At 66.6% G+C, this 57,671-nt stretch carries 49 protein-coding genes and 1 tRNA gene (1 of these 50 only partly in view); 34 read left to right on the forward strand and 16 right to left on the reverse strand.

The genetic code is table 11. From position 1 onward, the window contains the following. From B9C43_RS40360 to B9C43_RS40380, 6 genes are all read left to right on the forward strand, one after another. A protein-coding gene (locus B9C43_RS40360; protein ID WP_084432702.1) for a S9 family peptidase crosses the window boundary here: on the forward strand, positions 1-1,827 show its 3' portion. Its footprint begins 261 nt before the window's first position; the window shows 1,827 of its 2,088 coding nt (coding positions 262-2,088); its start codon lies off the left edge, out of view; its stop codon occupies positions 1,825-1,827. A 22-nt stretch (positions 1,828-1,849) separates the two neighbouring features. Then, positions 1,850-2,800 (forward strand): LLM class F420-dependent oxidoreductase, encoded by a 951-nt coding sequence (locus B9C43_RS40365; protein WP_084432704.1) that lies wholly within the window; start codon positions 1,850-1,852, stop codon positions 2,798-2,800. Further along, on the forward strand, positions 2,797-3,675 hold the full coding sequence (locus B9C43_RS40370; protein ID WP_084432706.1) for a pyridoxal-dependent decarboxylase: 879 nt from the start codon (positions 2,797-2,799) through the stop codon (positions 3,673-3,675). Before B9C43_RS40365 ends, B9C43_RS40370 begins: the two co-directional genes overlap by 4 nt. A gap of 80 nt (positions 3,676-3,755) precedes the next feature. After that, a complete protein-coding gene (locus B9C43_RS59730; protein WP_255356715.1) occupies positions 3,756-3,881 on the forward strand; it encodes a hypothetical protein in 126 nt (41 codons plus the stop codon). Continuing rightward, entirely contained in the window at positions 3,882-5,072 is a 1,191-nt protein-coding gene (locus tag B9C43_RS40375) for a cupin domain-containing protein (RefSeq protein WP_143446925.1), read from the forward strand. It abuts the gene before it with no gap. A 57-nt stretch (positions 5,073-5,129) separates the two neighbouring features. After that, complete coding sequence (locus tag B9C43_RS40380) at positions 5,130-6,101, forward strand: sucrase ferredoxin (RefSeq protein ID WP_051898212.1); 972 nt, start codon at positions 5,130-5,132, stop codon at positions 6,099-6,101. On the opposite strand, the gene B9C43_RS40385 is transcribed toward B9C43_RS40380, so the two are convergent. Beyond that, on the reverse strand, positions 6,076-10,272 hold the full coding sequence (locus tag B9C43_RS40385; protein WP_084432708.1) for a cation-translocating P-type ATPase: 4,197 nt from the start codon (positions 10,270-10,272) through the stop codon (positions 6,076-6,078). The genes B9C43_RS40380 and B9C43_RS40385 overlap by 26 nt on opposite strands. Positions 10,273-10,356: 84 nt before the next feature. Between B9C43_RS40385 and B9C43_RS40390 the strand changes: the two genes are divergently transcribed. From B9C43_RS40390 to B9C43_RS40405, 4 genes are read left to right on the forward strand one after another with little or no spacing between them, the layout of a single operon-like run. Beyond that, positions 10,357-11,508: an acyl-CoA dehydrogenase family protein gene (locus B9C43_RS40390; RefSeq protein WP_033393909.1), complete on the forward strand. Its 1,152-nt coding sequence runs from the start codon at positions 10,357-10,359 to the stop codon at positions 11,506-11,508. After that, positions 11,505-12,662: an acyl-CoA dehydrogenase family protein gene (locus B9C43_RS40395; protein WP_084432710.1), complete on the forward strand. Its 1,158-nt coding sequence runs from the start codon at positions 11,505-11,507 to the stop codon at positions 12,660-12,662. The genes B9C43_RS40390 and B9C43_RS40395 overlap by 4 nt, the downstream gene beginning before the upstream one ends. 9 nt (positions 12,663-12,671) lie before the next feature. Next, on the forward strand, positions 12,672-13,274 hold the full coding sequence (locus B9C43_RS40400) for a TetR/AcrR family transcriptional regulator (protein WP_084432712.1): 603 nt from the start codon (positions 12,672-12,674) through the stop codon (positions 13,272-13,274). Then, complete coding sequence (locus B9C43_RS40405; RefSeq protein WP_084432714.1) at positions 13,271-13,780, forward strand: GrpB family protein; 510 nt, start codon at positions 13,271-13,273, stop codon at positions 13,778-13,780. Before B9C43_RS40400 ends, B9C43_RS40405 begins: the two co-directional genes overlap by 4 nt. A gap of 33 nt (positions 13,781-13,813) precedes the next feature. On the opposite strand, the gene B9C43_RS40410 is transcribed toward B9C43_RS40405, so the two are convergent. The 3 genes from B9C43_RS40410 to B9C43_RS40420 all read right to left on the reverse strand — a co-directional run bounded on the left by B9C43_RS40410 (position 13,814) and on the right by B9C43_RS40420 (position 16,892). After that, on the reverse strand, positions 13,814-14,032 hold the full coding sequence (locus B9C43_RS40410) for a S1 RNA-binding domain-containing protein (protein ID WP_033393913.1): 219 nt from the start codon (positions 14,030-14,032) through the stop codon (positions 13,814-13,816). Between the two features lie 291 nt (positions 14,033-14,323). Next, complete coding sequence (locus tag B9C43_RS40415) at positions 14,324-15,709, reverse strand: cytochrome P450 (RefSeq protein ID WP_084432716.1); 1,386 nt, start codon at positions 15,707-15,709, stop codon at positions 14,324-14,326. Continuing rightward, a complete protein-coding gene (locus tag B9C43_RS40420) occupies positions 15,603-16,892 on the reverse strand; it encodes a TetR/AcrR family transcriptional regulator (RefSeq protein WP_235039124.1) in 1,290 nt (429 codons plus the stop codon). Before B9C43_RS40420 ends, B9C43_RS40415 begins: the two co-directional genes overlap by 107 nt. Before the next feature lie 131 nt (positions 16,893-17,023). Between B9C43_RS40420 and B9C43_RS40425 the strand changes: the two genes are divergently transcribed. The 4 genes from B9C43_RS40425 to B9C43_RS40440 all read left to right on the forward strand — a co-directional run bounded on the left by B9C43_RS40425 (position 17,024) and on the right by B9C43_RS40440 (position 21,608). Continuing rightward, positions 17,024-18,238, forward strand: a complete 1,215-nt coding sequence (locus B9C43_RS40425; RefSeq protein WP_033393916.1) for an acetyl-CoA C-acetyltransferase — start codon at positions 17,024-17,026, stop codon at positions 18,236-18,238. Positions 18,239-18,249: 11 nt separating this feature from the next. Next, positions 18,250-20,412 (forward strand): 3-hydroxyacyl-CoA dehydrogenase NAD-binding domain-containing protein, encoded by a 2,163-nt coding sequence (locus B9C43_RS40430; RefSeq protein WP_084432720.1) that lies wholly within the window; start codon positions 18,250-18,252, stop codon positions 20,410-20,412. A gap of 238 nt (positions 20,413-20,650) precedes the next feature. After that, the gene (locus tag B9C43_RS40435) at positions 20,651-20,953 is read left to right on the forward strand and encodes a WhiB family transcriptional regulator (RefSeq protein ID WP_037262332.1); all 303 of its coding nucleotides are present in this window, start codon (positions 20,651-20,653) and stop codon (positions 20,951-20,953) included. A gap of 49 nt (positions 20,954-21,002) precedes the next feature. Continuing rightward, the gene (locus B9C43_RS40440) at positions 21,003-21,608 is read left to right on the forward strand and encodes a 2'-5' RNA ligase family protein (RefSeq protein WP_143446926.1); all 606 of its coding nucleotides are present in this window, start codon (positions 21,003-21,005) and stop codon (positions 21,606-21,608) included. Here B9C43_RS40440 and B9C43_RS40445 read toward each other — a convergent pair. The 5 genes from B9C43_RS40445 to B9C43_RS40465 all read right to left on the reverse strand — a co-directional run bounded on the left by B9C43_RS40445 (position 21,568) and on the right by B9C43_RS40465 (position 25,737). After that, positions 21,568-22,770 carry an MAB_1171c family putative transporter gene (locus B9C43_RS40445; protein ID WP_143446927.1) on the reverse strand — a complete coding sequence of 401 codons (1,203 nt, stop codon included), beginning with the start codon at positions 22,768-22,770 and terminating at the stop codon, positions 21,568-21,570. The genes B9C43_RS40440 and B9C43_RS40445 overlap by 41 nt on opposite strands. Positions 22,771-22,780: 10 nt before the next feature. After that, on the reverse strand, positions 22,781-23,299 hold the full coding sequence (locus tag B9C43_RS40450) for an ImmA/IrrE family metallo-endopeptidase (RefSeq protein ID WP_235039125.1): 519 nt from the start codon (positions 23,297-23,299) through the stop codon (positions 22,781-22,783). A gap of 64 nt (positions 23,300-23,363) precedes the next feature. Continuing rightward, positions 23,364-23,795 (reverse strand): transcriptional regulator, encoded by a 432-nt coding sequence (locus B9C43_RS40455; RefSeq protein WP_084432805.1) that lies wholly within the window; start codon positions 23,793-23,795, stop codon positions 23,364-23,366. 740 nt (positions 23,796-24,535) lie between these two features. Next, entirely contained in the window at positions 24,536-25,315 is a 780-nt protein-coding gene (locus B9C43_RS40460; protein WP_033393923.1) for a SigB/SigF/SigG family RNA polymerase sigma factor, read from the reverse strand. Continuing rightward, positions 25,312-25,737: an ATP-binding protein gene (locus B9C43_RS40465; RefSeq protein WP_033393926.1), complete on the reverse strand. Its 426-nt coding sequence runs from the start codon at positions 25,735-25,737 to the stop codon at positions 25,312-25,314. The genes B9C43_RS40460 and B9C43_RS40465 overlap by 4 nt, the downstream gene beginning before the upstream one ends. Positions 25,738-25,925: 188 nt before the next feature. Here B9C43_RS40465 and B9C43_RS40470 point away from each other — a divergent pair, with 188 nt between their 5' ends. The 15 genes from B9C43_RS40470 (at position 25,926) to B9C43_RS40535 (ending at position 48,586) form a co-directional block, all read left to right on the forward strand. After that, on the forward strand, positions 25,926-26,426 hold the full coding sequence (locus B9C43_RS40470) for a hypothetical protein (protein WP_051898231.1): 501 nt from the start codon (positions 25,926-25,928) through the stop codon (positions 26,424-26,426). A gap of 16 nt (positions 26,427-26,442) precedes the next feature. After that, complete coding sequence (gene ligD, locus B9C43_RS40475; RefSeq protein ID WP_084432726.1) at positions 26,443-27,876, forward strand: non-homologous end-joining DNA ligase; 1,434 nt, start codon at positions 26,443-26,445, stop codon at positions 27,874-27,876. Further along, positions 27,869-28,732 carry a non-homologous end-joining DNA ligase gene (ligD, locus tag B9C43_RS40480; RefSeq protein WP_033393924.1) on the forward strand — a complete coding sequence of 288 codons (864 nt, stop codon included), beginning with the start codon at positions 27,869-27,871 and terminating at the stop codon, positions 28,730-28,732. The genes ligD (B9C43_RS40475) and ligD (B9C43_RS40480) overlap by 8 nt, the downstream gene beginning before the upstream one ends. A gap of 186 nt (positions 28,733-28,918) precedes the next feature. Next, positions 28,919-29,287: a hypothetical protein gene (locus B9C43_RS56050; RefSeq protein ID WP_143446928.1), complete on the forward strand. Its 369-nt coding sequence runs from the start codon at positions 28,919-28,921 to the stop codon at positions 29,285-29,287. 8 nt (positions 29,288-29,295) lie between these two features. Continuing rightward, complete coding sequence (malQ, locus tag B9C43_RS40485) at positions 29,296-31,194, forward strand: 4-alpha-glucanotransferase (RefSeq protein ID WP_084432806.1); 1,899 nt, start codon at positions 29,296-29,298, stop codon at positions 31,192-31,194. A 72-nt stretch (positions 31,195-31,266) separates the two neighbouring features. Beyond that, positions 31,267-33,384 carry a glycogen debranching protein GlgX gene (gene glgX, locus B9C43_RS40490; protein WP_084432728.1) on the forward strand — a complete coding sequence of 706 codons (2,118 nt, stop codon included), beginning with the start codon at positions 31,267-31,269 and terminating at the stop codon, positions 33,382-33,384. Next, positions 33,385-35,562, forward strand: coding sequence for an alpha-amylase family glycosyl hydrolase (locus B9C43_RS40495; RefSeq protein WP_084432730.1), 2,178 nt, complete (start codon positions 33,385-33,387; stop codon positions 35,560-35,562). Next, complete coding sequence (gene treZ / locus B9C43_RS40500; protein ID WP_084432732.1) at positions 35,559-37,244, forward strand: malto-oligosyltrehalose trehalohydrolase; 1,686 nt, start codon at positions 35,559-35,561, stop codon at positions 37,242-37,244. Before B9C43_RS40495 ends, treZ begins: the two co-directional genes overlap by 4 nt. Positions 37,245-37,337: 93 nt before the next feature. Beyond that, positions 37,338-38,240, forward strand: a complete 903-nt coding sequence (locus tag B9C43_RS40505) for an ABC transporter ATP-binding protein (RefSeq protein WP_380144028.1) — start codon at positions 37,338-37,340, stop codon at positions 38,238-38,240. Next, complete coding sequence (locus tag B9C43_RS40510; protein ID WP_084432734.1) at positions 38,237-39,088, forward strand: ABC transporter permease; 852 nt, start codon at positions 38,237-38,239, stop codon at positions 39,086-39,088. Before B9C43_RS40505 ends, B9C43_RS40510 begins: the two co-directional genes overlap by 4 nt. Next, entirely contained in the window at positions 39,088-39,327 is a 240-nt protein-coding gene (locus B9C43_RS40515; RefSeq protein WP_033391153.1) for a helix-turn-helix transcriptional regulator, read from the forward strand. Before B9C43_RS40510 ends, B9C43_RS40515 begins: the two co-directional genes overlap by 1 nt. Before the next feature lie 326 nt (positions 39,328-39,653). Beyond that, positions 39,654-45,785, forward strand: a complete 6,132-nt coding sequence (locus tag B9C43_RS40520) for a golvesin C-terminal-like domain-containing protein (RefSeq protein ID WP_143446929.1) — start codon at positions 39,654-39,656, stop codon at positions 45,783-45,785. A gap of 12 nt (positions 45,786-45,797) precedes the next feature. Then, a complete protein-coding gene (locus B9C43_RS40525) occupies positions 45,798-46,187 on the forward strand; it encodes an Imm1 family immunity protein (RefSeq protein WP_033391154.1) in 390 nt (129 codons plus the stop codon). A 20-nt stretch (positions 46,188-46,207) separates the two neighbouring features. Then, complete coding sequence (locus B9C43_RS40530) at positions 46,208-47,245, forward strand: YncE family protein (protein ID WP_084432738.1); 1,038 nt, start codon at positions 46,208-46,210, stop codon at positions 47,243-47,245. A gap of 387 nt (positions 47,246-47,632) precedes the next feature. Next, the gene (locus tag B9C43_RS40535; RefSeq protein WP_143446930.1) at positions 47,633-48,586 is read left to right on the forward strand and encodes a sigma-70 family RNA polymerase sigma factor; all 954 of its coding nucleotides are present in this window, start codon (positions 47,633-47,635) and stop codon (positions 48,584-48,586) included. Here B9C43_RS40535 and B9C43_RS40540 read toward each other — a convergent pair whose 3' ends face one another. Continuing rightward, positions 48,587-49,669 (reverse strand): J domain-containing protein, encoded by a 1,083-nt coding sequence (locus tag B9C43_RS40540; RefSeq protein ID WP_084432808.1) that lies wholly within the window; start codon positions 49,667-49,669, stop codon positions 48,587-48,589. It abuts the gene before it with no gap. Positions 49,670-49,732: 63 nt separating this feature from the next. Here B9C43_RS40540 and B9C43_RS57850 point away from each other — a divergent pair, with 63 nt between their 5' ends. Together B9C43_RS57850 and B9C43_RS40550 are read left to right on the forward strand one after the other, a co-directional pair. Continuing rightward, complete coding sequence (locus B9C43_RS57850) at positions 49,733-49,966, forward strand: hypothetical protein (protein ID WP_200825912.1); 234 nt, start codon at positions 49,733-49,735, stop codon at positions 49,964-49,966. Between the two features lie 16 nt (positions 49,967-49,982). Beyond that, positions 49,983-50,342, forward strand: coding sequence for a hypothetical protein (locus B9C43_RS40550; RefSeq protein ID WP_084432741.1), 360 nt, complete (start codon positions 49,983-49,985; stop codon positions 50,340-50,342). On the opposite strand, the gene B9C43_RS40555 is transcribed toward B9C43_RS40550, so the two are convergent. Continuing rightward, on the reverse strand, positions 50,299-50,952 hold the full coding sequence (locus tag B9C43_RS40555) for an HSP18 transcriptional regulator (protein WP_143446931.1): 654 nt from the start codon (positions 50,950-50,952) through the stop codon (positions 50,299-50,301). The genes B9C43_RS40550 and B9C43_RS40555 overlap by 44 nt on opposite strands. Positions 50,953-51,061: 109 nt before the next feature. On the opposite strand from B9C43_RS40555, the gene B9C43_RS40560 reads away from it, so the two are divergent. Then, positions 51,062-51,496 (forward strand): Hsp20/alpha crystallin family protein, encoded by a 435-nt coding sequence (locus B9C43_RS40560; RefSeq protein ID WP_033391160.1) that lies wholly within the window; start codon positions 51,062-51,064, stop codon positions 51,494-51,496. Positions 51,497-51,552: 56 nt separating this feature from the next. Here the strand turns inward: B9C43_RS40560 and B9C43_RS57050 are convergent. Further along, a tRNA-OTHER gene (locus tag B9C43_RS57050) sits at positions 51,553-51,638 on the reverse strand. Between the two features lie 57 nt (positions 51,639-51,695). After that, complete coding sequence (locus B9C43_RS40565) at positions 51,696-52,784, reverse strand: MBL fold metallo-hydrolase (protein ID WP_235039134.1); 1,089 nt, start codon at positions 52,782-52,784, stop codon at positions 51,696-51,698. A gap of 57 nt (positions 52,785-52,841) precedes the next feature. On the opposite strand from B9C43_RS40565, the gene B9C43_RS40570 reads away from it, so the two are divergent. Then, positions 52,842-54,272: an amidohydrolase gene (locus B9C43_RS40570; protein ID WP_084432743.1), complete on the forward strand. Its 1,431-nt coding sequence runs from the start codon at positions 52,842-52,844 to the stop codon at positions 54,270-54,272. 17 nt (positions 54,273-54,289) lie between these two features. On the opposite strand, the gene B9C43_RS40575 is transcribed toward B9C43_RS40570, so the two are convergent. Together B9C43_RS40575 and B9C43_RS40580 are read right to left on the reverse strand one after the other, a co-directional pair. After that, positions 54,290-55,369: a serine hydrolase domain-containing protein gene (locus B9C43_RS40575; protein ID WP_084432744.1), complete on the reverse strand. Its 1,080-nt coding sequence runs from the start codon at positions 55,367-55,369 to the stop codon at positions 54,290-54,292. 103 nt (positions 55,370-55,472) lie between these two features. Beyond that, positions 55,473-56,303, reverse strand: coding sequence for a LysR family transcriptional regulator (locus B9C43_RS40580; protein WP_084432745.1), 831 nt, complete (start codon positions 56,301-56,303; stop codon positions 55,473-55,475). A gap of 64 nt (positions 56,304-56,367) precedes the next feature. Here B9C43_RS40580 and B9C43_RS40585 point away from each other — a divergent pair, with 64 nt between their 5' ends. Then, entirely contained in the window at positions 56,368-57,054 is a 687-nt protein-coding gene (locus B9C43_RS40585; RefSeq protein WP_143446932.1) for an SDR family oxidoreductase, read from the forward strand. A gap of 1 nt (position 57,055) precedes the next feature. On the opposite strand, the gene B9C43_RS40590 is transcribed toward B9C43_RS40585, so the two are convergent. Further along, positions 57,056-57,562: a TIGR03086 family metal-binding protein gene (locus tag B9C43_RS40590; protein WP_084432747.1), complete on the reverse strand. Its 507-nt coding sequence runs from the start codon at positions 57,560-57,562 to the stop codon at positions 57,056-57,058. Positions 57,563-57,671: the final 109 nt, after the last annotated feature.

Raw genomic sequence — 57,671 nt, forward strand, 5'->3', positions numbered from 1 at the left:
CGGATGCAGGCCAGCGGGATCGTCGGCAACGCGACCGACGCGCAGGCACGGATTGTCGCTTTCGCCTTGTCTGGCCGTCTCTATGTCACCGACGCCCTGACCGGGGAGACAAAGCTGCTGGACACGGCCACCCCGGTGGTCGACCCGCGGCCGGACCCGACCGGGACCCACATCGCGTATGTCTCGGACAACGCGCTGCGTGTGGTGAATGTGGACGGTACGGGCGACCGGGCGCTGGCCGAGCCGGAAGGCGATGACCGGGCGTACGGTCTCGCGGAGTTCATCGCGGCCGAGGAGATGAGCCGGTCACGCGGTTACTGGTGGTCGCCTGACGGGCAGCGCCTGTGTGTGACACACACCGATCGTTCGGCCGTGCATTTGTGGCATATCTCGGATCCGGCGAACCCGGCCGCGCGGCCGCACACCGTGCACTACCCGGCCGCGGGTACGCCCAACGTCAAGGTCCAGCTGCTGGTGCTCGGGCTGGACGGCTCGCGGGTCGAGGTCGACTGGACCGGCGCCGAGTACCTGACGACCGTGCACTGGTCGGCCGGTGGCCCGCCGCTGATCGCCGTGCAGACCCGTGACCAGCGGACCATGCAGATCCGGACGGTCGACCCGGACACCGGCGAAACCGAGTTGCTGCACGAAGAGACCGACCCGCACTGGGTGGACATCGTGACTGGTGTCCCGGCGTGGACGTCCGACGGCAGGCTGGTCCGGGTCGTGGCCGGTGAGCACGCCTACCGGCTTGTCATCGACGGCAAGGAGGTCACGGACGTACCGTTGCAGGTGCGTTCGGTGCTCGACGCGGCCGATGACGTGCTGTTCACCGCGTCCGCTGAGGATGCCGCGCGGGTGCACGTGTACCGGGCGGGCCCGGACGGCGTCACGCAAGTGTCCTCTGTAGACGGAGTGTCCTCGGCCGCGCGGGGTGGCGACGTCACCGTGCTGACGACGTGGCGAATGGACGTGGCCGGTCCGGATGTGACTGTGCTGCGCGAGGACGAGGCGGTCGGGAAGATCGACTCGCTGGCGGTCGTGCCGTCACTGGAACCGAAGGTCATCGAGTTGACGCTCGGCGAGCGAAAACTCCGTGGTGCCTTGATGTTCCCCACCGGGCACGAGCCTGGCAGCGGCAAACTGCCCGTGCTGCTCGACCCGTACGGCGGCCCGCACGCGCAACGGGTGCTGGCCTCCCGCAACGCCTATCTGACCTCACAATGGCTGGCGGATCAGGGTTTCGCGGTCCTGGTGGTCGACGGTCGCGGCACGCCGGGCCGTGGTCCGGTATGGGAACGGGCGATCGCCTTCGACTTCGCCGACGTCACGCTGATCGACCAGGTCGACGGCTTGCACGCGGCCGCCGAGCAGTACCCGGACCTCGACCTTTCCCGCGTGGGCATTCGAGGATGGTCGTACGGCGGGTATCTGGCGGCGCTCGCCGTATTGCGCAGACCTGATGTGTTCCACGCGGCGATCGCGGGTGCACCCGTGACCGACTGGCGGCTGTACGACACCCACTACACCGAGCGTTACCTCGGGCACCCCGACACTCACCCACAGGTGTACGAACGGAACTCGCTGCCGCCCGACGCGCCGAACCTGGAGCGCCCGCTTATGATCATCCACGGGCTGGCGGATGACAACGTCGTCGTAGCCCACTCCCTGCGGCTCTCCTCCGCGCTCGTGGCCGCCGGACGGCCGCACACACTGTTGCCGTTGCCGAACGTGACGCACATGACGCCACAGGACGAGTCGACTGCGGAGAATTTCCTGCTGTTGCAGACGACCTGGCTGCATGAAGCACTGGGTAAGGTCCGGTAAGGCGAAAGAAGGGAATATGTGAATGGGCCGCTGGGGCATCACGCTGCCGTTGACCGCAGTTCCGCTCGCCGAGCACCGTGACCTGGTCAGAGAGCTGCCAGACCTGGGTTATACCGACGCTTGGACCGCCGAGACGGCAGGCACGGACGCGTTCACCCCGCTCGCGCTTGTCTCGCAGTGGGCTGGAGAACTGCGGCTGGGCACGGCGATCGCCCCGGTCTACACGCGCGGCCCAGGGCTGCTCGCGATGACCGCGGCCACGATCGCCGAACTCGCGCCGGAGAAGTTCGTGCTGGGCATCGGCACTTCGTCGCCGGTGATCGTGCAGGGCTGGAACGCCCAGCAGTTCACCGAACCGTACGCGCGTACTCGAGACACGTTGCGGTTCCTGCGTTCCGCGTTCGCCGGCGAGAAAGTGACACACAAGTACCCGACCTTCGAGATCTCGAAGTTCAAGCTGGAACGCCCGCCGCAACCACCGCCAAGGATCATGCTGGCCGCGCTGCGGCCCGGCATGCTCAAGCTCGCGCGCACCGAGGCCGACGGCGCGATCACCAACTGGCTGGCGCCGTCCGACGTCCCCAAGATCCGCGCGGAAGTGGGCGAGGGCTTCGAACTCGTCGCGCGGGTGTTCGTCTGCCCGACCGAGGACGTCAACGCGGCCCGTGGCCTCGGCAGGCTGCTGATCAGCAGCTACCTGACAGTGCCGGTGTACGCGGCCTTCCACGACTGGCTCGGCAGGCAAGAGCTGCTCAAGCCGATGCACGAGGCGTGGGCCGCGGGCGATCGGCAGCGTGCCAACGAGGTGATCCCGGACGAGGTGGTCGACGACCTCATCGTGCACGGCAGTCCGCAGCGGTGCCGTGAGATCGTCAGCCAGTACGTCGAGTCCGGACTGGACACTCCGGTGATCAGTGTGCTGCCGACCGGCGAGGATCCACGCAAGGTGGTCAGGGCGCTGGCACCGGAATGATCGAGCCGTCCATCCAGACTGGCGTCGCGCGGCTGTGCTTCCCGCGAGGCGCACCCGGCGCGGTGATCACCAACGGCGGCGCGGAATCCACGCTTCTGGGAATGTTGCTGGCGAAGAAGGACGTGGCCGGAGCGCCCGTGCAGGTCGTCTGTGCGCGCAGCGCCCGGCCGGGTGTGTCCCAGGCGGCCGAACAGCTGGAGTTGCCGCCGCCAGTGGTGCTCGACTCGATCGCGCAGCTCGCGGACGCGTTGGCCGAGATCAGGACCGCGACAGTGGTCGTCGCGTCGGCGGGAACGGCCGACACCGGTTCGATAGACCCGTTGCGGGACATCGGTCGCCTGTGCCGCAGGCGGGGCAGCTGGTTACATGTGGACGCCGCGGGCGGGGGAGCGGCGCTGTTCAGCGATCGCTTGCGGCCGTTGCTCGACGGGCTCGACCTCGCCGACTCGGTCACGGTCGAATTGCCCGAACTGGGTGCTTCGACGGGTTTGCTGGCCGTGCGCGACGTGGGGTCGTTGACCGGTGTGCGAATGATGGGCCATCCAGAGATTGCCGCGGTGTTCCGCGCGTGCCGTTCGGACATCGGGCCTGCCGCGGAACGGCGGTGTGACATGGCATCCGCGGTCGCCGACGCCGTTCAGGCCAGGTCCTCACTGCGGCTGTGGGATCGTCCGACATTGGCGACGGTCGTCTTCCGCCCGGTCGGCGCGACTGACGAAATGGTCGCCGACCTGGCTGGCAACGGTCGCGAAGTGACCACTGTGGACGGTGAGCGGTGGTTGCGGATCACCGTCACCGACCGGCCGCTTCGGGACTACCTGGCGTTGCTTGAGGTAGACCACGTCCGGCTGATGGGAACCACCCCGAATGACTGATGAAACAACGGGGTTGATCACGTAATCTGGCTGTTGTTTCACGCAGTGTCCGGTCCGATCTAACTCTCTGTGAGGTACGGATGGCTCAGGAACAGGCGAACACACCCCCGGCAAGCGGCCTGCTGATCGGCGTCGAGCCGCTCACCACCGCCGTGGACCGGGGCAAGGCCAACGGTGCCGTGACCGACAACGACGGCAACGACTGAGTGGCCGCATCGCTCACCCTGGCTGACCTCGTGGCACCGCTCGAGGTCAGCCAGTTCCTCGGTTCGGTGCAGGGCAAGACCCACCGCCGGTTCCAGGGAACGGCGGGCCGGTTCGCCTCCTTGATGCCGTGGTCCACGTTGAACGACGGGCTGCGCCACCACCGCCTCGACTTCCCACGGCTGCGGCTCGCCCAAGACGGCGACGTCGTCCCCGCTCACACGTACACCGAGATGGTGACGCCCAAGCGTGGCCCGCAGATCCCGAAGCTGCTGTCCGCGCCCTTCACCGAGCATTTGCGCAACGGCGCCACCTTGGTGCTCGACGCCGTGCAGGAGCTTGTCGACCCGGTCGCCGATCTCGCCGCGCGGCTCGAACACGACCTGCGGGAACGCGTGCAGGTGAACCTGTACGCGGGCTGGGGCAAGACGCATGGCTTCGACGTGCACTGGGACGACCACGACGCCTTCATCCTGCAGATCTCCGGCCGCAAACGCTGGCGCGTGCACGGCCCGACGCGACCCGCGCCGCTGCACCGTGACGTCGAACCGCCCGCGCAGCCGCCGGCCGAGCCCCTCGAGGATTTCATTCTCGAGGACGGTGACGCCTTGTACGTGCCCCGAGGCCATTGGCACGACGTGTCAGCCATCGGCGAGGAGTCGCTGCACCTGACGATCGGGTTCAACCCGGCCACCGGTGTCGACCTGGTCAACTGGCTGGCCGACCAACTGCGGACCGAAGAACTGTTCCGCGGTGACCTGCCCCGATTCGGCACGGAAGCGGAACGGCACGACCATGCCACCCGGATCAAGGCCGGCATCGAAGCGCTGCTGGACCAGCACGTGATCGACCGTTTCCTGACCGACCGGGACGCGCACGGACCGGCTCTGACCAGGATCGGCCTGCCCTGGGCGGCCACTTCGGACCTGCTGCCGGCCAACGACACGGCGACTGTTCGACTGCTCACGCCTCGTGCGGTGCTGCAGCACCAGGACTCGACAGTGACGCTGCTCGCATCCGGCAGCCGCTTCACCTTCGGCGCCGCGGCAGGGCCTGTGCTGTCTGCCCTGCTCAGCGGGACGCCGGTGACCGTCGAGACGCTCGTGGAGATGGCCGAGCCAACGCTGGACCGGGCAACTGTCCGCGCGTTACTAGGTGAATTGATCACCCAAGGGCTGCTCGCCGTGTCCTAGGCATGTAAGATTAGGTATGCCTAAGGTAAGTCGCCGCGTCAGGGGGTACTCGGTCATATGACCGCGCAACTCTCTGGCGCCGCAGCTCCCTCCGGGAAGCTGCCGGGCTGCGCTGTGGTGGCGCGGATGCTCGGCGGCTCACCTGCGGGAACTGCCGCGCACATGCGGGCCTGGCTGCTGATCGAGTTCCCCGGCCCCTGGCCGTCGGACGCCCTCGAGCAGGCCCTTGACGAGGCGTTTCCCGCCGCGCAGCGGGAACGGCTCGACCAGTTGCGCGGCCAAGGCCTGCGCCCCTTGCTGATCCGCCAGCCCGGCAGGCACACCCGCGAACCGCATCTGGCGGGCAGGCGTGTCTTCGTCGGCGGGACCTCCGGCCCGAACGGGCACTGGATGGAGTCGTTTCGCATCAACGACCTGCACGACCTCGCGGAGCTGGATCTCGACGCGATCCTCGACGGCCGCGGCGGGATCGGAAAGCCGTACCAGGGCCCGATGTTCCTCGTCTGCACGCACGGTACGAAGGACATGTGCTGTGCGCTGCTCGGCAGGCCGCTCGCCAGCTCGCTCGGCTCGACGTACCCGGGGCGTGCCTGGGAAGTCAGCCATGTCGGCGGTGACCGGTGGGCCGGAAACCTCCTGGTCGTCCCGGATGGGTTCCTGCACGGCCAGCTCGACCCGGACGAGGCCAAGGTCGTGGTGAAGGCCGCGCTGGCCGGTGAGGTCGACCCCGAACACCTGCGTGGCCGGACCGCCGCGCACACCCAGTGGGCGCAGTACGCCGAGATCGCCGTCCGCAGGCACACCGGACTTCGCGGAATCGACGACGTGGTCACGCTTTCCGAGCGTGAAGTCGAAACCGACCTGGAGAACGAGGCCCGCGCGGTGACCGTCCGCGCGGCCCACGAGACCTACGAGGTCACCATCTCCCGTCGCGCCGTAATCGGCCGCGGACCCAGCCGCTGCAACGCGTTGGTCGCGCCCGGCGGCTACATCACCGAGAAAATCACTCTGACGGCAACAACTTACTGACAATCGGGCTAGCCAGGTTCGCCGCGGCCGCGCTGGACAGCGCGATGCCCCAGCCGATCGGGCCCAACGGAGTGCAGCCGAAGAACTGGCTGACGCCCGGAGTCTGGATCACGCCACCGAGGATCGCGGCAGAACCCAAGCCAGCAGTCAGAACTGTGCGGTCAGTGCCGCCGGTGACCATGGTCTGCCCGAGTTGTGTGGCGACAAGCGCTGCCAACGCGACTGTGCTCGCTCGACGAGCACGGCCGGTGAACCGTGCGGCCGTCCATGCCGCCGAGGCGCCGAGTGTCGTGGTGACTGCGCGTGCGGTGATGTCCCGGCCGAGTGCCGCGCCGAGCGAGGCGCTTGGCCCTTCCCGCAACAGATCCGGCACCGCTTCACTGTCCGGACGGGACAGTGCGATGGCGAGTGCGGGCGCGAGGTCCGTCAACAGGTTCACCAGCAGAAGTTGCCGGGCGCCCAGTGGGGATCGCCCGGTGAGCACCGAACCGAGCACGCTGAACGCGATCTCACCGGCGTTGCCGCCCAACAGGATGCCGAGGGCCTCGCGGACGGACGCCCACATCGCGCGGCCTTCGATCAACGCGGCGATGATCGTTTCCAGCCGGTCGTCGGTGACCACCAGGTCCGCTGCGGCCCTGGCCGCCGGAGTTCCCCGTTGCCCCAACGCGATTCCCACATCCGCGAGCCTGATCGCCGGGGCGTCGTTGGCGCCGTCACCCGTCATGGCGACCACGCGGCCCATTCTGCGGTACGCCTCGATGATCCGGACCTTCTGCGCTGGGCTGCACCGGGCGATGACGTCCACATCGGGCAGCAGCTCGGCCAGTTCGTCCTCGCCGAGTTCGTCGATGTCGGCCCCGGTGACCACAGTGGACTCGCTGGATCCGTTGACCCGGCTGGCAATGGCCTCGCCGGTCGCCGGGTGGTCGCCAGTGATCATCACGATCTGCACACCCGCTTCACGCAACGCGGCCGCGGCAGGCGGTGCGCTGTCACGGACTGGATCGCTCAACGCCACAAAGCCAAGGAGCTTCAGATCGCGCACGTTCTCGTCGGTCACGTCTGTCTCGTCGACAGTGCGCTCGGCGACGGCGAGGACGCGATGCCCTGCGGCAGCGAGCTTTTCCGCCCGCTTGAGCATGCCCCGCCGGTTGCGGCAGCGCGGCAGGATGATCTCCGGCGCGCCCTTGACGCTCAGCACCAGCTTCTGCCCGGACTTGCCCACAGCGGCGTGATAGCCGCGGGAAGGCTCGAAGGGCAGCGCGGACACCTTCTTCCAGCCGTTGATCTCCACCTGGGCCTTGCGCGCTCCTTCCAGCACCGCGCGGTCGGTCTGGTGGGCCAGATCCTTCGGGTTGTCGGCGTGCGGCGTGGCTCGCAACGCGGCCGTCAGTACGTCGTCCGGTGAGTTGCCAAGCGAATCGACCCGGCTGACGCTCAGCTTGCCTTCGGTGAGCGTGCCGGTCTTGTCGAAGCACAGCACATCCACCCGGCCGAGCGCTTCGATCGTGCGTGGGTTGCGCACCAGCGCGCCCTTGTCGGCCAGTCGCCGAGCGGCTGCCAGCTGAGCCGCGTTCACGAGGAACGGAAGTCCTTCCGGGACGGACGCGACGGCCAAGTTCACCGCTGCGCCAAGGCTTTCCCGCATCGGAACACCGTGCAGCAAGCCCGCTCCGGACACCGCGGCCGCGGACCCGATCGCCACGGGCAAGGCATGCCGCGTCAGTTCGGCCAGCCGCGCCTCGACACCGGTGACGGGCGTGTTCTTGTGCGCGGCCGCCATACTGCGGCCGACTTCAGTGGCGTCGCCCACCGCCACGACAACGGCTTTCGCGCGACCGGCCGCGATCGTGGTTCCCTCGTAAAGCATCGAGGTGCGCTCGGCCAGTTCGGCGACCACAGGCGCCGGTTCTTTGGTCACCGGCAAGGATTCCCCGGTCAGCGAGGACTCGTCGACCTCAAGGCCGGGGCCTTCCAGCAACCGGCAGTCCGCGGGCACGACGTCTCCGGCCTTCAACGTGACAACGTCACCAGGGACCAGCTCATCGGCGTTGATCCGCGTGCTCTTGCCGTCACGCAAGGCAGTGGTGCGCACAGCGGAACGGGAAAGCAGCTCGGCCAAGGACCGTTCGGTCCGAACCTGTTGCACTGCACCGATCAACGCCGAAACACTGGTGATCCCGGCGACCAAAGCCGCGTCGGCGGGCGACCCGACGGCGGCCGACAATGCGGCGCCACCGGCGAGTACCGGTGTCAGGGGATTGGCCAGCTCGGACAGAAAGGCGCTGCCCAGAGAGGTCTCCGGGACGCCGTCCCGGATAGATGTGCCGCGGCGCCTGCGCTTGACCTCGTCCGATTTCAGTCCGTCCATATCGGACCGGACCATTTTCACCACCATGTCCGCGGGCATGAGGTGCCATGGTTGCGCGGAATCCGGTGTCTCGCTCTTGCCGCGCAGCTGCCGTGCCCGCCATACGCCGTCGGCGAACGCCAACGCGGCGCCGCCGTTCACCGCGCGCAGGCTGCTTTCCGCAGGACTCGCGCGGCGGGAGTTCAGCGCGCCGACAGCGCCGATCCCGCTCGCCGCCTGCGCGAACCGGATGCCGTCCCGGTTCACCAGACGTGCCGCCTGGATCGCCTCGATCAGCAGGACGATGGCGTCCGAGTCGCTGCCCACCAGCACGTGCGCACCCCACGGCGGAGCCGTGCCGTCATCGTGCACGCCGACGCCGAAGTCCGCTGTGCCAAGGGCTTTCCGATCGGCGGAGACCACCATCACGACATGGTCCTCGCCCTGAAGCTGACGGATCGTGCCGACGAGGTTCTCCCTGGCTGTCACCAAGCGCAGCCCGGTCTCGTTGGCGGCCGAGGTGATCGCGTGCACGGCAGGCGAAGGTTCCTTGTCCACGGCCAGAACCGCTTCGAGGTGATCGCCATGCGTCAGGCCGAGTACCAGCTCGCGGTCTTCGAGCTTCTTGAGCTGCCGGGTTCCCTTGCGCCCTTCGATCTCCAGCTCGTCGATCGGGCCGAGCGACCAGTCGTCGTTGTGCCGCGCGGTCTGCGGCTCGGTGGGGTCGAACAGCTCGAAGGCCCGCTCGACCAGATCGGAGGGTTCGTTGCCAGGCAACGGAACCAGATCGCTCAGCAGCCAACGACCGGAGCTCAGTGAGGTCGCATCGAGCACAAGAACATCGACGCTGTCCAAGAGACGCAACGCGGACCGGTCCATCACGAGCGCACCCCGCCTCGCCAGCACGCGCCCGAGTTGCGCGGCGAACGAGGCTCGCCCGACTCCGACCGCCTTGGGCAATGAGGCCAACGCCAGCCCGGCGGCCCGCCTCGGCCCGGCGAAAGGCAACGCGACAGCGCCCGCCGCTGCGCCCGTGACCAGCGCGCGGTGGGCGTAGCGCTCGGCTGGGCCGTCGGGCAGCGGCCGTGGCCGCTCGGTGACCACCGGGTCGGCGCCCGCGTCTTCCGGGCCCTTGATCAGCTCGGCTTCGACCTCGCACCACGCGTCCTTGTGCGCTTTGGCTTCGCGCCATTGCTGCACCCGCTGGGCCGCGTCGAGCATTGTGCTTTCGCTGCGCGCGGCCAGTCCGTGGGCCACGGCCATCATCATGGAGGTCGCTGAGTCGGCGCGCTCGTGGCCGTGCAGGTACTGGCCGAGCCGGGCCTTCAGCTTCGGGTGCATGTCGATGGCCGACAGCAGGCCGGCCACCTCGGCGGGCAGCGGCGCCCACGGCGAGATCTTGTTGATCGCGGACAGGACCAGGCCGAACGCGTCCACCGCGAGCGTCGGCAGCAGCCGTGTGCCGGTGGCGCCGTCCGCGGGGTGGTGCAGTTCGTCCTCGGCGATCCGTTCTTCCTCGGTGTCCGGCTCGGCTTCCGCCTTCTCGACGACCTTGATCAGCTGGGACTGGCGGGCGTGGTCGTCGACGGCCACGATCACGCGTGACGAGGGGGCGTTGACCTTGGCCCAGAGCACTCCAGGCTGCTCGGCCAGCCGTTTTTCCACGCGCTGGGCCACCCGTGCGCCACGCGGCCCGTGCACGCCGTGGACTTCGATGTGCAGGCGTCCAGGGCACGACCAGACGTTGCGCCTGTCTCGGTCGAGCAACGCCTCGACGATGCTGAACGGCGTCGGAACGGGAATACCCAGCAGCTTCACCCACTGGGTTTTCCCAGTTGGTCAACGCCATGAAACAAGCACGCGTGCTTGATTTTGGATCCGGGTCGTGCCACGGTGTGAGGTGTGAGCGCCGATGTATTGGGCACGCCTGAGCGTGACGCGCTGAGGCAGACTGTGCGGCGGTTCATGGCGGCTGAAGTCCTGCCTCATCAGGATGAGTGGGAACGAGCCGGTGAGCTTCCCCGCGAGCTGCACCGCAAGGCGGGCGACCTCGGCCTGCTGGGCGTCGCGTTCCCCGAGGAAGTGGGCGGAGGCGGCGGTGACTACCTCGACGGGCTGACCGTGGCCGAGGAGATGCTGTACGCGGGCGCGGCCGGTGGCCTGATCGCGTCCCTGCTGACCTGCGGGATCGCCGTTCCGCACATCGTGTCGGCCGGTGACGGCGAGCAGATCGCCCGGTGGGTCCGGCCGACCCTGGCCGGGGACATGATCGGCTCGCTCGCGGTGACCGAGCCGGACGGCGGATCGGATGTCGCCAACATCCGGACCGTCGCGAAACGGGACGGCGACGACTACATCGTCAACGGCGCCAAGACCTTCATCACCTCAGGCTGCCGCGCGGACTTCGTGACCACGGTCGTCCGGACCGGTGAAGCGGGCGCGCACGGTATCTCGTTGCTGGTGATCGAGCGTGGCACGCCCGGGTTCACGGTGTCCCGCAAGCTGGACAAGATGGGCTGGCTCTGCTCGGACACCGCCGAATTGTCCTTTGTGGATTGCCGGGTGCCCGCGAAGAACCTCGTCGGCGCGGAGAACTCGGGGTTCATCCAGGTCGCGCAGCACTTCGTGACCGAGCGCCTGTCGCTGGCGGTCCAGGCGTACGCGGCCGCCCAGCGCGCGTTGGACCTCACGCTGGAGTGGGCACGGATGCGCCAGACCTTCGGGCGCCCGCTGATCTCCCGTCAGCTCGTCCAGCACACCTTGACCGACATGGCCCGCAAGATAGACGTGGCCCGCACGTACACCCGCAGTGTCGCGATCAAGTACCTGGCAGGCGAAGACGTCATTGCCGAGGCGTGTTTCGCCAAGAACACTGCTGTCGAAGCGGGCGAGTGGGTGGTGGACAAGGCCGTGCAGCTGCACGGCGGCCTCGGCTACATGCGTGAGGCGGAAGTCGAACGGCAGTACAGGGATATGCGGATCCTCGGGATCGGCGGCGGTACCTCGGAGATCCTCACCGGCTTGGCCGCGAAACGATTGGGATACACACAATGAGTTTTGTCGAGTCCGATGAGCGGCTCGCGCTGCGCAAGGCGGTTTCCGACCTGGGCAAGCGGTACGGCCATGACTACTACGTCCGCAAGGCCCGCGAGGGCGGGCACACCACCGAGCTGTGGCAGGAAGCCGGGAAGCTCGGTTACCTCGGCGTCAACGTGCCGGAGGAGTACGGCGGCGGTGGCGGTGGCATCGGCGACCTCGCGGCCGTGTGCGAGGAGCTCGCCACAGCCGGGTGCCCACTGCTGATGATGGTCGTGTCCCCGGCGATCTGCGCGACGATCATCGCCCGGTTCGGCACCGACGCGCAGAAGCAGGAGTGGCTGCCGCGCTTCGCCGACGGCTCGGTCGTGATGGCGTTCGGGATCACCGAGCCGGACGCCGGCTCGAACTCGCACAAGATCGTCACGACTGGCCGGCGGGACGGCGGCGACTGGGTCCTCAGCGGCCAGAAGGTGTTCATCTCCGGCGTGGACGGCGCCGACGCGGTGCTGATCGTCGGCCGGACCGAGGACGCGAAGACCGGCAAGCTCAAGCCCGCGCTGTACATCGTGCCGACCGACGCGAAGGGCTTCACGTACCAGAAGATCGACATGGAGATGGTCTCGCCGGACCGCCAGTTCACGTTGTTCCTCGATGACGTGCGACTGCCCGCCGAGGCGCTGATCGGATCCGAGGACGCCGCGCTGGCCCAGCTGTTCGCCGGACTCAACCCCGAGCGGATCATGGCCGCCTCGTTCTCCACAGGGCTCGGGCGGCTCGCGCTGAACAAGGCGACCGAGTACGCCAAGACCCGCAACGTCTGGGGCACTCCAATTGGTGCGCACCAGGGCCTCGCGCACCCGCTGGCGGACGTGCACATCAACATCGAACTCGCCCGTTTGATGACCCAGAAAGCCGCTTCCCTCTACGACGAGGGCAACGACATGGCCGCAGGTGAGGCCGCCAACATGGCCAAGTACGCGGCGGCTGAGGCCGCGGCGAAGGCAGCCGACCAGGCACTGCACACCCACGGCGGCAACGGTATGGCGAGCGAGTTCGGCCTCGGCGGGCTGGTGCTGGCGACGCGAGTCGGCCGGATCGCCCCGGTGAGTCGTGAGATGATCCTGAACTTCGTGGCCCAGCACTCGCTGGGGCTGCCGAAGTCCTATTAGGAGTCCAAGGTGCGCCAGCCGCAACAGGACCGCAGCCGCGCCACCCGGCAGCGGCTGCTGGAGTCCGCGATCGAGGCCCTCGCCGAACTGGGCTGGCAGGGCAGCACGGTGGCGGTGGTCGCGGAACGGGCCGGGGTGTCCAGAGGTGCGGCGCAGCACCACTTTCCCACCCGCGAGGACCTGTTCGCGGCGGCCGTGGAATACGTCGGCGAGGCCAGGCGGACCTGGACCCGCGAGCACAGCGCGGACCTGCCGACCGGCCCGGAGCGCACCCGCGCGGTGGTCGACATGATCGTCCGGATCTACACCGGCCCGCTTTTCCGTGCGGCACTGCACTTGTGGGTGGCCGCGACCTCGGACGAGCAGCTGCGCACGTCGATCGTGGAGCTGGAAGCACGAATTGGGCGCGAGCAGCACAAACTCGCACTCGAACTGCTCGGCGTGGACGAAAGCACGCCGGGCGTAAGGGAAACCGTGCAGGCGACGCTGGACATGGCCCGTGGTCTCGGCCTGGCGAACTTGCTGACTGACGACAGCAAGAGGCGCGCGGGAATCATCGACCGCTGGGCGGAGGTCCTGGACGCGACGCTGAACGCCGGCGCCCGCACATGATCGAGGTCGTCGACTACGACCCCGCGTGGCCACAGCTGGCCGCGGCGGCGATAGCAGACCTTGAAGGCATGTTCGTCGAGATCGAGCACATCGGCTCGACCTCGGTGCCGGGCCTGGCGGCAAAACCGGTGATCGACTTGATGGCAGCGGTTGAGGACCTTGCCGACGTGCCGACGGATTCCCTTGCGGCCGTGGGCTTTCATCAGCATGACAACGGCATGACGGACCGACTCCTGTTCATCCGCACGCGTGACGGCGTGCTCACGCACAACCTGCACGTCGTGACACTGGCCAGCTGGCCCACGCGCAACCAACGCATTCTGCGCGACTACCTTCGCGAGCATCCTTCGGACGCGGCGCGTTATGCCGCCCTGAAAAGGAAACTGGTCGCGTCCGGCATCCACCCCGGCGACTACGCCGCCGCGAAGACCGAGCTGATCCAGGAGCTGACCGACAAGGCCCGAACCCTGCTGGGACTGCCCCTTGTGGACGTCTGGGAGAAGTGATCGAGGCAAGGCGCCTTGCCTCGAGCTGCCGCGTCAGACCTGAGCGAGGCTCATTCGCTGCTTCTCCGCGTCCACATCGAGGACCTTGACCCGGACCTCGGTGCCCTCAGCCAGCTTGGCGCCGACCAGAAGACCGTGGATGTCCGGTGCCATCTCGACGAAAACGCCGAACGGCATCTCACTGACGACACGTCCAGTCAGGACAGTGCCGTCCCGCTGTGCCGCGATGAACGGTGCAAAGGGTTCTGTCATGCTCTCACCTCCTCTCCCAACACCAGTTCTGCCGACTGGGCGGGGGAGGGCGGGCCGCGGGCCCGCGGGGTGGTCACGACAAGGCCGGGGATCCCGTCTGTGCTTGGCGCAAGGCCGACCCGGTAGTCACGCCGGAGAGATTAGCACGAGAAAGTGATGCCCTGTAAAGCGTTGCCTGGCACACAATCAGGCAACCGAACCCGTTGACGCCCGTTTGCCATCGTGCAAGCCGGACGGCAGGGAGGGTGGCCTGCCTGCCGCTTCAGCTTGTCGTTGTTCAGGCCCTGCTCGCTACAGTGGCTGGAGGCTGACCGGCAGGCCGTCGGAAGGTGCCGGAAGTGCCGTCGAGTCCCAGCGCACCTTGTAGTCCTGCGGCACCGACCACTTGTACCTGGTGAGCATCTCGTGCAGCAACGTCTTCACTTCAAGCATCCCGAAGTGCATGCCGATGCACTTGTGCGCCCCGCCGCCGAACGGCATCCACGCGTACCGATGCGCCTTGTCCTCGCGGCGTTCCTCGCTGAACCGCTCGGGATCGAAGTGCGCGGGATTCGACCAGTACTCCGGAAGCATCTGGTTCACCCACGGCCCCAACGCGATCATCGTGTTCGCTGGCACGTAATGCCCGAGAATCTCCGTCTCCCGCACGGTCTTGCGCGCCAGCGAAGGCACCGGAGCCACCAGTCGCAGCGACTCCTTGATGACCAGCTCGAGATCGCGCAACCCTTCCAGCGCATCGATATCCAGCGGTCCCGGTCCCGCCGCGGCACACTCCGCGCGGACGCGGTCCTGCCATTCCGGGTGCTTGCCGAGGTAGTAAGCCGCGGCGGTCGTCGTGATGGTGGACGTGTCGTGTGCCGCCATCATCAGGAAGATCATGTGGTTGACGACATCGTCATCGCTGAACGCTTCGCCGTCCTCGGCTTGGGCGTGGCACAGGCCGGAGAACAGGTCGTTCGAATCGCTCGCTCGTTTCGCGGGGACGTTGCGGCGGAAGAAGTCCTCAAGCAGTTTCCGCCCTTGCAGGCCCGCGTTCCACCGCCCGCCCGGCACCGCGAAACGGATCATCGATGTGCCCGCGCGAACCGTGGCCACGAAGGCCTTGTTCAGCGCGTCCTTCTCATTGCCCAACGCCGAAGCCATGAACACCGCGCCCGCGATGTCCAAAGTCAGTTGTTTCATCCGCGGGTAGACGTGGAATGTCCCGGTCTCCCATGCCTTTACACCCTCGGCCGCCACCGATGCCACGTGCTCGAGGTATCCGGTGATCCGTGGCCGGGTGAAGGCTTGCTGCATCAGCCTGCGGTGGAACATGTGTTCTTCGAAGTCCAGCAGCATCAGGCCGCGCCGGAAGAACGGGCCGATGAAGTACGTCCATCCTTGCTGCGAGAACGTCTTGTCCTTGTTCGTCAGCACGACCTGTGTCGCGTCGCCGCCCGCCGCCGCGACGATGTTCACGCCGAAGGCCTTCATCCAGGAGACCGGGCCGTAGGTCTCGTAGCGCTTCAACCCGAAGTCCAGGCCCAGCCGCAGCGCTTCCAGCGAGTGCCCGATCAGCGGCAGGCCGCTGTCACCCGGAACCGGCTTGAGGTCCGACCCGGCCGGGACCGCGCCGAAGTCCTTTCTGCGCCACGTGTTCTCCAGCAGCCATTCGTCGAATTTCGTCGCGCCGGCCATGTGCGTCGTTGCCACTGCCTGCCTCCGCTGCTGTGTCCAGTACGGCTACTGCGAGTCCGGTCAGCTCGACCACCAGCCCAGGTCTGGTGGTCACCCGAGGTGTCCGGGTGAGGTCGTTGACGATGGTCAATGCCGCGTGCACGGCAATCCGAGCTTCCGGTTCCGGCAGGTCAGGCGCAACGGTTCGGAGCAACGTCACCCATTCGGCGACGTACGCGCGTTGCACTTTGACCAGTTCTTTCCGGTCCCGGTCGGGCACGTTGCCCAGTTCGCTCGCGAACACCGACAACAGGTCGTCCGATCGCCACACGATGTCCACATAGGACGCGACCAGGCCGGTCAATGCCTCGCGTGGCGATGGTGCGTTCTCGATTACCCGGCGGGCGTCCATCTGCAGGCGGTCGGCCATCCGGTAGCCCGCCGCCATCAGCAGTTCCGCCTTGCCGTCGAAGTGCCGGTAGACGCTCGGCCCGGCGATTCCGGCCGCGGCGCCGATGTCCTCCATGCTCACGTCCCGGTAGCCGCGTTCGCGGAACAGGCGTGTCGCCACGGTCAGCAGCTCCTCGCGGCGTGACAGCTGCACGGGCGGGCGCTGCCACTCGTGCCTGGTGCTGACCGGCGATTCGGGCAGCGAGCTGCGGAAAACCGCGCAGGCCATCCTGCCGAGCAGCTGCTCGAACCGGCGCTTCGGCAGTGACACGTGGTGGTCGGCGACACTGCCGAACACGCTCAACGCCGCCCAGCTCAGCAGCTCAGCCTCGGGTAAGGCCAGGTCAGGCCGGGCGTCGCGGAGTGCCGACACCCAGTCGCCCATCAGTTCGGCGCCGCGCTTGACGATCTTGATCTGGTCGGCTTTGTCCAGGTGACGGCCCTGCCAGCGCCACAGGGCGGTGATCTCACGGCGCTCGACCGCCAACGCCGACACCGACGAGACCAGGGCGGGCAGTGGCTCGGGCTGGGCCAGTGCCTGGTCGGTGACCAGGCCGAACTTGTCCAGGCCGGTGAGCAGGACGTGTGCCAGTACGTCCTGTTTGCCGCGGAAATGGCGGTACACGGCGGGGCCGGTGACACCCGCCGCCGCGGCGATGTCGTTGACGCTCACGCCGTGGTAGCCATGCCTGCGGAACAGCTCGGCAGCAGCGTCTGTCAGCTGCTCCTTGCGGTTGCGCGGTCGGCTGTTCACGGCGGGAGTGACCTCCGTCTCGTAATCGGTCCATAGCAAAGCTAGATCAGCCAGTTCTGCTTGACAAGCAGCGGATTCGTTCCATGATGTGAATGAGCATTAGCACCAGCGCGGGTGAGAGGAACTTCGGCGTGAGCACAGAAGCGTTCATCTACGAGGCGATCCGAACGCCTCGCGGCCGGGGAAAGAAGACCGGCTCGCTGCACGGCGTCAAGCCGATCTCGCTGGTGACCGGGCTCATCGACGAGATGCGCACCCGTCACCCCAACCTGGACACCGACCGGGTCAGCGACCTGATCCTCGGTGTCGTCTCGCCCGTCGGCGACCAGGGCTCGGTGATCTCCCGGTCCGCCGCGATCGCGGCCGGGCTGCCCGACACGGTGGCCGGTGTGCAGGTCAACCGGTTCTGCGCGTCCGGCCTTGAGGCCGTCAACCAGGCCGCGCAGAAGGTCCGCGCCGGCTGGGACGAGCTGGTCATCGCCGGCGGTGTCGAATCGATGTCCCGTGTGCCGATGGGTTCCGACGGTGGCGCGTGGGCGATGGACCCGGAGACCAACTACGAGACCTACTTCGTGCCGCAGGGCATCGGCGCGGACCTGATCGCCACGATCGAGGGTTTCTCACGTGACGACGTCGACGCGTACGCCCTGCGCTCGCAGGAACGTGCCGCCAAGGCATGGGCGGGCGGTTACTTCGCCAAGTCCGTTGTCCCGGTCAAGGACCGCAACGGCGTCGTGATCCTGGACCACGACGAGCACATGCGCCCGGACACCACGCTGGAGGGCCTGGCCAAGCTCAGCCCGTCCTTCGCGGGCATCGGCGAGATGGGTGGCTTCGACGCGGTGGCGCTGCAGAAGTACCACTGGGTCGAGAAGATCAACCACGTGCACCACGCGGGCAACTCGTCGGGCATCGTGGACGGCGCCGCGCTGCTGCTGGTCGGCAACGAGCAGGTCGGCAAGGACCTCGGGCTGACCCCGCGGGCGCGGATCGTGGCCACCGCGGTCACCGGATCCGACCCGACGATCATGCTGACCGGCCCGACGCCCGCGACCCAGAAGCTGCTCAAGACCGCGGGCCTCGGCGTCGAGGACATCGACCTGTTCGAGCTGAACGAGGCCTTCGCCTCGGTCGTGTTGAAGTACCAGAAGGACCTTGGCATCCCGGACGAGAAGCTGAACGTCAACGGGGGCGCCATCGCGATGGGGCACCCGCTCGGCGCGACCGGCGCGATGATCACCGGGACCATGGTCGACGAGCTGGAACGCCGCGAAGCCCGCCGGGCCGTGGTCACTCTCTGCATCGGTGGCGGCATGGGCCTGGCCACCCTGATCGAGCGCGTCTGAGGACACCTGACATGACTGAGAACATGATTCGTTGGGAGCAGGACGCGGACGGCATCGTCACGCTGACGATGGACGACCCGGACCAGTCGGCCAACACGATGAACGAGACGTACGCGCGCTCCATGCACGATACGATCGAGCGCCTGTACGCCGAGCAGGACAACATCACCGGTGTCGTGCTGACCTCGGCCAAGAAGACGTTCTTCGCCGGTGGCGACCTGAAGATCATGAGCAGGACCGGCAGGGCCGACGCCGCGGCCATCACCGACCACGCCAACAGCATGAAGGCCGACCTGCGCAAGCTCGAACTGCTGCCCAAGCCGGTCGTGGCCGCGATCAACGGCGCCGCGCTCGGCGGTGGCCTGGAGATCGCGCTGGCGTGCAAGTACCGGATCGCGTTGGACGCCAAGGGAAGCCAGATCGGCCTGCCCGAGGTCACGCTGGGCCTGCTGCCCGGCGGCGGCGGTGTCGTGCGAACCGTTCGCCTGCTTGGCATTCAGAACGCGCTGCTGAACGTTCTGCTGCAGGGGCAACGGCACAAGCCGGCCAAGGCCAAGGAAATCGGCCTGGTGCACGAGGTTGTCGCCACGCCGGAGGAGATGATCGCGAACGCCAAGGCGTGGATCAAGGCCAACCCCGAGGCCGTGCAGCCGTGGGAGGTCAAGGGCTACAAGATTCCCGGTGGTACGCCTGCGAACCCATCCTTCGCGGCGAACCTGCCCGCGTTCCCGGCGAACCTGCGCAAGCAGCTCAAGGGCGCCAACATGCCCGCGCCGCGCAACATCATGGCGGCCGCGGTCGAGGGTTCCCAGGTGGACTTCGACACCGCGTCGCTGATCGAGACGCGGTACTTTGTGGACTTGCTGACCAGCCAGGTCGCCAAGAACATGATCAAGGCGTTCTTCTTCGACCTGCAGCACATCAACTCCGGCGGCTCCCGCCCGGACGGCTACGAGCGCTACACCGCCCGCAAGGCTTTGGTGCTCGGCGCGGGCATGATGGGCGCCGGTATCGCGTACTCCTGTGCCAGGGCGGGGATCGACGTCGTGCTCAAGGACGTTTCCCTTGAGGCAGCGGAAAAAGGCAAGGGTTACTCGGTCAAGCTGCTGGAGAAGGCCGTCTCCCGCGGCAAGATCACGCAGGACAAGGCCGACGAGGTGCTGGCCAGGATCCACCCGACCGAGAAGGCCGAGGACGCGGCGGGCTGTGACCTGGTGATCGAGGCGGTCTTCGAGGACCCGTCCTTGAAGCACAAGGTGTTCCAGGAGATCGAAGGCTTCGTCACACCGGACGCGCTGCTCGGCTCGAACACCTCGACGCTGCCGATCACCGGCCTCGCCGAAGGCGTGCAGCGCCAGGAGGACTTCATCGGCCTGCACTTCTTCTCGCCAGTGGACAAGATGCCGCTGCTTGAGATCATCCGGGGCGCGCGGACCAGCGACGCGACGCTGGCCAAGGCGATCGACGTGGCACAGCAGATCAAGAAGACCCCGATCGTGGTCAACGACAGCCGTGGCTTCTTCACCAGCCGCGTGATCGGCACGTTCCTGAACGAAGCGGTGGCCATGGTCGGCGAGGGCATCGCCGTCCCGTCGATCGAGCAGGCAGGAAGCCAAGCCGGTTACCCGGCCCCGCCGTTGCAGCTGATGGACGAGCTGACGCTGACCCTGCCCCGCAAGATCCGCGAGGAGACCAAGGCGGGTATCGAGGCAGCGGGCGGTACGTGGACTCCGCACGCGTCCGAGGGCGTCATCGACAAGATGGTCCTGGAGTACGACCGCAAGGGCCGCTCGACCGGCGCGGGCTTCTACTCCTATGTCGACGGCAAGCGCACGGGCCTGTGGGACGGGCTGGCCGAGGCGTTCGGCTCCGGCTCGAAGGAAATCCCCTTCGAGGACATGAAGGAGCGGATGCTCTTCGCCGAGGCGCTGGAAACCGTGAAGTGCTTCGACGAAGGCGTGCTGACCTCGATCCCGGACGCCAACATCGGCTCCATCATGGGCATCGGCTTCCCGCCGTGGACCGGTGGCGTCATCCAGTACATCAACGGCTACCCCGGTGGCCTGGCCGGGTTCGTCGCCAGGGCCCGTGAGCTGGCCGAGCGCTACGGCTCCCACTTCGAGCCGCCTGCCTCACTGGTGGCCAAGGCCGAGAAGGGCGAAATCTTCGAGTAAGTCCTGGTTGTCACCGGCCGCCCCGGGTGCCACGCACTGTGGCCCCGGGGCGGCCGCGCGCTTCCCTGCTCTGAGCGGCATAAGTGCTGGTCACGAGGCGATCGGCGATCAACCACCAGGCGGGCTACCGTGGGAGTCATCTCACCTGCCGGTTGATTTTTTCGGTGGTTAGTCCGCGCATGCCCTTGGGTACCCGGGCCTCACGACGGAAATGACCGGGGTGGGGAGAGAACACACCATGACGTACACGAAGCGACTGCCCAAGCCAGTGGTCGAGCAGTGGGACTGGCAGCTGCAGGGCAACTGCCGTGGTCAGGAGTCTGCGGTCTTCTTTCATCCTGACAACGAGCGTGGGCCGGCCCGTCGCACCCGTCAGGCCAAGGCCAAGCAGGTCTGCCAGACCTGCCCGGTGATCGTTCAATGCCGCCAGCACGCGTTGCGCACGCGTGAACCGTTCGGTGTCTGGGGTGGACTGGACGAGGACGAACGCCGCGCCATTTTCTCCAAGCGCACCCGCCAACAGCACCAACCCGCTGCCTGAGAAGTCGGATCCCCCTCCTCCGCTACGTTGTGTCAGTGTGGACACGTTCATGGTTGAGCAGCTGAAGCTGCGCTGGCCTGCGGACTGGACGAAGCTGCACGTGTATTTCGTGCCCGATCCCGCCGAGATCAAACCGATCGCCGATGCCTACCGGGGTGTCCTGGACAGCTTGGATTGTGTGGCGCGGCAACCGGAAGAGTGGCTGCACGCGACGATGATGGTTCTCGACGGCGTGCCCGCCAGGGACGTGCCCGCCGAGCAGCGCGCGGAGCTGATCGACCGGCTGGGTAAGGCCGTTGCCGAAGTGCCCTCGTTCACCGTGACGTGCGGCCCTGCCGTGGCGGGACGCAGCACGGTGACGCTGGACATGGTGCCGGACAAGGACTTCGTCGCGTTGGCCGAGCTGGTGAAGGCCGCCGCGGGCGAGGTGTTCGGCCCGGAAGCGGTGAAATACACCAACAATCGGCCGCACATCACGCTCGCGTACGCGACCGGGGACGGCGACTCCGGAATCATCCAGGACAAGCTGCGGTACGCCACCGACCTGCGTGTCCCGCTGACGGTCGATGCCGTGCGGCTGGTGGATGTCCTTGTGGACGCGGAGCTTTTCCAGTTCAGGTGGGAGGAACTGGCCGCACTGCCGCTGAGGAGCTGACTTCGTCACGCACGCGGCTGCGGATTTCCTGGACAGTGGCGTCGTTGGCGAAGGCATGGGAGACACGGATCAGCCAGTCACGTTCGGCGTTGATGTCTCCCGTGCCTGCGTTCGGAGTCTCGGCGGTGCGTGGGTCTGGGTGGTAGCGCACGCCCGCCGCGTGCGCTTCGAGCGCGCTCGCGGTCACAGCGGCCTCCACCAGGACTTCCACTTGGTCACCTGTGATGCCGCGCTTCTCTGCCCCTTCGGTCGCCCACGCACGCACCTCAGGATGGCTGTACGCGCGCAGCGCCAGGTTCGCGTCGCGGATCTCTATCACCCTGCGGTAGACACTGAAGTCGTCATCATCGACCGCCAGCTTGATCTCGGGCAGCACATCGTGCACCTGGCTCCACAACGGTTCAAGCGCACGGAGATGACGGGCCGTGCGGGCGCGACGCAGCGGATCCCGGACATAGCGGACAACCAGCGGCACCACACCACCGATGGCGATCAGCGCCGCGGCCGTCGACGACAACAGCGCGGTCACCTCAGCCTCAGCCGCCACCGGCGACGAGCTCAACCGGTTGATGACGAGGACAACGGTCTTCCATGCCGCCCACAGCAATCCCGCGAACGCGCCCAGCATCATGATGTTCAGGCCGACGCGCAGCGCACGTTCCGGCGCCGCGGCCGAGTAACGGCGAATGAGTGCCACGAACGCGCCCAGACCCGCAGCGCAGTAAGCGCTGAACAACGTGAGGTACGCGGTGATCGGCGGACGGTTGCCGTACACGGTGACGAACTCGATCTCGAACTGCGTGTCACCAGCGAACAGCAGGACACCCAAGGCGAGCACGACGAAACCGGCGATCACACCGTGCAGCACGACCAGGCGACGGGCCCGCTCCCCGTCCCGCACGGTGTACGCCAGGATCGCGATCACGCACCACCCGGCCGCGATCACCAGGCTGTTGCCCACCCAGCGGCCGAAGTTCGGCAGCGGCTCGAAGGTGTGGATGAACCGCAACGCGCTGGGGGCGATCGCGAAGGCGGCGAGACCGAGTAACGCGAAGCACGCGATGGCGAAGCGCGCCGCGTTGTTCGCGGCCCCTTGCTTGGCCTTGAACACGGCGATGGTCAGGCAGAGCACGCCGACGACGAGCTTCACGTAATCGACCAAGAGAAGCCACCTATCCGAAGATCGAGCCCAGCCGGTCGATGCCACCGGCGAGTTCGGGGTTGACCGGGTGCGCGGGGCGGGCGCGACCACCGCGGATGAGAATGACAGACGCGAGCATCTCCGCCTCGGCCTCCTCCGCTTCGGAGTACACCGTGCGCCCGAGCACCCGGCTGATCAGTTTGGCCGAGAGGTTCTTCATCAGCAGCGCGGCGACCGACTCGTGCAACGCGCTCGTTCCCTTGTGGCCGCACAAAAGATGCCCGATCTCGTGGGCGATGATGTGTTCCTGGTGCAGCCGCGTGGTGTTGGACGCGTAGAAGACGTAGTCGGCGTCCGGCGTTTCGACGAACATGCCGCACGGCGTGTCCCTTTTGGCCGCCATCCCGACCAGTTCGATCCGCCTGCCCCTGTGCTCGACGAGCGCTGTGACGAACGCCTCGGCGCTGAACGGTTGGGGGATGGGCAGTGTCTTGGCGAGCTGTTCACAGCGTTGACGCAGGCGTGATGGATCCTCAAGTGACACGCTCACCCCCGTGATCGACCACCAGCCGACGGCGAGCCGGCGGCACATGGACCAGCCTAGCGGGGGCTGATCATGCATCCGTGGGGCCGGTCCGCCGTTCGGCCTCGCGCCTGGCGATCACGTCGATCATGTCGTTGATCGTCCCGAGTCCGTCCTCGGACAGGTTCACCGCGCGCAGTGCGACGTTGCGGACCTCGGCATTGCGCAGCGCGCCGAGCAGCTCAAGCTCGGCGTGGATCTGTTTGCCCTGGTCGTCGTCGAAGAAGTACGCGACGGGCACGTCGAAGAACTCGGCGAGCGCCTCCAGGTGCCGCTTGGTCGGGTTGTCCCGCCGGCCGGTACGCAACTGCCAGAGGTACGTGGCGGAAAAGCTCTCCCCGGTCGCCTCCCGGCACGCGGTGGCGACCTCCTCATTGGTGTACTGCTCGCCGTCGGGCCTGCGGACGATCTGGAACAACCTGTCGATCTTGGCAGCAAGCGTCGGCGCGGTGCCCTCACTCATCTCGAACCTCACCCACAGCTCATGTAAATCCCAGTCCCCAGGGATTCATCCTAGTTGACAGAGCGGCCGTTGCCACTAGACTCGCCCATGAGCTGAGATGAATTAGGGGGGAAACCGATTCACCGCAGCTGGTCGTGGCGGTGTTCCGGGAGGTGGGGGTCTCCCGGAGCACTGTTGCAGATCGACGGCTTTGGGTCTGCGGCGCTCATGGGTTGGTTTCGGCGCTTTGTGATTGGTTTTGGCGTGCTTGTGGCTTGCTGCGGCGCGCTCTGTGGTTGCTTTCGGCGCGCCCCTGTGAGAGGTCGGCGCGATTTGGTGTGGAGCCTCTGCGCCGCAAAGCAGGACCAACACCGCGGGCAGGACCTGCGGCCCTGCCCGCCGACAAGCTTATTTGCGGCGCCACTCCACACAAAATCGCGCCGACTACCACTTTTGGCGCGCCTTTCTGTGCTCGGGGCGCGCCTTCGCTGTGACTTGGGGCGCGCCTCCACTTGGGCCGGGGCGCGCCTTTTTCTTGGGGCGCCTTCACTGTGGTTGGGGAGCGGCCATGGACTCATTGGTATGGCAGGGAGTTAGCCTTTTCCGAGCTGTGGAGCGCCCATGTCTTCGCTTCGGCCTGCACTCCAGAATCGCGTGTCCACCTTTGCAGCACACCGTGTCCGCCTTTGCGGCACCGCGAAATTCCCCTTGCCCCAGCCCCTTACCCCACCCACATCCCAGCCGCTTGTCCTATGAGGACATCACTCTTCTTCGAGCATGCCCTCGCGCAGCTTCTGCAGCGTTCGTGCCAGCAGGCGGGACACGTGCATCTGGGATATGCCGATCTTCTCCGCGATCTGGGTTTGGGTGAGGTTTCCGAAGAACCGCAACAACAGGATGGTTCGTTCTCGCTCCGGCAGGTCGCGCACCAGCGGCAGCAGTGACTCGTGGTTCTCCACGCCTTCCAGCGCCGAGTCGGGCTCGCCGAGCATCTCGCCGAGTGACGTGTTCTCCGAGTCCTGCGTCAGCATGTCGTCCAGTGACACCGAGTGGTACGCGTTGCCTGCCTCGAGGCCTTCGTAGATCTCGTCTTTGCTTAGGCCGAGGCGGGTGGCGATTTCGCTCGGTGTTGGGGCGCGGCCGAGTTGCTGCGACAGCTCGTTCCCCGCCGCGGTGATCGAGAGGTGCAGTTCTTTCAGCCTTCGTGGCACTCGGACGGACCAGCTGGAGTCTCGAAAGTATCGGCGGATCTCGCCCATCACGGTCGGCACGGCGAACGACAGGAAATCCGTTCCCCGTGTCGGATCGAAGCGGTCCACCGCGTTGATCAGGCCGACCGTCGCGACTTGGACGAGGTCCTCGCTCGATTCACCGCGGTGGGCGAACCGCCTGGCGATGTGCTCGGCTACCGGCAGGTGCCCGGTCACCAGTTCGTCACGCAGCTCGATGCGGCGCGGGTCGTCCTCTGCCAAGGCCGCGAGCTCGTGGAACAGGGGCGTCAGGTGCTCGTAGCCGTTCTTGGTCCTCGCTCGTGTCGTCACGCCCCACCTCTGCCACGCTTGGCCAGCTCGATCAGCACTCGGTACCCACCGGGAACCTGCTCGACCCGTGTGCTGGCGGTGTCGGCGAGCGTCGTCAACACCCGCCAACCGAACGATGCCGTGTCCAGCAATGCGTCTACTGTGGACAACGCGGAGGCCTGCATGCCGATCGTGTCGTCGCTCACGCGGAACCGGCACCGCAACTCCGTTCCCGGCCACGCGGCGCCCGCCAGCATCGAGCACGCCTCGTCGACCGCCAGCTTCAGGTCGGCGACGAAGTCGAGATCGAAGTCCTCGCGCATCGCGATGGTGGCCGCGAGCGACCTGATGATCGGCAGGTACCTCGCCTCCGCGGGAACTCTCAGCTCGATGTCACCCATGTCAACCGAACTGTCCACGGTGGACTTGTTGGCCGCGGTCATGATCACCGCCCCTCTAATCGTATGACGACTGCATGCCTGGTTAACCCGCGGCCGGGGGAGTCAAACGCATGTGACGGTGGGTAGCGGCCGTGAAGTCGAATGGTTGAAATGCCGTTGACCTGGGTAACTACCCGGGGCCCTGCGCCGATCATCAGGGTGAACCGCACGCCTGGGGAGGTGGACGAGAGATGAGCGACGAGTGTCCGCTTGTGCAGATCCGGGCTCGCGCCAGGGCACTGGTCGCGATGGCCCGCGACGGCGACACGGCCGGCCTGGTGGACGCCCTCGACCGGCTGCTGGCCGAACAGGCCGAGGGCGGGCCGGGCCCGCACCAGATCGTCGGCGAGCTCATCTGCGCGGCAGTCCAGATGGTCACGCTCCGGGCGGGTGAGGTGCCCGCGCACACGCTCTTCGCCGTGGACATCCGGGACGACACCGACCAGGCAGTCGCGATCGACCACCTCGAACCGCCACTGCGTGCGACCATCCGGGCATTGCTCGCCGAACTCAACGGCCATCCGGATGACGCCCGGTTCCAGCTCGAGCTCGCGTTGCGTGACATAGATCTTGAGTCGACCCTCGAGGTGGTCGTGCACGCTCTACTGTGGACGATAGGAATGTTGGAGTGGTGCGAGGAACAGGGCGTGGACGCCCCGGATTGGCTCAGGGGAGCGGGTTTGGCGGCTTAACCGATACGGTATAGCCGTGCCGGGTGACCTGAGTGAGTATCGCCGTAAACGTGATGCCGCACGCACTCCTGAGCCCGTTCCCAACGAGGCGGTCCTTCCCCACGGGGATGATGACACCTTTGTCATCCAGGAACACCACGCCCGTCAGTTGCACTGGGACGTCCGATTGGAGCGCGGCGGCGTGCTCGTGTCATGGGCCGTGCCGAAGGGGCTTCCGACCGATCCGAAGACGGTCCGGCTGGCGGTGCACACCGAAGACCATCCGATGGAATACGCCACCTTCGAAGGCGTGATCCCGAAGGGTGAGTACGGCGCCGGGAAGATGACCATCTGGGACCGTGGCACGTACGAAACGCTCAAATGGGAGGACTACGAAGTCGACGTCGTCCTGCACGGCCAACGGGTCGACGGTCACTTCACGTTCCTGAAGCGCAGCGAGGGCTGGATCGTGCGCAGGCGCGGCGCCGCGCAGGACCCGAACTGGCAGCCGCTGCCCGATGAGATGACGCCGATGCTGGCCACGGTCGGCTCGATGCCGCCCGCCAGCCAGAACGACAAGTGGGCGTACGAGTTCAAGTGGGACGGCGTGCGGGCACTGATCCGTGTCGAAGGCGGCAGGCTGCAGATCTTCAGCCGGGCGGGCAACGAGGTCACGGCCAGCTACCCGGAACTCGCTGAGCTGGGCAAGGAACTGGGCAGCGCGCAGGCCTGGTTGGACGGTGAGATCGTCGCGTTCGCGGGCGGCAAACCGAGCTTCGCCGAGCTGCAGAAGCGGATGCACGTCGCCAACGCCGCGCAGGCGCGCAGGCTCGCCGGTCAGGTCCCGGTCAGCCTGCTGCTGTTCGACCTGCTGCACTTCGAAGGCCGGTCGCTGCTGAAGTTGCCGTTCGCCGATCGCCGCGCACTGTTGGAGAAACTCGGTCTGCGTGGCAGTCATTGGTACACCGCGCCGTCGTATCCCGGCGCCGGTGACGCGGTGATCGCGGCCAGCCGCGAACAAGGCCTCGAAGGCGTGATCGCCAAACGGCTGGACTCGCGCTACACCCCCGGCCGGTCCCCGGCGTGGATCAAGATCACCGATGTCCGGCCGCAGGAGGTCGTGATCGGTGGCTGGCGGCCCGGCGAAGGACGCCGCGAAGGTGTGCTTGGCGCGTTGCTGCTCGGGATACCCGAAGAGGGCGGTTTGCGGTTCGTCGGTTCGGTCGGCACGGGGTTCTCCGACACCGATCTCGAGTCGCTGACCGAGCAGTTGCGTCCGTTGGCTCGCAAGACGTCACCGTTCAACGGCAAGTTGCCGCCGGAACGGGCGAGGGGAGCGAAGTGGGTCGAACCCGAGCTGGTCGGGGAAGTGGTGTTCCGGATCTGGACGCCCGACGGCCGGATGCGCGCGCCGGTCTGGCGCGGCCTGCGCCCGGACAAGTCGGTGGGCGAGGTGGAACTCAATGGGTGATCAGCTGGTCAAGGTCGACGACCGCACGCTGAAGCTGACCAACATGGAGAAGGTGCTCTACCCGGAGGCGGGGTTCACCAAGGGCCAGGTGATCGACTACTACGCCCGGATCGCGCCGGTTCTGCTGCCGCACCTCGCCGACCGGCCGGTGACCTTGCGCCGGTATCCCAACGGCGTCGACGGCCAGTCGTTCTTCGAGAAGAACGTGGCACGGCACGCGCCGGAGTGGGTCCGCACCGAGCGGCTGCCGACGCCGGGCAGCAGCAAGGGCAACGAGTTCCTGGACTTCGTGGTGATCGAGGACCTGGCCACGCTGGCGTGGGTGGCCAACCTGGCCGCGCTGGAGCTGCACATTCCACAGTGGAAGATCGGAAACGATCCAGACCTGCTCGTGTTCGACCTGGATCCCGGTCCGCCCGCGACCGTCGTCGAGTGCTGCCAGGTCGCGCTGTGGCTGCGCGAGGAGCTGGCCGAGGGCGGCTACGAGGCATGGGCCAAGACCAGTGGCTCCAAAGGAATGCAGCTGTATGTGCCGGTCGAGCCCGGCGAGATCGACACTTGGTCGTATTCCCGCAAGCTCGCCGAGCGGCTGGCCCGCGAGTATCCCCGGCAAGTTGTCGCCACGATGGCCAAGGCGCAGCGCGGCGGCAAGGTTTTCATCGACTGGAGCCAGAACCGCCCGGCCAAGACCACGATCGCGCCGTACTCACTGCGCGCCCGGCCGCAGCCGACCGTGTCGACCCCCGTGACCTGGCAAGAAGTCGAGCAGTGCGATCACGTCGAGGATCTGACCTTCACCGCGGACGAGGTGCGCGCCCGCGTCGACGAACTCGGCGATCTGCTCGATTACATCTAGATGGTCGGACGTTTGCGCCGATACGCGAAGGAAACGGACTGTTAACCCTCGCCCACTCGTTCAAGCGAACGACTCAGTTGGTGGCTACCACTCTATGAAAACAGGGGTAATCTGCCCACGGGGTCGGTTGGAAGGGAGTGGTTCACGGTGTCACGTCAGCGCTCTTCTGTCGTACCAGTCGGTACGGTGAAGCCGAGAACCTCGCCGGAGCATCGGCGGTTACGCGCCGACTTGCCCCGGCCAACCCTGGCGCTGACGCCCGGTCTGCAATTGCGACGTGCTGTCGACATTGCACTCCACGATCTGCAAAAGGTGTCGCAGGCGGAACGGTCCGAAATGCTCGGCGCGATGCGCCGGGTCAACGACAACCTGCACGGCGCGCTCGCGCACACCGCCGCCATCGGTGAGACGTGCATGGTCGCGTCCGCCGTCCAAGCCGTGCACGCTGCCGAAGAACACCTCGAAGCCTCCGAACTGAGCCAGGCCCGCGTCGCGCTGACCACAGCCCGCGAACGGCTCACTCCGCCGACGGCCAAGCCGAGGGATCTGTCCTGAGCGAACCCATCGACGAAGATCTGGCGGCGCTGGCGCGCGCCCATGGCGTGGCCACCTGGTACGAGGACGCGGACCAGCGCCGGGTCGAAGTGGACCGTGCGGTCGTACTGGAAGTCCTCGAACAGCTCGAAGTGGACCCTGCCGCGCCCGCTGCCGCCACCGGCTTGCCGGACACGATCGTTGTCCGGCAAGGAACTCGGTACGAAACCGGTTCCGGACTGCTGCGCACCGAGGACGGCGCCCGGATCGGCATCACCGACCGGCTGCCCGCCGACCTTCCGTTGGGCTGGCACGTGTTGGAGGCCGAGGGCCGGGAAATCCCGCTCGCGGTGACGCCCGCACGGATGCCGGACGTGCCGCGTGCGTGGGGCTGGATGCTCCAGCTCTACGCCGTGCACTCGCGCGAATCGTGGGGCATGGGTGATTACGGCGACCTGGCGTCGTTTGCTCGTCAAGCCCAGGGACAGGGCGCGGGCGTGCTGCTGGTCAACCCGGTTCAGGCGATCGTGCCGACGTTGCCGGTCAACCGGTCGCCGTACTCGCCGTCCAGCCGCAGGTTCGCGAATCCCTTGTATATCAAGGTGACCGACACCGCGGAGTTCCATCGGGCGGACCCGTCGGTGCGTGCCCAAGTGCTTGCTTTGGCGCCGGGGCCACTCGGAGACCTGATCGACTACGATGTGGTCTGGGCGGCCAAGCTCGCCGCGCTGGAACTCCTGTGGCCCGGCGAGATTCGCGATCTGGAACCCGGCCTGCGCGACTACGCGACCTTCTGCGCGTTGGCTGAGCGGCACGGCGGCGACTGGCGTGAGTGGCCCTCCTCGCTGCGGCACCCGGACAGTCCCGGCGTTGCAGCCGCCCGCCGCGAACTCGCGCCGCGGGTGGCATTCCACGCGTGGCTTCAGGAAGTCTGCGAGGCACAGCTGGGCACGGCTCGTGCGGCCGCCAGTGACATGGCGGTCGGCATCATGCACGACTTGCCCGTCGGCGTGGATCCCGGCGGCGCGGACGCGTGGGCGCTGCAAGACGTCCTCGCGCCACGCGTCACCGTCGGCGCGCCGCCGGACGCGTTCAGCCAACAAGGCCAGGACTGGCGGCTGCCGCCGTGGCGTCCGGACAAGCTCGCCGCGGCGGGATACCAACCTTTCATCGAAGTTTTACGCAGTGTGCTCAAGCACGGCGACGGCATCCGAGTCGATCACGTCGCCGGACTGTGGCGGCTGTGGTGGATCCCGCCGGGCGAACCGCCGAGCCGTGGCACATACGTGCACTACGACTCCGAGGCGATGCTGGGCATCCTGGCGCTTGAGGCGCACCGTCACTCCGCCGTGGTGGTCGGTGAGGACCTCGGCACGGTCCAGCCGCACGTCACGCGGACGCTGCACGAGCGAGGGATGCTGTCCTCGGCCGTGCTGTACTTCCAGCGTGACTATGAAGCCCCTGGTCACCCGTTTGTGCCTATCCGTTCGTGGGAACCCGCTTCCATGGCGAGCATTTCCACCCATGACCTGCCGACCGCCGCCGGATTCCTCGAGGCCGAGAACGTCCGGGTGCGCGCCAGGCTCGGACTGGTCGACGACGCGGAGAAGGAGTACGACCGGGTGGCTGCGGAACGGCGTGACTTGATCGACTTCTTGGTGAAAGAAGGCGTACTGGAGTCGCCAGACGCGGACGAAGGCGAGATCCTGGTCGCCATGCACGCAGTGCTCACCCGCGCCCGCAGCGCGCTGATTCTCACATCACCCCCGGACGCACTCGGTGACCTGCGACAACCCAACCTGCCAGGAACGGTCGACGAGTACCCGAATTGGCGAATTCCGCTGCCTGTGCCGGTCGAGGAGTTGTTCTCCCAGCCCGGTGTCCAGCGGGTCGTGCACGCTCTGGGCCAGGGCGCGAACCCTGGGTGACATCGCCGTGCCCGTGATGAGCACGGCGGCGACCTCTTCTAGGGTCGTCGCAAAGCAACACGAGGAGCGAGTGTGCGGCCCTGGCCCGGATCCCCTTACCCGCTCGGCGCCACGTATGACGGCGCCGGGACCAACTTCGCGCTGTTCTCCGAGGTGGCCGAGTTCGTCGAGCTATGCCTGATCGACGACGACGGCCGGGAGGCGCGTATCAAACTGCCTGAGGTGGACGGGTTCGTGCACCACGGCTACCTGCCGACCATCGGTCCAGGCCAGCTGTACGGCTACCGCGTGCATGGGCCGTACGACCCGGTCAACGGGATGCGGTGCAACCCGAACAAGCTGCTGCTCGACCCGTACGCCAAAGCGGTCGCGGGCAGCAACGTCGACTGGCACGAATCGCTGTTCGGGTACCCGTTCGGTCACCCGGACGAGCGCAATGACGCCGATTCGGCCGGGCATGTGCCGATGGCCGTGGTGGTCAGCCCGTATTTCGACTGGGGCAATGACCGGCACCCGAAGACGCCGTACAACGAGTCGGTCATCTACGAGACGCACGTCCGCGGCTTGACTCTTCAGCATCCGTTCGTGCCGGAGGAAATCCGTGGCACGTATGCGGGTCTTGCGCACCCGGTGGTCATCGAACACCTCAAGAAGCTGGGCGTGACCGCGGTCGAACTGATGCCGGTGCACCAGTTCATCACCGACCACGCGCTGTCCGAGCGTGGCCTGCGCAACTACTGGGGCTACAACACGATCGGGTTCTTCGCGCCGCACTCCGCGTACTCGGCCGCCGGCCGGGGCAACCAGGTGCAGGAATTCAAGGCGATGGTCCGCGACCTGCACGAAGCGGACATCGAGGTCATCCTGGACGTGGTCTACAACCACACCGCCGAGGGCAACCACCTCGGGCCGACGTTGTCCATGCGTGGCATCGACAACGAGGCGTACTACCGGCTCGTGGACGACGACCGCCGCTTCTACATGGACTACACCGGCACCGGGAACTCGCTGAACGTCCGCAACCCGCACACCCTGCAGCTGATCATGGACTCGTTGCGGTACTGGGTGACCGAGATGCACGTCGACGGGTTCCGGTTCGACCTCGCCGCGACGCTGGCCCGCGAGTTCTACGACGTGGACAGGCTGTCGGCGTTCTTCGACATCGTCCAGCAGGACCCGGTGATCAGCCAGGTCAAGCTGATCGCCGAGCCGTGGGACGTCGGTCCCGGTGGCTACCAGGTCGGCAACTTCCCTCCGTTGTGGACGGAGTGGAACGGGAAATTCCGCGACACCGTCCGGGATTTCTGGCGCGGGGAGCCTGCGACGCTCGGCGAGTTCGCCTCCCGGATCACCGGATCGTCGGACCTGTACCAGGATGACGGGCGCAGGCCGTTCGCGTCGATCAACTTCGTCACCGCACACGACGGCTTCACGTTGAACGACTTGGTGTCGTACAACGACAAGCACAACGAGGCCAACGGCGAGGAGAACCGCGACGGCGCCAACGACAACCGGTCGTGGAACTGCGGTGCCGAAGGCCAGACCGACGACCCCGAAGTCCTTTCCCTGCGGGCGAAGCAGCGCCGGAACATGATGGCCACACTGATGCTCTCGCAGGGCGTGCCGATGCTGCTGGCCGGCGACGAGATCGGCCGTACCCAGGGCGGGAACAACAACGCCTACTGCCAGGACAACGAGATCTCCTGGGTGGACTGGGAACGGGCCGAGGACTTCGCTGATCTCAAGGCGTTCACGTCCGCGCTGACCAAACTTCGCCGTGAGCACCCGGTGTTCCGGCGTCGCCGGTTCTTCGCCGGACGGCCGATCCGCAAGGGCGACGAGCTGCGCGACATCGGCTGGTTCACCCCGTCCGGCCAGGAGATGACCGAACAGGACTGGGAATCCGGGTTCGGCCGGTGCATCGTGGTGTTCCTCAACGGCGAAGGCATCGCAGACCTCGACCAGCGCGGCGAACACGTCACCGACGACTCGTTCCTGATGTGCTTCAACGCCCATCACGAGGACATCGACGTGACACTGCCCAACGGCGACTACGCCGAGAACTGGACAGTTGTGGTGGACACCGCGACCGGTGAAGTCGAGGCCGGGCCGACCATTCCGGCCAAGTCCACGCTCAAGGTGGTTGCCAGGTCCCTGGTCGTGCTGCAACGAACCGAGGAAGAAGAGTAGATGATCCCCAGCTCCACCTACCGGCTGCAGCTCGGGCCGGACATGACGTTCGAGCATGTCGCCGAGATCGCGGACTACCTTGCCGCGCTGGGCGTCGGCGCGGTGTACGCCTCGCCGGTGCTTGCCGCGACGCCGGGTTCCACGCACGGCTACGACGTGGTGGACCCGACCGTCGCGAGCTCGGTGCTCGGCGGCGAGGACGCGCGGATGCGTCTGGTCGGTGAGCTGCAGGAGCTGGAGCTGGGACTGGTCATCGACCTCGTGCCCAACCACATGGGCATCGCCGATCCGCCGTCGAACCGGTGGTGGTGGGACGTGCTGGCCAACGGCCGGTCGTCGCAGTACGCGACGTTCTTCGACATCGACTGGGACGCCGGGCCGGTCCTCGTGCCCGTACTCGGATCCGACTCGCTCGACGATCTGTCCATTGTGGATGACGAGCTGCGGTACTTCGATCACCGGTTCCCCCTCGCCGAGGGGACTTCCGGTGGAACGCCGCAGGAGGTCCACGAACGCCAGCACTACCGGCTGGTCAACTGGCGCAGGGGCAACTCCGAGCTGAACTACCGGCGGTTCTTCGACATCACCACGCTCGCCGCCGTGCGGGTGGAGGACCCTGTGGTGTTCGAGGCGACGCATTCGGCCGTGCTGCGGTGGATCTCGAACCTGGAGGTCACCGGGCTGCGGATCGATCACCCGGACGGCCTGGCCAATCCGGGGGAGTACCTGCGGCGGTTGCGCGAGGCGGCACCGTCGGCGTGGATCGTGGTGGAGAAGATCCTTGGCCCGGACGAGACTCTGCCGTCGACGTGGCCCGTGCACGGTACCACCGGCTATGACAAGCTTCGCCTTGTCTGCGGGCTGTTCATCGACCAGGCCGCTGAGGCGAAGTTCTCGGAGCTGGCAGGCAACCAGGACCTGCTCGCGATGGAGCTGGACCGCAAGCGCTGGGTTGCCGAGAACCTGCTGCGTGCCGAGGTTCGCCGGATCTCGCGGCTCGGTGTCGACGAGAACGACGTCATCTCCTTCCTGCCACGGTTCCCGGTCTACCGGTCCTATGTGGCCGATGGGGTGATGCAGAACCTGCCGCCTGGTGCGATTGCTGAGCGGATGCTGGCCGAACCCGGCGGCGAGTTGACCTCCCGCGTCGAGCAGACCGCGGCGATGGTGATGGCCAAGGGCGTCGAGGACACGACTTTCTACCGGTACAACCGGTTCGTCGCGTTGAACGAGGTCGGCAGCGACCCCGGGCGCTTCGGCGTGTCGGTGGAGGAATTCCACGGCAAGGTGGCGTCGGCCACCGAGACGAGCATGACCGCACTGTCCACACACGACACCAAGCGGTCCGAGGACGTCCGGGCCCGGCTCGCGGTGCTGTCGGAGATCCCGGACGAGTTCGCCGATCTGGTGCAGCGGTGGACGGCGAAGGCCGGCTTGTCCGAACCGACGCTCAACCTGTTGGCGTGGCAGACGGTCGTGGGCGCGTGGCCGATCAGCGAGTCCCGGCTCGCCGCGTATCTGGAGAAAGCCTCGCGGGAAGCCAAGATCGCCACGAGCTGGACCGACCGCAACGCCGAGTTCGACGCCGAAGTCGCCGCGTGGCCTGGACGCGTGCTCGCCGAACTGGGCTCGGAGATCGAGGAGTTCGTCTCGCGGGTACGCGGCCCGGGGTGGTCGAACTCGTTGGGACAGAAGCTCGTCCAGTTGGCGATGCCCGGCGTGCCCGACGTCTACCAGGGCACCGAGCTGTGGGACTACTCGCTGGTGGACCCGGACAACCGGCGGCCGGTGGACTTCGAACTGCGCCGCGAGATCCTGGCCGAGATCGAGGACACACCGCCGCCGATCGACGAGTCCGGCGCGGCCAAACTCCACGTGGTGTCCCGGATTTTGCGGCTGCGGTGGGAACGTCCCGAGTTGTTCACCGGCTACACGCCAGTTTCGGCCTCAGGTCCTGCGGCGGATCACCTGATCGGGTTCGCACGTAACGGCCTTGTCGCGGCGGCGACCCGGCTGCCCATCGGGTTGGAGCGGTCCGGCGGTTGGCGTGACACCGTTCTTACGTTGGACGGGGAGTGGTCCGACGCGTTGACGGATCGGTCGCATTTCGGCGATGTCGAGGTTGCCGAGTTGTTCTTCCAGTATCCGGTGGCGTTGTTGGTTCGGAGCGGCCAGTGACTTTTTCGGTGTGGGCGCCGGGCAAGTCCCGGGTCCGGGTGCGGGTCGACGGCGAGTTCCACCCGATGACCGAGGAGTCTGGCGGCTGGTGGCACGCCGACGTCCCGGGGACGAACTACTCGTTCTTCGTGGACGACGATGAGACCCCGTTGCCGGACCCGCGCTCGCTGCGTCAGCCGGAAGGCGTTTTCGGGCCGTCCCAGGTCTACGACCACAGTGCTTTTGCGTGGACCGATCAGGCGTGGACGGGCCGCGCGTTGCCCGGAAGCGTGCTGTACGAGCTGCACATCGGGACTTTCACGCCGGAAGGCACGTTCGATTCGGCGATCGGCAGGCTTGATCACCTGGTGGATCTGGGCATCGACTTGGTCGAGGTGATGCCCGTCAACTCGTTCGACGGCACCACAGGATGGGGCTATGACGGCGTTCTGTGGGGCGCGGTGCATGAGCCTTACGGCGGGCCGGACGGGTTCAAGCGTTTTGTCGACGCGGCGCATGCTCGTGGCCTCGGTGTGGTTCTGGACGTGGTCTACAACCACATGGGGCCTTCCGGCGCCTTCCTCGACCGGTTCGGGCCCTACTTCGCCGGGCGCAACCTCTGGGGACCGGCCCTGAACGTGACCGGCCCTGGCTCCGACGAGGTCCGCCGGTACGTGCTCGACAACGCCTTGATGTGGTTTCGGGACTTCCACGTCGACGCGCTGCGGCTGGACGCCATTCACGCCATTTTGGACACTCGGGCCACGCACATCCTCGAGGAAATGGCCCAGGAAGTCGACGCGCTGTCGGCTGGGCTGCGGCGGCCGTTGTCGTTGATCGCCGAGTCCGATTTGAACGATCCTCGGCACGTCACGCCTCGCGCGGCCGGTGGTTACGGCCTCGCGGCACAGTGGTGCGACGATCTGCACCACGCGCTGCACGTGTTCATGACCGGCGAAACACAGGGCTACTACAAGGATTTCGGCGCGCCCAACGCCCTGAAGACCACACTGGAGAACGCTTTTTTCCATGCTGGAACATGGTCGTCGTTCCGTGACCGCACGCATGGCCGTCCGATCGACAAGTCCGTGACGCCAGGCCACCGGTTCCTGTGTTTCCTGCAGAACCACGACCAGATCGGCAACCGCGCCACGGGCGACCGGATGTCCGCGTCCGTCTCGCCGGGTGTGCTCGCGTGCGGTGCCGCGATCATGTTCTGCTCTCCCTACACCCCAATGGTTTTCATGGGTGAGGAGTGGGCGGCTTCGACGCCGTGGCAGTTCTTCGCGTCCTTTCCCGATCCCGGGTTGGCCGAGGCGGTCCGGACCGGTCGCCGTAAGGAGTTCGCCGAACACGGCTGGGGTGAATCCGAGGTCCCTGACCCGATTGACCCGCAGACGGTGGTGAACTCCCGGCTGGACTGGTCCGAACTAGACAGTCCGGTGCACGCTTCCATGCTGGACTTGTACAAGTCACTGATCGCGTTGCGGCGCAAGCATCCTGAGTTGTCAGATCCGCGGCTGGACAAGTTCTCCGTCGAGCAGGACGACCGGGTGGTGACCTTGCACCGCGGCCGGATCACACTCGTCTGCAACCTGGGCACGACCGACGTTCAGCGCCCGCCGGGCGAAGTGCTGCTTTCGTCCCCAGGGGTCCGCGGTGACGTGGTTGCGCCGGAGAGCTTCGCCATCGTCATCCACTGAAGGCATCCGTGCGGGCCTGGGGGACCGACGTCTATTGTCGGATGTAGTAGGTCTGCTACATTTCGATGGAGACGTTCGACCAGGAGGATCCTGATGATGGGGGATGACCTCGTGCTTGACGTACGCGACTTACGCATGCGGTACGGCACGAACGATGTGCTGAAAGGCGTGAACTTCCACGCCTGTCGCGGGGAGGTGCTGGCCTTGCTCGGCCCGAACGGCGCGGGCAAGACCACGACGATCGAGATCCTCGAAGGCTTCCGGATGCGGTCCGCGGGCGAGGTGTCGGTACTGGGGGTGGACCCCGCGCACGCCGACGAAGCGTGGCGGGCGCGGCTCGGGGTGGTCCTGCAGTCCTGGCGTGACCACGGGAAATGGCGGGTCCGGGACCTGCTGGCGCACATCGGCAGCTTCTACGAGCCGTACCAGAAGCCGTGGGACACCGACGAGTTGGTCGAGGCGGTCGGCCTGACCGAGCACGCCCGCAAGCGGGTGATGAGCCTGTCCGGTGGCCAGCGGCGGCGGCTTGACGTGGCTGTCGGCATTGTGGGCCGTCCTGACCTGCTGTTCCTCGACGAGCCGACGGTTGGTTTCGACCCGGCTGCCAGGCGGGAGTTCCACGACCTGGTGCACCGGCTGTCCGACGACGAGGACACCACGATCCTGCTTACGACGCACGACCTGGCCGAAGCGGAGAAGCTGGCGGACCGGATCCTGATCCTCGCCGGTGGCCGTGTGATCGCCGACGGGTCGGCGGATCAGTTGTCGCTGCAGATGTCCACTGAGTCGGAAGTGAAGTGGACGCTGCACGGCCAGCGTTACGTGCACGCGACGACGGAAGCGACCAAGTTCGTGCACGACCTGTTCAAACAGCACGGTGACGACATCGGTGACCTTGAGGTGCGCCGCGGCAGCCTCGAGGACACATACATGGCCATGGTGGTGGCTTTCGAATCCGGCCAAGCCGAGCGTGAGTTCGTGGAGGTGACCCGATGAACCCGCTGGCGGCGGCCGCCAGGGCCGGGTTGCGCCGTGGCGTGATCGAGTTCAAGCAGTCGTTCATCACCGCGCAGGACCTGGTCGGCCTGGTGGTGCCGAACCTGATCCTGATCATCGTGATGATCTTCATGCGCGGCTCGACGGTTGGCACGACCGGGTTTTCCCTCGGCACGATGTCGTTGAGCGGTGTGCTCGGAATGAGCGTCGCGTTCAGCGGCATGATGACCGTGATGCAGCACCTCACGATCGAACGCGAGGACGGCACACTGCTGCGTGCGAAGGCGCTCCCGAACGGGATGTTCGGCTACCTCGTCGGCAAGGTCGTTGTCGTGTCCGGACTGACGGTGGTCGGACTGCTGGCGATCCTGATTCCTGGGTTGTTCCTCTTCGACGGTCTCGCGTTCGATACGGTCGGTTCGTGGCTGACATTGATCTGGGTGCTCGTGCTCGGGCTGATGGCGACGATGCCGATCGGCGCGGTGCTCGGTTCGATGTTCTCCAACCCGCGCAACGCGGGCGTGACGATGCTCCCGGTGATGGGCCTGGTCGCGATCTCGGGGATCTTCGTCCCGCTGACGGAGATGGCGAGCTGGCTGCAGCCGATCGGGCAGCTGTTCCCGATTTACTGGCTGGGCTTGGGAATGCGGTCGGCGTTGCTGCCTGACCAGCTTGTCGTGGTGGAGATCGGCCAGTCGTGGCGGCACCTGGAAACGGTCGGTGTGCTTGGTGCGTGGGCGATCGCCGGCTTCATCGTGGCGCCGATCATCCTGCGCCGGATGGCCCGCCGTGAGTCGGGTGCGGCCCTGGCCCAGCGTCGTGAGAAGGCACTGCAGAGGATCACCTGATGAGTGGCGAGGTCATCTACAACCGCATCGCGATGCTGCGGGCGGAGCGCGGCATCTCCCGCCGCCAACTGGCCGACGCCCTGGGCGTGCACTATCAGACAATCGGATACCTCGAACGCGGCGAGTACAGCCCCAGCCTGTACCTGGCACTGAAGATCGCGGAGTACTTCGAAGTCGCGGTGGAGGTGGTCTTCTCCACCGCGCCATTCCCCCGTATCGGAGCGGAAAAAGCCGGCTGACTCCGGGCGCCGCTCGCGGGCCCGAAACGACAAATTCCCGCATTCATCGAACACTCAGCACCGTGCCGTCCAATTGGATTGGCCGGGAAATGCGCGACCTTGATCAAAACCGGATTTCACCTGTTCGGCCTACACGTGCGGCGCCTTGGTGTGCTTCAATGGCGTCGCTTTGGGGATGACTGGGGTCCGGAAAAGATCTGCTTCCCGCGTGAGGCGGCTGTCCGGAGAGATCAATTTCGTGTGGTGATCCCGAGGGTGGTCGAACAAGGTGCCGCCCCCGGCGGATTCAGTGCGGCCGGAATACCGGTGTTGGGGGAATTCGAATCATGGGGAAAGCTCGGCGTTTATCTGCTTTGACCTCCCTGGCGGCATTGCTGCTCGCTGGGGTTTCGCCGGTTGTGGTGCCTACCGCGACAGCGGCGGAGACTGCCGTTCGTGCGGCGGCACCACCGTCGCCCCGTTGCGCGCCTGCACCGGCTGCACCGCAAGGACAGCCTGCGCCCGCGCAGTCGCCTGTCGCCCGTGACGTGCAGGCTGAGGTCGCGTCAGCGGGATACGCCGCACCGGACACGCCACGGCGGATGATTCCCGGCGACGAGTACGTCGTCCGGGTAACGGTCACCAACACCACGCAGCAGCCACTTGTGGCTGGCAGGCACGTCTTGTCGTACCACTGGACGTTGCCAAGCGGAGCCGACGCGACCCCGATCGATCGCATCGAGACGGCTTTGCCGGCGAACCTCGCGCCCGGTGCGAGCGTGGCGCTCGACGCCAAGGTGAAGGCGCCGACGCTGGCCGATCTCGGCAACGATCGCGAGCAGTTCATCCTGCGCTGGGACGTGCTGGACAAGACGACTCGCAAGTGGCTGTCGGAGACGGCGGGCGTGCCGACGCTGGACTTGGCCGTACGAGTGGAAAAACCGACGTCCAACCAGCTCGGCCTCGAGCAGTTCTACAGCTACGGCGGCCTGGCCACCGGCTCGGGTGGCAACGTGCTGGTCAACCAGTTCTCGGGCAACGCGGTGTGGAACCGCGACGTGCTGTCCAACCCGAGCCGTGGACTGGCCAGTTTCACGCGGTTGTCGTACAACTCCGCGGACACCTCGGACTCGTATGCCGGATACGGCTGGTCGGTCACAGCGTCCACATTGAACAGACTTGGCACGCCGTTGGAGTTCGGCGGCCTGTTGCCGGGACTGCTCGGCTGGCCCTCCACCGTCACACTGGTCGACGGCGATGGCACCAGCCACGTGTTCGAGCTGAACAAGCACAACAGCGGCGACCAGTCCTTGTGGACGTACGACTCGCCCGCCGGAGTGCACTTGTACTTGCAGTACCTGCGCACCGGTGGTGACGACCGCCGCTGGGTGTTCACCACGCCTGAGCGGACGCAGTTCTTCTTCGACAGCCAGGGATACCACTCCGCGACCGTCGACAAGAACGGCAACACCATGTCGTTCACCTACGAACGAGCGCTGGTGGGCAACCGCAACACCGGTGTGTTGAAGCACATCACCGACGCGACCGGCCGCCGGACGCTGACGCTGGACTACTACCGGCGCGGTGACGTGTTCTCCTACATCCTCAACGGCAAGAAGCTGACCGGCACCAACCTGGACAACCTGTTCATCGTCAACAAGCTCAAGTCGATCACCGACGTGTCCGGCCGGACGGTCGCGTTCACCTACACCGACAAGGGGCATCTCGGTGAGGTGATCGACGGGGTCGGCGATCCCGACGCGAAGCCGTTCACCTTCTTCTACAACGAGTCGGCGGCGAAGCTGCTGTCCGTTGTGGACCCGAACGGCGGGACGACGAAGGTCGACTACTTCACCGACGCCGGTGACCCGTTGCGCCGGTGGAACGTCCGTACCCTCACCGACCGGCTCGGCGCGGTGACCGGCTTCGACTACACCGACCCGGACGGCAGTGCCGGCTCGAAGATCGACTCGACCCTGGTCGACGGCAACGGGCACGCCACGAAGACCCGGATCGACGGCTTCGGCCGTCCCGAACGGACGACCAACGCGAAGAACGAGACCACGCAGCTGCACTGGGACGCGGACAACAACGTCATCCGGCTGGTCGAGAACAACGGTGCGACCCAGACATGGGTCTACGACCAGAAGACCGGGTTCCCGGTGGAGATCCGGGACGCGGAGGCCAATCGCGTCAACGGGCCCGCGACCAGGCTCGGGTACCGCACCGCACTGGACGGGCACGTGGCCGACCTGACCGAGAAGGTTACCCCGGAAGGTCGCAAGTGGACGTTCGTCTACGACGACAAGGGAAACCTGATCGCGGTCACCGACCCGAAGGGAACCGCGACACCGGACCAGAACGACTACACATCCAGGTATTCCTACGACGGGTTCGGTCATCTGATCAGACAGACCGACGCCAACGGCAACACCACGACGTACGGCGACTACGACGCGAACGGCTACCCACGGCTGATCACTGACGCGTTGAACTGCACCACGGTCTACCGCTACGACGACGTCGGCAACGTCACGTCGATCACCGACGCGCGCGGCAAGACCAGCACGTACACCTACGACATCTTCAAGCGCCCGCTCGACACCCGTGAGCCGAAAGACCAAGCAGCGGGCGTGTACATCGTCACGCCAGGTCCGCGATACGACCGCAACGACAACATCGTGACGAACACGGCCGCCAACGGCGCGGTGACAAAGATCGTCTACGACGCGATGGACCAGCAAGTCGGTCTGTACGCGCCCAAGGACGACCCCAAGGGCCCGGAGAAGCTCACCACCTTCGGCTACGACGCGGTCGGCAACCTGATCAAGCAGACCGAGCCCAAGGGGATGCTGACCCCGGCCGATCCGGACGACTTCACGTTCACCTACGTCTACGACCAGGTCGACCAGTTGCTGCAGGCGACCGACGTGGCGGGCAACAAGATCACCGCCGAGTACGACGACGTGGGCAACCTGGTCAAGGAGATCGACGCCCGCAAGAACAAGACGGCCGATCCCAACGACTACACCACCCGCTACGTGTTCGATGCCAATCACCAGGTCATCGAAACCATCGACGCGGACGGCAACTCGGCCAAGACGCGGTACGACCGGGACGGCAACGTCATCGCCAGCACCGACGAGGAGGGCAACGAAACCCTTATCTCCCTTGACGAACGCGGGATGCAGAAGGAGGTCCGCTCCCCGCACGACAAGCCCGGCGCCTCGATCCGGTACTTCACCACGCGATACGAGTACGACCAGGTCGGCAACTTGACCAGGACGATCAACCCGCGTGGCGTGGAGACCGCGAAGCCTGACGACTTCGTCGCCCAGACGGTCTACGACGAACTCAACCGGGTTCGTGAGGAGATCCTGCCGTACGACCCTGACGACGCCGAGCACAAGACACCGGTCAGCACGATCTACACCTACGACGAGGTCAGCAATCTCGCGGAGATCAGCGCGCCGCCCTCGCACAACGAGTCGGTACGCAACATCACTAAGCAGACGTACTTCGACAACGGCTGGCAGCGCACGTCGACCGATCCGTGGGACATCAAGACCGCCTACGACTACACCGCTACCGGCCAGCAATCCAACCGGACGGTGACCAGTGCGGGCGGCGGTGCGCAGCGAGTCGAGACATGGGAGTACTACCCGGACGGCAAGCTGAAGAAGCGGTCCGACGAAGGCGCCCCGGTCGGCCGCAACGTGGTCGTGGTCGACGACTCCAGCAGCGCCCGGACGCAGGCGCTCGGGCAGTGGCGCTCGCAACAGTCACAGAAGTCCTTCCAGGCAACGACTTACCGGGTCACTGACGCCGATGATGCTTCGTTCACGTGGAGAACGTCGGTGCCCGCGACTGGCACGTACGAGGTGCTTGTCCGTTACCCCGAGGGTGGCGCGACCGATGCCACATACACGGTCGAACACGAAGCTGGCACCAGCACTGTGCAGGTCGACCAGACCAAGCGGACCGGGGAGTGGGTCAGCCTCGGCAAGTACCGCATGTCGTCGGACAAGATCCGCGGTGTCACGCTTTCCGGTAGGGCCAACGGACCGGTCGCCGCGGACGCCGTGCAACTGGTGCGGGACAACAGTGCCGAAGCCGACAACGAGAAGAAGGTCTTCGAGCACAAGTACGACCCCAACGACAACCTGACCGAACTGACCGACTCCACGCCGAACACGGCGATCGACACCTACCGGGTGACCTACGACCGCCTGAACCTGGCGGAGAAGATCGAGGAACTCGCCAGCGGCTCGGTCAAGCACACGACGGACTACCGCTACGACGAGAACGACAACCTGACGTTCGCGAAGTTCGACGGCAAGTCCGCCACCTACAAGTACAACTCACGCGACCTGGTCGAGGAAGTCCGCAACAAGAAGGACGACGGCGACAGCGGCAAGGTGAACACGTTCACCTACACCAAGCGCGGCCACATCGAGCGACAGGTCAAGAGCAACGGCAACACCGTTGACTACACCTACTACCTCGATGGCCTGCTGCGCAGCCAGGTCGAGAAGAAGAAGGACAACGGGCCGGTCGTCACCGAGCACAACCTCGAGTACGACGCCAACTCCAACCGCCTGCGTGACAACGGCAAGAAGCAGAACGCCGACAACCACGGCGCGACGATCGACACTGACGCCACGTACACCTACGACCCGCGGGACCGCGTCCGGAAGGTGACGAAGAAGAACGGCAGCGGCGAGCGGACCGAGGAGTACAAGCACGACGACAACGGCAACGTCTGGGACCAGCGAATCGACGGTACGCACACCGCGTTCGACTACGACCGCAACCGGTTGGTCTCGTCCACGACTGGCGGTCAGCGCGCCGACTACGACTACGACGCCTTCGGTCGCCTGTTCAAGGTGACGCAAGGCTCCACGCAGCTGGAGAAGTACACCTACGACGGGTTCGACCGCAAGATCGAGCACGTCAAGGGCGAAGGCGCGGCCGCGAAGACCACCAAGTACACCTACGACCCGCTGGATCGCCAGCAGACGAAGGTCGAAGGGGACAAGACGACCGCGTTCCACTACCTCGGGCTGTCCGACCAGGTACTGACCGAGGACGAGAACGGCAAGCTGCGCAAGGCCTACAACTACTCCAACGAAGGCGAACTGCTCGCCCAGATCAAGTTCAAGGACGACGGGACGCAGGAGGAGTCGGTATACGGGTTCAACCCGCACTCCGACGTTGAGCAGGTCACCGATTCGCAGGGCGACACCAAGTCCACCTACGGGTACTCCGCGTACGGCAAGGACGACGAGAAGGAGTTCTCCGGCCAGGACAAGCCGGATCAGGCCAACCCCGACAAGCCGGAAGAGAACTCGTACCGGTTCAACACCACGCGGCACGACAAGAACTCCGGCACCTACGACATGGGGTTCAGGGACTACGCCCCTGGGCTCAACCGGTTCCTGACGCTGGACCTGTACAACGGCGCACTCGCCGACCTGGCGCTGACCACCGATCCGTGGACGAACAACCGGTACGCGTTCGGCGCGGGCAACCCACTGTCGCAAGTGGAGATCGACGGGCACGGCTGGTTCGACGACGCCGTTGACTGGGTCAAGGACAACGCCAAGGAAGTCGGGCACGCCGCACTGGACGTCGCCGGAGTGATCCCGGTCGTCGGCGAGGCGGCCGACCTGGCCAACGCGGCCTGGTACACCGCCGAAGGCGACTACGCCAACGCCGCGCTGTCGGCAGCCGCGGCAGTGCCGTTCGCCGGGTGGGGTGCCACCGCGGTCAAGGCCGGGAAGTACGCCGTCAAGGGAGCCGAAGCCGCGCAAGGAGCGGCGAAGGCGGCCGACGCCGGGCAGAGCGCGGCCAAGACCGCGAGCAAGGCCGCTGATGCCGGGGCGAACGGCGCGAAAGCCGCGCCCACACCGAAACCAGCGCCCAAGTCCGGCGGCCCGAGCAGTGGCAAGCCGTCCGGCGGTGGCGGTGGCAAGGCAGGGGGCACGGAATCCACCGGCAAGAAGCCGTCCGGCGGCGGTTCCGGCGGTGGCCAAGCGGCGAACGGCGGCGGGTCCAGCGCGACCAAGAGCGCGAACAGCGGCGGTGCCGCGAAGGACCTGGCCAAGTACCGGGAACGCCAAGGCATGCCGCGTGCGGGTTCGGCCGACGACGCGCACACCGCGGCCCGGCTCGATGTGGGCGGCCGGAGCTTCTACGGGCACAACGCGCACGGCAGGAACATCGACATCAAGGTCAACGCGCAGACCAAGACACACGCGGAGGCGGACGTCTTCCAGCAAGCCAAGAACGCGAAGGTTTCGGCTGACCGGGCCACCCTGCACGTGGACCGCGATCTGTGCGACGCGTGCGGCATCAAAGGCGGAGTCGGGTCACTCATGCGCGGCGTCGGAATATCGCGGCTGACCGTAAACTCGCCGTCCGGGCGGTTCGAGATCACCGCAAGCCGTCCATCCGTACCCCGACGAATCAATGGATGAGGCGGAGCCGAAATGGGCGATATCAGAATTCGAAGCTGGCATGGTCAGAAGGCCGATTCGGAAGTGGTCGAAGGCGCTTCGGAAAGCCAGTTGCGTGACGCGATCGACGCGCTGGACAACAAGGTGACCACCGAGGTCACCGTGGACCAGGCGGACGGCTCCTACCTGTCGATCGGTGGTGGCGCCGGCCGGTACCACGTCTCGTACGGCAATTCTGAGGACGAATACTTCACCCTGCAGGACGAGTCCCGGTCCGGTGGCGAGGAAAAGCTGGTCACCGGTGGTCAGCTCGGCGTGTTCGACGCGGCGAGCGTGGTCGGCAAATCGCTCGCCGTGCGGGCGGCGGCGACGTTTTTGGAGTCCGGCAGGCTCGACGACTCACTGACCTGGAAGGAAAGCTGACGATCAGGGAGGGGATCGGTATGAGAAAGGCTGGGGGTGTCGCCGCGCTCACGGTGGCGATTTCGGTGGCGACTTCACTGGCGGCGGCACCCATCGCGGCGGCGGGTCAGGAACTGCCGTTGTCCGGGTTCGGCGACGTGGCTGTGGACAACGCGCGCCAGCGGGTGTTCGTGTCCGGCGGGTCGTCGTCCAACGGTGTCGTGGTCACGGACTTCTCCGGACGTGTCCGGGCAGTGATCGAAAACCAGCCCGGCGCGGACGGACTGGAACTGAGTGCCGACGGCACCCGGCTTTACGTGGCTTTGTCCGCCGGCGACGCGATCTCGGCGATCGACACCTCGACACTGGCGCAGACAGCGCGCTTCCCGACCGGCGCGGGCACGTGCCCGACCCATCTGGCCCGCACCGGGAACGTGATCTGGTTCGGCTACGGCTGCGTCGACGGGAACTGGTCCGGCAAGATCGGCAGGCTCGACCCGGCCGCGGCGGAGCCCGTCCGAGGCGACCAGCAGGGCGCGGCCCGGTTCCAGCGAGCTCCGCTGCTGGCGTCCTCCGGTGGTGCGACCGGGCCGGTGGTGGCCGGCCAGTTGTCGCTGAGCCAGTCGATGGTGCAGGTGTACAGCGTGACCGGCGATGCGTTGTCCGCGGGCGCTTCGGGGGACGTGGTGGGCGCGAGCCTGACCGACGTCGACGTGAGCAACGACGGCGTCACCCTGTTCACCGCGGCCGGTTCCCGTGACCGCGTCGAGGGCTTCGCCACCTCGGATCTGGCACGTGCCGGCGCGTACGCCACGCGGCCCCGCCCGACCGCTGTGTCGTTGTCACCGGACAACGGGCATCTGGCAACCGGTGCGTTGACGACCGACAACAACGACGTTCTGGTCTACCGCGTCGGTGGTGTGACGCCGGTGAACACCGTGGCGCTGGACAGCGGCGAGACGGTGCAGCCGCGTGGACTCGCGTGGTCGGCAGACCAGCGTTACCTGTTCGTCGTCACGCGGCATAACAACGATCCGCAACCGCACCTGGAGATCGAGCGCGACCCGACGGACGACTAGAGGTCTGTTGTCCTTGTGGGGCCGGCCGGAGCGACACGGTCGGCCCCACATCCATGTGCACGCTTGATGTAGGCTTGAGACAGCGTCCAACCTGAGGGTGATCCTCGTCACGCGTCCGTGTGTCGCCTTGACGGGGGCCTTGATTAATTGGCGCGCGCGTTCGCCCTGCTCAGGGCTACAATTTTAAGCGGACCTGACCTGTTCGAGTGATGCTGACCGGCACAGGCGTCATGCGCCCATGTGTCGACCGTCCCATACGTGGAATACCTAGCAGACAGGTACCGTTGAACGCTGCGTAACCGGCAACACCGGTGTACCCCGTTCGCCACCCCGAGCCGATCCAAGGCGGCGTGGGGTAAGACCTGCGCGCCCTGAAAGGGGGAGACCATGTCCGTCGAGACGACCAAGGCCCTCGTACGCACTCGCGAAGACGCCGATCTGGTTGGATACTACCTGGCCGAGGTCGGAGCGACACCACTGCTCACCGCTCAGCAGGAAGTCGAGCTCTCCAAGCGTATCGAAGCCGGACTTTACGCCACCGAGCTGCTGCGCCGCCACGCCGATGGCGAGGAAATCGCGCACGACCCGGCCGAGTTGAAGATCATCGCCCGGGAGGGCGTCAAGGCGAAGGACCACATGATCCGCGCCAACCTGCGGCTCGTGGTCTCCCAGGCCCGCAAGCGTTCGCAGGCTGGCCTGCCGATGCTCGACGTCATCCAGGAAGGCAACCTCGGCCTGATCCGGGCGGTCGAGAAGTTCGACTACTCGAAGGGCTTCAAGTTCTCCACGTACGCCATGGCCTGGATCAAGCAGGCGATCGGCCGTGGCCTTGCCGAGCAGACCCGGACTGTCCGGCTGCCGGTCCACGTCGTGGAGGAGCTCGCGAAGTTCCGCCGGGTCGAGCGCAAGCTGGAGACCAAGCTGAACCGCGATCCCACGCCGGAGGAGCTGGCCGAGGAGGTCGGCACCACCGCCGAGCGGATCGTCGAGCTGCGGCGCGCCGGGCGCGACGCGGTCAGCCTGGACACCCCGGTCGGCGAGGACGGCGACTCGAAGATCGCTGACCTCGTGCCCGACGCGGAAGCGGAGAACGCGGCCGAGATCCTCGAGCGTGAGGAGCTCTACGGTGAGCTGCGCAAGCAGATCGCCACGCTCCCGCAGCGCGAGGCGTTGATCATCTCGTTGCGGTACGGCCTGCACGACGGCCACGAGTACACGCTGCAGCAGGTGGCCGACCGGATCGGGCTGACCCGTGAGCGGATCCGCCAGCTGGAGAAGCACGCTCTGGCCGAGCTGCGGCACCCGAGCCGCAACCAGAACCTGCTGGCACTGGCGGGTTAGTCAGTTCACCACCTGGGCGAGCAGGGCCGTGAAGGCCTTTCTGTCCACTGTGATCGGATCGGCGGCCAGCCAGCCGCCGATCTCCCTGACGAAATCACCGGGAACCATCGGCGGGATCACCGCGCCCGCGTAATCCGTGGTGATCTCCCCGGGCCTGCTGGGATACAGCAGCACCACACCCCGCACCTCGAGCTCCGGCCACTGCGCCCGGAAGGCCGGGATCTGCTCGATCAGCTGAATCGACCCTCCCCTGAACGGGTGGTCGTTGCGCCAGACCTCACCGTCCTCGTCGACGTCGTAGTGCCCGGGCAGCCACATCTTCGATTCGATCAGCACCAGCCTGTGCCCGCACAGCACCGCGTGGTCCACGTCCGCGAACACGGATCCCGGCTCGGCCAGGCCGTGGAAAATCCGCACCGCGGGCAGCCGCGTGAAGTACGTGGCCAGCACGTTCGCCGTGAGCCGTGCCGCGCGGTGGTCGGTGCCCGTGCCGGGCGTTCCGTAGATCTGGTTCGCGCCGAACCGCGCCATGAACGCCTTGTGGGCCGTGCGTCCGTCGAGATGCCGCCGAACCGATTTGAACAGCACGGCACCGGACGCGATCAGCGCGAGCAACCAGATGACCAAAAGCGGGATCGGGGGCGCGACCAGCAGCAACGCCAGCAGCATGATCACCCACCCGGCGACAGCGGCGGCCAGTATCGGCGGGTCCGGCTTGATCGGCGGCGCCGTCACCGCCTGCGCCACGGTTACGCTGTGCCACCACGGGATCGTGTCGGCCGGGATCTCGGCCAGCGCCGGGACGTAGTTCGGGTCATCCCGCACGATCTTGCGCGCCACCCGTCTGACGGGCGCGGGTGCGGGAGGTTCTTCGTCTTCTTCGTCCTCGTCGCTGTCGTAGTACGCCCGGCGCTCCGGGTCGGACAGCGTCTCGTACGCCTCGCGGAGCAGGCGGAACGTTCCCGCGGTGCCGCCCGCGTCGGGGTGCATTACCTTGGCCAAAGCCCGGTACGCCGACCTGATCTCGCTGGCTGTGGCGTTCTCGTCGACGCCAAGCAGTTCGTAGTAGTCGACGTTCTGCACGTGCACAACGATATTGGGTCCCGGTCGCGCTCAACGAAACGGGCCACTCACAGCGTGTGGGGTGTGAGGAGCTATGAGGGGGCGGCCGTGACGTTCGAAGAGTTCGCCGAGGCCCGGACACCGGGCCTGCTGCGCTACGCCACCGTGCTGACGTGCGATCCGCACCTGGTGCCTTTCTCGCCGGAGGCGTTCGCCGAACTCGGCTTGGTGACAGGAGATTCCGCGGCCCAGTACGACGAACGGGACCTGTTGCTGCGCGACATCGCCGCGTTGCCCCGCAAGCAACGGGTATCCTGACGGGGACGCGGCGTTCGTGTGGCCACTCGAATTCACGTGGCTTCCACAACACTCGCAGCCAAGCGGGTTCAGTGTCTTCGGCACCACCCCGGAGCAGGTGGATGTGGGCGCGACCGCACAGACTATTCCGCCGACACTCCAGCAAGGCGTCTCGGTGAACATCCGCTCGCGGGATCCGAGGGAAGGCCCACCCGGAGGCGAGCCGGTGACCGTGCGCGGCAAGCAAGGCCTGTTCATCTCGGGCGAGCTCTCGGTGGAGCTCGAGCCGGGACGGTGGCTGGAGGTCAGGGGCCCGCTCTCGCAGCAGGATCTGGTCGACATCGCCAACGGGATCAGGATCGGCCCGTTGCAGTACCCCTGGATCGGGACGCGTTAGACGCCGTCCGCAGCTGGTCGGCTTGATCGGTCAACGAACCGATCCGGTCGGCCAGCTCAGGGTGGCTGGTACGCAAGCGATCCCGTACCGCCGCGAGTGGTGCGAGCAGCGCGGTCGGGTCGTCATCCGACAGTGCCGCAGCGAGTTTGCGTGGACGCATGCCCGGCAGACCCATGATTTGTCCGGCCAGCTGGCGCAGTACTGCCGAGTTCTTGCGAGCCCATTCGCTGACCGCGCGGTCGGCTGCCCTTTGGTCACGGACCTCCCGAACCCGTTCCTCGCCAACGGATGTGCCCGATGGCAGGGGACTCAGGCGCAGATAACGGCGCTCCGCGGCCTGCCTGCTGGCCAGGCCGAGCGCGGGCGCGATCGCCGCCCAGCTCGTGCCCAGTTCGCGCGCCGCGGTGATGAGTTCCGGTTCCCAGCGCGCGAGGTCGTCACGTAACTGCCGCAGGACAACCAAAGCAGCGAGCAGTTCGGCCGATGTCGGGCGTTCGCCGCCCTCGGCGACGCGCTGCACCAGGCTCATCGCGTCCGCCGCGGACGACTCCGAACCCGAACCCCAGCCCTGATCGTCCAGGTAGCGCCGGGCTTCGTCGTAGCTGTCCATAACGTCATCATGATGATGACATTGCCTCTTGTCAACGGACTGACGACAGTGCTACAACATAGGTACGTGCGTGACAACGACACCAAGAAAACCAAGGGAGGGTTCGACAATGTTGATGCGCACCGACCCGTTCCGTGAGCTCGACCGGTTGACCCAGCAGTTCTTCCAGCCCGCCGGGACATGGACGCGGCCGGCGTCGATCCCGATGGACGCCTACCGGGACGGGGACCACTTCGTCGTGCACTTCGATCTGCCCGGTGTCGACCCCCAGGCAGTCGAGCTCGACGTCGAACGCAACGTGCTGACCGTCAAGGTCGAGCGGCGGCCCGCGCACAAGGGCGAAGTCCAGATGCAGGTGTCCGAGCGCCCGCTCGGCGTCTTCTCGAGGCAGCTGTTCCTCGGTGACACCCTGGACACCGAACACATCGACGCCGCGTACGCCAACGGTGTGCTGACGCTGAGGATCCCGATCGCCGAGCGCGCCAAGCCGCGCAAGATCGAGATCTCGGCCGACACCGAACAGAAGCAGATCACCACTAGCTGAGAAATCCACACAGGACAGTGAAGGGGCCGGCCCGCGACGGGTCGGCCCCTTTTTCGACTCGCCAGCCGGAATCGAACCGTGCGTCCTCTCCTGCGCGGTGCTGCCACCGGCCTGAGTGCTCTCCCACTTGAGCTATGGCGAGGGCCATATTCTCACTCGACTATGCGTCCCTTCTCTACGCCCTTTCGAGTGCATGTCATCAAAGTGTCTGCCACCATCCGTCAACCGCGGGCGGGGCGTCGATGTCCACTCGTTCACCCGGTTTGGGGACAGCGAGCGTCACATCCTGGGCTTTTGCCTCACGCCACAAGCGATCCACGGGTTCGGCCCATGCGTGCGGCGCCAACGTGAAAGTGGCCCAGTGCACGGGAATCAGCACGTGCGCCTGCACGTCCATATGCGTGGCCACGCCTTGCTCGGGCGTCATGTGGATGTCGGGCCACATCGGGTCGTACGCGCCGATCTGCACGAGCGCCACGTCAAACGGCCCGTGCTGCGCGCCGATCCGCGCGAAACCGTCGAAATATCCCGTATCTCCGCTGTAGAACACGCGGCGCGTCGGGCCGGCGACGACCCACGACGCCCAGAGTGTTCCATCACGTGAGAAGCCCCGGCCGGAGAAATGCTGCGCCGCGGTGGCGGTCAGCCGCAGTGGACCGGCCGTCACGCTCTCGTCCCAGTCCAGTTCGACGATCCGGTCGGCCGGCACCTGCCAGCGTTCCAGGTGCGCCCCGATTCCCAGTGGCACAACGAATGGCGCACTCTGCGTGCGCACGAGGGCACGCACCGTCGGGAGGTCGAGGTGGTCGTAGTGGTCGTGGGAGATGACGATCGCGTCCAGCGTGGGCAGCTGCTCGATCGATACGGGTACGGGGTGTAGCCGACGCGGGCCCACATGAGCCGAGGGTGACACCCGGTCGCTCCACACTGGATCGAACAACACACGCGCGCCGTCGAGCTCGACGAGCGTGCTCGCGTGTCCGTACCAAGTCACGTATAGACCGTCAGTGCGGGCGTCGTCACTCGACTGTGCCACAAGCGGGACTGGGCCGCGTGGCTTACGGCGATCCTTGTCGGCCCGGTAGCGCCGGATGAGGTCACCCGCGTCACCGTTCGGCGTCGTCTGTGTTGGGTGTTCGTTACGGAACTTCCCATCACGGAACTGCGGCGACCGCCGCATACGCTCAGCGCGCTCACCACGCGGCGCGCCACCCATGGCCGACGGCACGCCCCAGGCCGCCCTGGCGAGCAGGCCCGCCGCGGTCAGGCACAGTGCGGTGCGGACCATCCTTTTCATACGTCCCACCAAGTCAGAGTACCTTTGTCCACGTGTAGCGTGACGAGCGTGACCGCGTTACTACTGTGTGATGTCCAACTCGGGCTCGGCGGCCCGAGAGTGGATGTGGCCGTGACCGACGGGCGTGTCTCGGCGATCGGGCCCGGCTTGCCCCGCGAGGGTGAGCTCATCGACGGCCGTGGCGGAACGGTGTTGCCCGGCCTGGTGGATGTCCACGTGCACATGACGCAGTGGGCCAGTTCCCGGCGCCGTATTCCCTTGGCGCATGCGAAATCCGCGGCCGAGGTGGTGGGCACGATCGTCCGGGAGAGCGCTGCGAAGCCGGGCGAACTGGTGATGGGCCACGGTTTCCGTGACGGCGCCTGGCCTGACGTGCCGCACAAGGACCTGCTGGAGCGTGCGCTGCCCGGCCAGCCTGTCGCGTTGTTCAGCAACGACTTGCACACGCTCTGGCTCAGCCCGGCGGCGCTGCGGTTGATTGGCCGCGAGCACCCGACGGGCGTGTTGCTGGAGAACGATTGCATGGCCGCGACGGCCGAGCTCCCAGCCGCGACCGACGAATGGGTCCTGGAGGCGACCGATGCCGCCGCAGCCCGTGGCGTCACGGAAATCGCTGACTACGAATACAGCGACACTGTCACCGATTGGTTGCGACGATTGGCGTTGCGGCAGCTCGGTGTGCGTGTGTCCGCGGTGATTTCCCGGCCGCTGCTGGACACCGCGATCGAACGCGGGCACCGCACCGGCGAGCTGATCCCGGGCGCTGACGGAATGCTGAAGGTAGGGCCGTACAAGCTGTTCGTGGACGGCTCACTCAACACGCGGACGGCCTACTGCCACGACCCATACCCCGGTCAGAACACGCACGGTCTGCTCGAGCTGCCGTTCGACGAGCTCGTCCCGTTGATGGACAAGGCGTCCCGGCACGGGATCAGCCCCGCTGTGCACGCCATCGGCGACCGCGCCAACACGATCGCGCTGGACGCCTTCGCCAAAGTCGGGTGCGCCGGCCGGATCGAGCACGCGCAACTCGTGCACCCCGACGACCTTCCCCGGTTTGCTCAGCTAGGCGTGATCGCGGGCGTGCAACCCGCACACCAGCCGGATGACCGGGACGTCGCCGACCAGCACTGGACCGGCCGTACCGCGAACGCTTTCCCATACGGCGCTTTGCTAGCCGCAGGAGCGACACTGGAAATCGGCTCGGACGCGCCGGTCTCGCCACTGGACCCGTGGGACGGGATCGCCTCGGCGGTGAGCCGGACCGACGACGGCCGCCCGGCGTGGCATCCAGAGCAATCGATCGCTTTGGACATCGCGCTGGCCGCGGCCAGCCGGGGTCGTCGCAGTATCCAGGTCGGCGACGTGGCCGACCTGACGGTCACCGGGATCGATCCAGGAACCCTTGCGCCGCACGAGCTTCGGGAGATTCCGATCGTCCTGACGATGGTCGGCGGACGGCTGACGCACGTCGGCTAGTCGTGCCATTGTGGACTTCACATGTTCGCCGAGAATTCCCAGAACTCCTCGATGTACTGGGGTGAATCGGCGTCTTCCACAGCCAGTTGCGTCAGCAGGATCGCGATCTGCCCGGTTGACGGGACGATGTACGCCGAAGTCCCCGTACCGCCGACCCAGCCATAGCGGCCGGGCACGTTGCCTGCGACCCGGTGGGTGAGGTCGACCGAGCCGCCGAAGCCCCAGCCTTGTCCTTGCAGGAAAAGCTCGCCGCGCTCGCGCTGCTCGTCGGTGAGGTGGTTGGTCGTCATCAGCTTCCTGGACTCGCCCGCGACAAGGGTGTCGTCGAGCAGCGCGCGACCGAACTTGAGCCAATCGTCCGCGGTCGACACCAGCCCGCCACCACCCGACGGGAAGGCCGGCGGCGTGCTCCACTGCCCGTCCGGAGCATCAGCAAGGACAAGCCCGCCGCGGTAATAGCTGGTGAACCGGTGGATCTTCGCTGGTGGAACCCAGAAAGCCGTGTCCACCATCCCCAGCGGTTCGAAGATCCGTTCGGCGAGGAAGTCAGGGAACGACAGACCGGACACCCGCGCGATCAGCACCCCTTGGAGGTCGGACGCGGCGTGGTACAGGAATTCCTCGCCGGGCTGCGCGGCCATCGGGATGCCCGCGAGCTTGGCCACCCACTCGTCCGGCGGGGGCGGCGCCTGCACGTCGCGGCCGTCCCAGCCCATCACGTCGCCGAACATGCTCACCGCAGGCCGGTCGAACGGCGCCGCGAACCCATACCCGGCCCGGGAGGTCATCAGGTCGAACACGGTCAGCGGGCGTTGCGCGGGCACCACGTCGTCAACCGGGCTTTCCGGCGTTCGCACGACCTTCGGGCCGGCCAGTTCCGGCAGCCACTTGCCGACGGAATCGTCCAGGGCGAGCTTGCCGTCCTCGACCAGGAGCATGACCGCGGCGGCGGTGATCGGCTTGGTGATCGACGCGATCCGGAAGATCGTGTCCCGCTCGACCGGCCCGAACGTCCGTACGTCGACGTCGTCACCGCGGGCCACCAGCGTCACGACACCCGGCAGCTTGCCGGAGTCGACGTAGTCCTTCAGGTCCATGTCAGCTCAGACCTGCCCTTCGGGAAGAACTCATCGGTTGAGCCCACTGCATTCAAGACTGCGAACACGGTGAAATCCAGCGGTGACGAAATAAACCGCCTGGTCAATTCACAGCGGCCCGTGCCGTCTCGATGAACTGGGCAAGCCTGGACGACCGGTTACCTGCCTGCCAGAGGATCAACGTCCGGTACGGCGTCGCATCGGTCACCGGCCGGTACGTCACGTCCGGCCGGACGTTCATCGCGGCCAGCGACGCGGGCACCAACGCCACGGCCTGTCCGAGAGCAACAACCTCCAGCAACTGAGCGCTGTCCTGAACGACAGGGCCGTCAGCGGGACGAGCGGGATTTCCAAGCCAGTACTCGCGGTCGACGACCCTCGGGTCGCTCCACCGCGGCGCAGGCTCGGCAATCAAGTCGGCGGTGCTGAGGACCTCGCGCATGGCCAACTCGTGTCCCGCGGCGAGAGCCGCAACGCGTGGCTCGGCCGTCAACGGCTCGACCTCCAGACCAGAGCCGTCCACGCAAGCAGCGATGGCCACGTCCGCGCGACCGTCGCTAACCATGTCGGCCTGTTCCCCGAATCCGCTCACCACAACGCGGATCTCCGGAACCTCCGCGCGGATCCGCTGCAGCAAACGCGTCGCCACACCTGGCTTAGCCGTGACAACGAGTTCACGTTGCTGCGTCCGGCGCACCGCGGATTCGAGAGCGCCGAGGACCACTGTGGCTTCCTTGCGGAGAACGACGCCTGCCTGGGTCAGCGTCAGCCGGGGACCCGAGCGGTCGAAGAGCACAACACCCAGCCGGCGTTCCAACTGACGGATGGCCCGCGACAGCGGTGGCTGTGCGATTCCGAGCCGCTCAGCCGCGCGGGTGATGTTCTTCTCGTCGGCCACGGCGCAGAAGTAGCGCAGTTCGCGGATCTCGGGCATACCGCAAGGGTATGGCGCACTACCCGATCGGTCTTTCCGTTACGGCGCAACATCGGCTGGGGTTGTGGGCATGAGCGAAGTAGCACTTGTCACTGGTGGCAACAAGGGCATCGGCCGGGAGATCGTCCGTCAACTGGCCGGACGGGGCTTCACCGTCTACCTCGGTGCCCGTGATCCGCAGCCTGTCGAGGACGCCCGGGTCGTGCGGCTTGATGTCACCGATGCCGCGTGCGTGGCCGAGGCGGTCAGGACGGTCGAGATCGAGGCCGGGCGGCTGGACGTGCTGGTCAACAACGCCGGGGTGATGCTGGAGTGGGGCGTTGAGGTCACCGCGGCACTCATGCGGGACACCTTCGAGGTCAACGTCTTCGGCGTGGTCACGGTGACGTCGGCCTGCCTGCCGTTGCTGCGCCGCTCCAGCAACCCGCGGATCGTCAACATGTCCAGCGGGCTCGGGTCACTCTCGATGCTGAGCGACCCGACAACCCGAGGCTTCCTTGCGTACGGCGCGTCCAAGGCCGCCCTCAACGCGCTGACACTGATCTACGCGAACGCCTTGCGGGCCGACGGAATCAAGGTCAACGCTGTCAGCCCAGGCATGGTGCCGACCGACCAGAACGCGGCAGCACCTTTCCCGCGTGGCGAGCGCACCACGGCTGATGGCGCTGAAATCCCGGTTTCGCTGGCGACGATCCCCGCCGACGGGCCCACCGGCGTCTTTCACGGGCCGGACGGCGTCATCCCGTGGTGAGTCACGGCATGCGACCGGTGATCGCGACGATCCGGTCGGTCAGCGGGGCATCGGGCGCGACATCGACCGAGGGGCCCCACAGTCCCGGGACCGGCGCCTTCGGGACGAACTCGGCCACGTGGTCGTAGCACGCCCGCAGCGTGTGTTCCGGCAAGTCGAAGGGCTGGCCGGTGGCCTTGGCGAGGTCCCAGGCATGCACGACGATCTCCGTGAACGCGATCCGGCCCCACACCTCGTGGGGCAACTCCACGCCGGCCGCGGCGCTGATGCCCTCCCAGGCTGATGGCTCGTCCCATGCCTTGCCGAGCGCGAGCACGTGCTCGGCGACGCTCGGGCCGGGGTCGGTGATGCCTGCCATCGCGGCAAATCCGACCGCTGCCTCGTCGACATGGGCGATCAGGTCGGCAACGGTGTACTCAGAGCACGGTGTGGGGTGGGTGAGCTGGTCATCGGTGACGCGTGCCAGCAGGTCGGCCATGTGGTGGCACGCGGGCTTGAAGTCAATCACGACAGTGCAGACCCGCCCCGGCCCGAAGACTCATCGGTGGTGCGCCGATGGTGTGATCTCGGACCATTATCGATTGAGTGACTTTGCATGCTTGTGCATAATCATCCAT

The sequence above is a fragment of the Kibdelosporangium aridum genome, from assembly GCF_900176515.1.
GTDB lineage: Bacteria > Actinomycetota > Actinomycetes > Mycobacteriales > Pseudonocardiaceae > Kibdelosporangium > Kibdelosporangium aridum.

Coding starts and splice junctions, on each gene's coding strand:
- B9C43_RS40495 (WP_084432730.1), top strand. CDS start 33,385: ATGATCCCCAGCTCCACCTACCGGCTGCAGCTCGGGCCGGACATGACG.
- B9C43_RS40455 (WP_084432805.1), bottom strand. CDS start 23,795: ATGAGTGAGGGCACCGCGCCGACGCTTGCTGCCAAGATCGACAGGTTG.
- B9C43_RS59730 (WP_255356715.1), top strand. CDS start 3,756: ATGGCTCAGGAACAGGCGAACACACCCCCGGCAAGCGGCCTGCTGATC.
- B9C43_RS40410 (WP_033393913.1), bottom strand. CDS start 14,032: ATGACAGAACCCTTTGCACCGTTCATCGCGGCACAGCGGGACGGCACT.
- B9C43_RS40405 (WP_084432714.1), top strand. CDS start 13,271: ATGATCGAGGTCGTCGACTACGACCCCGCGTGGCCACAGCTGGCCGCG.
- B9C43_RS40435 (WP_037262332.1), top strand. CDS start 20,651: ATGACGTACACGAAGCGACTGCCCAAGCCAGTGGTCGAGCAGTGGGAC.
- B9C43_RS40535 (WP_143446930.1), top strand. CDS start 47,633: ATGTCCGTCGAGACGACCAAGGCCCTCGTACGCACTCGCGAAGACGCC.
- B9C43_RS40580 (WP_084432745.1), bottom strand. CDS start 56,303: ATGCCCGAGATCCGCGAACTGCGCTACTTCTGCGCCGTGGCCGACGAG.
- B9C43_RS40365 (WP_084432704.1), top strand. CDS start 1,850: ATGGGCCGCTGGGGCATCACGCTGCCGTTGACCGCAGTTCCGCTCGCC.
- B9C43_RS40575 (WP_084432744.1), bottom strand. CDS start 55,369: ATGGACCTGAAGGACTACGTCGACTCCGGCAAGCTGCCGGGTGTCGTG.
- B9C43_RS40525 (WP_033391154.1), top strand. CDS start 45,798: ATGGGCGATATCAGAATTCGAAGCTGGCATGGTCAGAAGGCCGATTCG.
- B9C43_RS40515 (WP_033391153.1), top strand. CDS start 39,088: ATGAGTGGCGAGGTCATCTACAACCGCATCGCGATGCTGCGGGCGGAG.
- B9C43_RS40520 (WP_143446929.1), top strand. CDS start 39,654: ATGGGGAAAGCTCGGCGTTTATCTGCTTTGACCTCCCTGGCGGCATTG.
- B9C43_RS40415 (WP_084432716.1), bottom strand. CDS start 15,709: ATGGCCGGCGCGACGAAATTCGACGAATGGCTGCTGGAGAACACGTGG.
- B9C43_RS40560 (WP_033391160.1), top strand. CDS start 51,062: ATGTTGATGCGCACCGACCCGTTCCGTGAGCTCGACCGGTTGACCCAG.
- ligD (WP_033393924.1), top strand. CDS start 27,869: ATGGGTGATCAGCTGGTCAAGGTCGACGACCGCACGCTGAAGCTGACC.
- B9C43_RS40380 (WP_051898212.1), top strand. CDS start 5,130: ATGACCGCGCAACTCTCTGGCGCCGCAGCTCCCTCCGGGAAGCTGCCG.
- B9C43_RS40555 (WP_143446931.1), bottom strand. CDS start 50,952: ATGGACAGCTACGACGAAGCCCGGCGCTACCTGGACGATCAGGGCTGG.
- B9C43_RS40510 (WP_084432734.1), top strand. CDS start 38,237: ATGAACCCGCTGGCGGCGGCCGCCAGGGCCGGGTTGCGCCGTGGCGTG.
- B9C43_RS40395 (WP_084432710.1), top strand. CDS start 11,505: ATGAGTTTTGTCGAGTCCGATGAGCGGCTCGCGCTGCGCAAGGCGGTT.
- B9C43_RS40465 (WP_033393926.1), bottom strand. CDS start 25,737: ATGACCGCGGCCAACAAGTCCACCGTGGACAGTTCGGTTGACATGGGT.
- B9C43_RS40430 (WP_084432720.1), top strand. CDS start 18,250: ATGACTGAGAACATGATTCGTTGGGAGCAGGACGCGGACGGCATCGTC.
- B9C43_RS40470 (WP_051898231.1), top strand. CDS start 25,926: ATGAGCGACGAGTGTCCGCTTGTGCAGATCCGGGCTCGCGCCAGGGCA.
- B9C43_RS40565 (WP_235039134.1), bottom strand. CDS start 52,784: ATGGTCCGCACCGCACTGTGCCTGACCGCGGCGGGCCTGCTCGCCAGG.
- B9C43_RS40440 (WP_143446926.1), top strand. CDS start 21,003: ATGGTTGAGCAGCTGAAGCTGCGCTGGCCTGCGGACTGGACGAAGCTG.
- B9C43_RS40505 (WP_380144028.1), top strand. CDS start 37,338: ATGATGGGGGATGACCTCGTGCTTGACGTACGCGACTTACGCATGCGG.
- B9C43_RS40530 (WP_084432738.1), top strand. CDS start 46,208: ATGAGAAAGGCTGGGGGTGTCGCCGCGCTCACGGTGGCGATTTCGGTG.
- B9C43_RS40370 (WP_084432706.1), top strand. CDS start 2,797: ATGATCGAGCCGTCCATCCAGACTGGCGTCGCGCGGCTGTGCTTCCCG.